General features: G+C 67.1%; 58 protein-coding genes, 1 tRNA gene and 2 riboswitches (2 of these 61 running past the window's edge). Of the genes, 38 read left to right on the top strand and 21 right to left on the bottom strand.

The features are described from left to right. From U1739_RS08920 to U1739_RS08950, 7 genes are all read left to right on the top strand, one after another. A protein-coding gene (locus U1739_RS08920) for a flagellar motor protein MotB (RefSeq protein ID WP_332706803.1) crosses the window boundary here: on the top strand, positions 1 to 121 show its final stretch. Its footprint begins 446 nt before the window's first position; only the last 121 of its 567 coding nucleotides appear in the window; its start codon lies beyond the left edge, outside the window; the stop codon is at positions 119 to 121. Further along, complete coding sequence (locus tag U1739_RS08925; protein WP_332706807.1) at positions 122 to 649, top strand: flagella basal body P-ring formation protein FlgA; 528 nt, start codon at positions 122 to 124, stop codon at positions 647 to 649. Between the two features lie 66 nt (positions 650 to 715). After that, complete coding sequence (flgM, locus tag U1739_RS08930) at positions 716 to 1,003, top strand: flagellar biosynthesis anti-sigma factor FlgM (protein WP_332706810.1); 288 nt, start codon at positions 716 to 718, stop codon at positions 1,001 to 1,003. Next, on the top strand, positions 990 to 1,319 hold the full coding sequence (locus U1739_RS08935; RefSeq protein WP_332706813.1) for a flagellar protein FlgN: 330 nt from the start codon (positions 990 to 992) through the stop codon (positions 1,317 to 1,319). Before flgM ends, U1739_RS08935 begins: the two co-directional genes overlap by 14 nt. A gap of 209 nt (positions 1,320 to 1,528) precedes the next feature. Continuing rightward, positions 1,529 to 2,401, top strand: a complete 873-nt coding sequence (locus tag U1739_RS08940) for a transglycosylase SLT domain-containing protein (protein WP_332706816.1) — start codon at positions 1,529 to 1,531, stop codon at positions 2,399 to 2,401. A gap of 3 nt (positions 2,402 to 2,404) precedes the next feature. Further along, on the top strand, positions 2,405 to 4,522 hold the full coding sequence (flhA, locus tag U1739_RS08945; protein WP_332706820.1) for a flagellar biosynthesis protein FlhA: 2,118 nt from the start codon (positions 2,405 to 2,407) through the stop codon (positions 4,520 to 4,522). Continuing rightward, entirely contained in the window at positions 4,519 to 5,268 is a 750-nt protein-coding gene (locus U1739_RS08950; protein ID WP_332706823.1) for a sigma-70 family RNA polymerase sigma factor, read from the top strand. The genes flhA and U1739_RS08950 overlap by 4 nt, the downstream gene beginning before the upstream one ends. A gap of 161 nt (positions 5,269 to 5,429) precedes the next feature. Here the strand turns inward: U1739_RS08950 and U1739_RS08955 are convergent, their stop codons facing one another. Further along, entirely contained in the window at positions 5,430 to 7,955 is a 2,526-nt protein-coding gene (locus tag U1739_RS08955; RefSeq protein WP_332706826.1) for a TonB-dependent receptor, read from the bottom strand. Between the two features lie 186 nt (positions 7,956 to 8,141). Between U1739_RS08955 and U1739_RS08960 the strand changes: the two genes are divergently transcribed. Genes U1739_RS08960 through U1739_RS08970 form a run of 3 tightly spaced genes read left to right on the top strand, consistent with a single transcriptional unit; the run spans position 8,142 to position 11,651 of the window. Then, positions 8,142 to 9,287, top strand: a complete 1,146-nt coding sequence (locus U1739_RS08960; protein WP_332706829.1) for a PepSY-associated TM helix domain-containing protein — start codon at positions 8,142 to 8,144, stop codon at positions 9,285 to 9,287. Continuing rightward, positions 9,284 to 9,469 carry a hypothetical protein gene (locus U1739_RS08965; protein WP_332706832.1) on the top strand — a complete coding sequence of 62 codons (186 nt, stop codon included), beginning with the start codon at positions 9,284 to 9,286 and terminating at the stop codon, positions 9,467 to 9,469. The genes U1739_RS08960 and U1739_RS08965 overlap by 4 nt, the downstream gene beginning before the upstream one ends. Positions 9,470 to 9,494: 25 nt before the next feature. Continuing rightward, positions 9,495 to 11,651, top strand: a complete 2,157-nt coding sequence (locus U1739_RS08970; RefSeq protein ID WP_332706835.1) for a TonB-dependent receptor — start codon at positions 9,495 to 9,497, stop codon at positions 11,649 to 11,651. Between the two features lie 125 nt (positions 11,652 to 11,776). Here U1739_RS08970 and U1739_RS08975 read toward each other — a convergent pair whose 3' ends face one another. Next, positions 11,777 to 12,790, bottom strand: coding sequence for a flagellin N-terminal helical domain-containing protein (locus U1739_RS08975; RefSeq protein WP_332706837.1), 1,014 nt, complete (start codon positions 12,788 to 12,790; stop codon positions 11,777 to 11,779). 262 nt (positions 12,791 to 13,052) lie between these two features. On the opposite strand from U1739_RS08975, the gene U1739_RS08980 reads away from it, so the two are divergent. The 18 genes from U1739_RS08980 (at position 13,053) to U1739_RS09065 (ending at position 28,558) form a co-directional block, all read left to right on the top strand. Then, positions 13,053 to 14,336, top strand: coding sequence for a sigma-54 interaction domain-containing protein (locus U1739_RS08980; protein WP_332706840.1), 1,284 nt, complete (start codon positions 13,053 to 13,055; stop codon positions 14,334 to 14,336). Next, complete coding sequence (fliE, locus tag U1739_RS08985) at positions 14,333 to 14,686, top strand: flagellar hook-basal body complex protein FliE (protein ID WP_332706843.1); 354 nt, start codon at positions 14,333 to 14,335, stop codon at positions 14,684 to 14,686. Before U1739_RS08980 ends, fliE begins: the two co-directional genes overlap by 4 nt. Before the next feature lies 1 nt (position 14,687). After that, positions 14,688 to 16,334: a flagellar basal-body MS-ring/collar protein FliF gene (fliF, locus tag U1739_RS08990; RefSeq protein WP_332706846.1), complete on the top strand. Its 1,647-nt coding sequence runs from the start codon at positions 14,688 to 14,690 to the stop codon at positions 16,332 to 16,334. Continuing rightward, entirely contained in the window at positions 16,331 to 17,350 is a 1,020-nt protein-coding gene (gene fliG, locus U1739_RS08995; RefSeq protein WP_332706849.1) for a flagellar motor switch protein FliG, read from the top strand. Before fliF ends, fliG begins: the two co-directional genes overlap by 4 nt. Further along, a complete protein-coding gene (locus U1739_RS09000; RefSeq protein WP_332706852.1) occupies positions 17,343 to 18,065 on the top strand; it encodes a FliH/SctL family protein in 723 nt (240 codons plus the stop codon). The genes fliG and U1739_RS09000 overlap by 8 nt, the downstream gene beginning before the upstream one ends. Positions 18,066 to 18,219: 154 nt before the next feature. Further along, positions 18,220 to 19,548 carry a FliI/YscN family ATPase gene (locus U1739_RS09005; RefSeq protein ID WP_332706855.1) on the top strand — a complete coding sequence of 443 codons (1,329 nt, stop codon included), beginning with the start codon at positions 18,220 to 18,222 and terminating at the stop codon, positions 19,546 to 19,548. After that, the gene (locus U1739_RS09010) at positions 19,548 to 19,970 is read left to right on the top strand and encodes a hypothetical protein (RefSeq protein WP_332706858.1); all 423 of its coding nucleotides are present in this window, start codon (positions 19,548 to 19,550) and stop codon (positions 19,968 to 19,970) included. Before U1739_RS09005 ends, U1739_RS09010 begins: the two co-directional genes overlap by 1 nt. Before the next feature lie 36 nt (positions 19,971 to 20,006). After that, positions 20,007 to 21,245, top strand: a complete 1,239-nt coding sequence (locus U1739_RS09015; RefSeq protein ID WP_332706861.1) for a flagellar hook-length control protein FliK — start codon at positions 20,007 to 20,009, stop codon at positions 21,243 to 21,245. Between the two features lie 14 nt (positions 21,246 to 21,259). Next, the gene (locus tag U1739_RS09020; RefSeq protein WP_332706864.1) at positions 21,260 to 21,865 is read left to right on the top strand and encodes a flagellar basal body-associated FliL family protein; all 606 of its coding nucleotides are present in this window, start codon (positions 21,260 to 21,262) and stop codon (positions 21,863 to 21,865) included. A gap of 6 nt (positions 21,866 to 21,871) precedes the next feature. Continuing rightward, positions 21,872 to 22,816 carry a flagellar motor switch protein FliM gene (locus U1739_RS09025; RefSeq protein WP_332706867.1) on the top strand — a complete coding sequence of 315 codons (945 nt, stop codon included), beginning with the start codon at positions 21,872 to 21,874 and terminating at the stop codon, positions 22,814 to 22,816. After that, complete coding sequence (gene fliN, locus U1739_RS09030; RefSeq protein ID WP_332706870.1) at positions 22,813 to 23,115, top strand: flagellar motor switch protein FliN; 303 nt, start codon at positions 22,813 to 22,815, stop codon at positions 23,113 to 23,115. The genes U1739_RS09025 and fliN overlap by 4 nt, the downstream gene beginning before the upstream one ends. 6 nt (positions 23,116 to 23,121) lie before the next feature. Next, positions 23,122 to 23,379, top strand: coding sequence for a flagellar biosynthetic protein FliO (locus U1739_RS09035; protein ID WP_332706873.1), 258 nt, complete (start codon positions 23,122 to 23,124; stop codon positions 23,377 to 23,379). Further along, positions 23,376 to 24,338 carry a flagellar type III secretion system pore protein FliP gene (gene fliP, locus U1739_RS09040; protein ID WP_332706876.1) on the top strand — a complete coding sequence of 321 codons (963 nt, stop codon included), beginning with the start codon at positions 23,376 to 23,378 and terminating at the stop codon, positions 24,336 to 24,338. The genes U1739_RS09035 and fliP overlap by 4 nt, the downstream gene beginning before the upstream one ends. Positions 24,339 to 24,342: 4 nt before the next feature. Then, on the top strand, positions 24,343 to 24,612 hold the full coding sequence (gene fliQ, locus U1739_RS09045; RefSeq protein WP_332706879.1) for a flagellar biosynthesis protein FliQ: 270 nt from the start codon (positions 24,343 to 24,345) through the stop codon (positions 24,610 to 24,612). A 159-nt stretch (positions 24,613 to 24,771) separates the two neighbouring features. After that, on the top strand, positions 24,772 to 25,551 hold the full coding sequence (gene fliR, locus U1739_RS09050; protein ID WP_332706882.1) for a flagellar biosynthetic protein FliR: 780 nt from the start codon (positions 24,772 to 24,774) through the stop codon (positions 25,549 to 25,551). Next, positions 25,551 to 26,681: a flagellar type III secretion system protein FlhB gene (gene flhB, locus U1739_RS09055; RefSeq protein WP_332706885.1), complete on the top strand. Its 1,131-nt coding sequence runs from the start codon at positions 25,551 to 25,553 to the stop codon at positions 26,679 to 26,681. The genes fliR and flhB overlap by 1 nt, the downstream gene beginning before the upstream one ends. A 45-nt stretch (positions 26,682 to 26,726) precedes the next feature. After that, positions 26,727 to 28,160 (top strand): flagellar filament capping protein FliD, encoded by a 1,434-nt coding sequence (gene fliD, locus U1739_RS09060; protein ID WP_332706888.1) that lies wholly within the window; start codon positions 26,727 to 26,729, stop codon positions 28,158 to 28,160. Then, positions 28,142 to 28,558 (top strand): flagellar export chaperone FliS, encoded by a 417-nt coding sequence (locus U1739_RS09065; protein WP_332706891.1) that lies wholly within the window; start codon positions 28,142 to 28,144, stop codon positions 28,556 to 28,558. The genes fliD and U1739_RS09065 overlap by 19 nt, the downstream gene beginning before the upstream one ends. A 118-nt stretch (positions 28,559 to 28,676) precedes the next feature. Here the strand turns inward: U1739_RS09065 and U1739_RS09070 are convergent, their stop codons facing one another. Genes U1739_RS09070 through argH form a run of 4 tightly spaced genes read right to left on the bottom strand, consistent with a single transcriptional unit; the run spans position 28,677 to position 32,305 of the window. Beyond that, on the bottom strand, positions 28,677 to 29,438 hold the full coding sequence (locus tag U1739_RS09070; protein ID WP_332706894.1) for a precorrin-2 dehydrogenase/sirohydrochlorin ferrochelatase family protein: 762 nt from the start codon (positions 29,436 to 29,438) through the stop codon (positions 28,677 to 28,679). Further along, positions 29,435 to 30,697: a diaminopimelate decarboxylase gene (gene lysA / locus U1739_RS09075; RefSeq protein ID WP_332706897.1), complete on the bottom strand. Its 1,263-nt coding sequence runs from the start codon at positions 30,695 to 30,697 to the stop codon at positions 29,435 to 29,437. The genes U1739_RS09070 and lysA overlap by 4 nt, the downstream gene beginning before the upstream one ends. A 10-nt stretch (positions 30,698 to 30,707) precedes the next feature. Then, complete coding sequence (locus U1739_RS09080) at positions 30,708 to 30,938, bottom strand: hypothetical protein (protein WP_332706900.1); 231 nt, start codon at positions 30,936 to 30,938, stop codon at positions 30,708 to 30,710. Beyond that, a complete protein-coding gene (gene argH / locus U1739_RS09085) occupies positions 30,938 to 32,305 on the bottom strand; it encodes an argininosuccinate lyase (protein ID WP_332707938.1) in 1,368 nt (455 codons plus the stop codon). The genes U1739_RS09080 and argH overlap by 1 nt, the downstream gene beginning before the upstream one ends. A gap of 16 nt (positions 32,306 to 32,321) precedes the next feature. Between argH and U1739_RS09090 the strand changes: the two genes are divergently transcribed. From U1739_RS09090 to U1739_RS09100, 3 genes are all read left to right on the top strand, one after another. Then, positions 32,322 to 32,903 carry a TlpA family protein disulfide reductase gene (locus U1739_RS09090; protein WP_332706903.1) on the top strand — a complete coding sequence of 194 codons (582 nt, stop codon included), beginning with the start codon at positions 32,322 to 32,324 and terminating at the stop codon, positions 32,901 to 32,903. A 179-nt stretch (positions 32,904 to 33,082) separates the two neighbouring features. Beyond that, a complete protein-coding gene (locus U1739_RS09095) occupies positions 33,083 to 34,153 on the top strand; it encodes a DUF47 family protein (RefSeq protein ID WP_332707940.1) in 1,071 nt (356 codons plus the stop codon). Between the two features lie 10 nt (positions 34,154 to 34,163). Beyond that, entirely contained in the window at positions 34,164 to 35,177 is a 1,014-nt protein-coding gene (locus tag U1739_RS09100; protein ID WP_332706906.1) for an inorganic phosphate transporter, read from the top strand. Positions 35,178 to 35,181: 4 nt separating this feature from the next. Here U1739_RS09100 and cobU read toward each other — a convergent pair whose 3' ends face one another. Then, positions 35,182 to 35,754: a bifunctional adenosylcobinamide kinase/adenosylcobinamide-phosphate guanylyltransferase gene (gene cobU, locus U1739_RS09105; RefSeq protein ID WP_332706909.1), complete on the bottom strand. Its 573-nt coding sequence runs from the start codon at positions 35,752 to 35,754 to the stop codon at positions 35,182 to 35,184. 40 nt (positions 35,755 to 35,794) lie between these two features. On the opposite strand from cobU, the gene U1739_RS09110 reads away from it, so the two are divergent. From U1739_RS09110 to U1739_RS09120, 3 genes are read left to right on the top strand one after another with little or no spacing between them, the layout of a single operon-like run. Further along, positions 35,795 to 36,763 carry an aminotransferase class I/II-fold pyridoxal phosphate-dependent enzyme gene (locus U1739_RS09110; protein WP_332706912.1) on the top strand — a complete coding sequence of 323 codons (969 nt, stop codon included), beginning with the start codon at positions 35,795 to 35,797 and terminating at the stop codon, positions 36,761 to 36,763. Continuing rightward, positions 36,717 to 37,694: an adenosylcobinamide-phosphate synthase CbiB gene (gene cbiB / locus U1739_RS09115; protein ID WP_332706915.1), complete on the top strand. Its 978-nt coding sequence runs from the start codon at positions 36,717 to 36,719 to the stop codon at positions 37,692 to 37,694. Before U1739_RS09110 ends, cbiB begins: the two co-directional genes overlap by 47 nt. After that, positions 37,682 to 39,130 carry a cobyric acid synthase gene (locus U1739_RS09120; RefSeq protein WP_332706918.1) on the top strand — a complete coding sequence of 483 codons (1,449 nt, stop codon included), beginning with the start codon at positions 37,682 to 37,684 and terminating at the stop codon, positions 39,128 to 39,130. Before cbiB ends, U1739_RS09120 begins: the two co-directional genes overlap by 13 nt. A gap of 117 nt (positions 39,131 to 39,247) precedes the next feature. Here the strand turns inward: U1739_RS09120 and cobS are convergent, their stop codons facing one another. The 8 genes from cobS to U1739_RS09160 all read right to left on the bottom strand — a co-directional run bounded on the left by cobS (position 39,248) and on the right by U1739_RS09160 (position 46,591). After that, on the bottom strand, positions 39,248 to 39,964 hold the full coding sequence (gene cobS / locus U1739_RS09125) for an adenosylcobinamide-GDP ribazoletransferase (protein WP_332706921.1): 717 nt from the start codon (positions 39,962 to 39,964) through the stop codon (positions 39,248 to 39,250). Then, positions 39,961 to 40,515 carry a histidine phosphatase family protein gene (locus U1739_RS09130; RefSeq protein WP_332706926.1) on the bottom strand — a complete coding sequence of 185 codons (555 nt, stop codon included), beginning with the start codon at positions 40,513 to 40,515 and terminating at the stop codon, positions 39,961 to 39,963. The genes cobS and U1739_RS09130 overlap by 4 nt, the downstream gene beginning before the upstream one ends. Continuing rightward, positions 40,512 to 41,525, bottom strand: a complete 1,014-nt coding sequence (gene cobT / locus U1739_RS09135; RefSeq protein ID WP_332706929.1) for a nicotinate-nucleotide--dimethylbenzimidazole phosphoribosyltransferase — start codon at positions 41,523 to 41,525, stop codon at positions 40,512 to 40,514. The genes U1739_RS09130 and cobT overlap by 4 nt, the downstream gene beginning before the upstream one ends. Continuing rightward, positions 41,522 to 41,929 carry a DUF1636 domain-containing protein gene (locus U1739_RS09140; RefSeq protein WP_332706932.1) on the bottom strand — a complete coding sequence of 136 codons (408 nt, stop codon included), beginning with the start codon at positions 41,927 to 41,929 and terminating at the stop codon, positions 41,522 to 41,524. The genes cobT and U1739_RS09140 overlap by 4 nt, the downstream gene beginning before the upstream one ends. After that, positions 41,929 to 42,477 carry a hypothetical protein gene (locus U1739_RS09145; protein ID WP_332706935.1) on the bottom strand — a complete coding sequence of 183 codons (549 nt, stop codon included), beginning with the start codon at positions 42,475 to 42,477 and terminating at the stop codon, positions 41,929 to 41,931. Before U1739_RS09145 ends, U1739_RS09140 begins: the two co-directional genes overlap by 1 nt. A gap of 1 nt (position 42,478) precedes the next feature. Then, a complete protein-coding gene (locus U1739_RS09150) occupies positions 42,479 to 44,461 on the bottom strand; it encodes a TonB-dependent receptor plug domain-containing protein (protein ID WP_332706938.1) in 1,983 nt (660 codons plus the stop codon). Between the two features lie 140 nt (positions 44,462 to 44,601). Beyond that, positions 44,602 to 44,793: riboswitch (cobalamin riboswitch) on the bottom strand. Then, positions 44,754 to 45,590, bottom strand: a complete 837-nt coding sequence (locus U1739_RS09155) for an ABC transporter ATP-binding protein (RefSeq protein WP_332706941.1) — start codon at positions 45,588 to 45,590, stop codon at positions 44,754 to 44,756. It overlaps the preceding riboswitch by 40 nt. Continuing rightward, a complete protein-coding gene (locus tag U1739_RS09160; protein ID WP_332706944.1) occupies positions 45,584 to 46,591 on the bottom strand; it encodes a FecCD family ABC transporter permease in 1,008 nt (335 codons plus the stop codon). The genes U1739_RS09155 and U1739_RS09160 overlap by 7 nt, the downstream gene beginning before the upstream one ends. Before the next feature lie 88 nt (positions 46,592 to 46,679). Here U1739_RS09160 and U1739_RS09165 point away from each other — a divergent pair, with 88 nt between their 5' ends. Beyond that, positions 46,680 to 47,534, top strand: a complete 855-nt coding sequence (locus U1739_RS09165; RefSeq protein WP_332706947.1) for an ABC transporter substrate-binding protein — start codon at positions 46,680 to 46,682, stop codon at positions 47,532 to 47,534. On the opposite strand, the gene U1739_RS09170 is transcribed toward U1739_RS09165, so the two are convergent. From U1739_RS09170 to U1739_RS09180, 3 genes are read right to left on the bottom strand one after another with little or no spacing between them, the layout of a single operon-like run. Then, positions 47,524 to 48,813, bottom strand: a complete 1,290-nt coding sequence (locus U1739_RS09170; protein ID WP_332706950.1) for a cobyrinic acid a,c-diamide synthase CobB — start codon at positions 48,811 to 48,813, stop codon at positions 47,524 to 47,526. The two genes, U1739_RS09165 and U1739_RS09170, sit on opposite strands and share 11 nt — an antisense overlap. Continuing rightward, on the bottom strand, positions 48,813 to 49,457 hold the full coding sequence (gene cobO / locus U1739_RS09175) for a cob(I)yrinic acid a,c-diamide adenosyltransferase (protein WP_332706952.1): 645 nt from the start codon (positions 49,455 to 49,457) through the stop codon (positions 48,813 to 48,815). The genes U1739_RS09170 and cobO overlap by 1 nt, the downstream gene beginning before the upstream one ends. A 30-nt stretch (positions 49,458 to 49,487) precedes the next feature. Next, on the bottom strand, positions 49,488 to 51,413 hold the full coding sequence (locus U1739_RS09180) for a TonB-dependent receptor plug domain-containing protein (protein WP_332706955.1): 1,926 nt from the start codon (positions 51,411 to 51,413) through the stop codon (positions 49,488 to 49,490). 223 nt (positions 51,414 to 51,636) lie between these two features. Next, positions 51,637 to 51,857: riboswitch (cobalamin riboswitch) on the bottom strand. Positions 51,858 to 52,112: 255 nt separating this feature from the next. On the opposite strand from U1739_RS09180, the gene U1739_RS09185 reads away from it, so the two are divergent. Next, positions 52,113 to 52,427 carry a polyhydroxyalkanoic acid system family protein gene (locus U1739_RS09185; RefSeq protein WP_332706958.1) on the top strand — a complete coding sequence of 105 codons (315 nt, stop codon included), beginning with the start codon at positions 52,113 to 52,115 and terminating at the stop codon, positions 52,425 to 52,427. A gap of 81 nt (positions 52,428 to 52,508) precedes the next feature. Here U1739_RS09185 and U1739_RS09190 read toward each other — a convergent pair whose 3' ends face one another. From U1739_RS09190 to U1739_RS09200, 3 genes are all read right to left on the bottom strand, one after another. After that, positions 52,509 to 53,027, bottom strand: coding sequence for a general stress protein (locus tag U1739_RS09190; RefSeq protein WP_332706961.1), 519 nt, complete (start codon positions 53,025 to 53,027; stop codon positions 52,509 to 52,511). Positions 53,028 to 53,205: 178 nt separating this feature from the next. After that, positions 53,206 to 53,391, bottom strand: coding sequence for a hypothetical protein (locus U1739_RS09195; protein WP_332706964.1), 186 nt, complete (start codon positions 53,389 to 53,391; stop codon positions 53,206 to 53,208). A 151-nt stretch (positions 53,392 to 53,542) separates the two neighbouring features. After that, positions 53,543 to 53,616: transfer RNA gene (locus U1739_RS09200), tRNA-Gln, on the bottom strand. Between the two features lie 152 nt (positions 53,617 to 53,768). Here U1739_RS09200 and U1739_RS09205 point away from each other — a divergent pair. Continuing rightward, the gene (locus U1739_RS09205) at positions 53,769 to 54,842 is read left to right on the top strand and encodes a Ppx/GppA phosphatase family protein (RefSeq protein ID WP_332706967.1); all 1,074 of its coding nucleotides are present in this window, start codon (positions 53,769 to 53,771) and stop codon (positions 54,840 to 54,842) included. A 13-nt stretch (positions 54,843 to 54,855) separates the two neighbouring features. Beyond that, positions 54,856 to 54,929, top strand: the 5' portion of a protein-coding gene (locus tag U1739_RS09210; RefSeq protein ID WP_332706970.1) for an RlmE family RNA methyltransferase. The gene runs 616 nt beyond the window's last position; the window shows 74 of its 690 coding nt (coding positions 1-74); the start codon lies at positions 54,856 to 54,858; the stop codon falls past the right edge of the window.

Consider the following 54,929-nt stretch of genomic DNA (forward strand, 5'->3'; position numbering starts at 1 on the left):
GGGCCGCATGACCATCACCAATGGCGCTGCGCCGCGCCGTGCCGTCGTCGTGACGTTGGGCTTTGCCGGCAACGCGCTGCCGCCCGGCAACCAAAGCTTGCCGCTTGCGGAGGGGAATTGAATGTACCGCCTGTTGATCCCGGCCTTGCTCGCCGCCACGCCGGCAATCGCCGCGCCGTTCCAGGATACCGCGTCGCTCGATCGCGCGGTTGCCGCCTTTACCGGGCACGGGGTCGGCGTAGAGGGCGGCGCGCGCAGCGTGGTGGATAGCCGGCTGAAGCTCGCACACTGCCCGACCGTTTCGCTGGCCTGGCGTTCCGACGCGCATGACGCGGTGGTGGTGACCTGCACCGGGCCCGCTTGGCGGATCTTCGTGCCGGTGTTGTTCACACCCAGCCAAGCCAAGCGGAACGCACCGCAAGCGATCGCCACGGCGCCTGTGATCAAGCTCGAACCGGTGATCAAGCGCGGCGATCCGGTGACGATCGAGGCCGGCACGCCGGGCTTCTCGATCACGCGCGAAGGCGTGGCGATGGGCGATGCCGCGCCCGGCGGCCGCTTCATGGTCAGGGTCGAGGGCGGCAAGACGCCGGTCCAGGCCGTCGCGGTCGAGGCCGGCCGCGCCACCTTGCCCGGCTGGGGCGAATAATTTTGTTAAAGGTTTGCGAGCGGCCGTCGTTTATCCTTCTGTGGCAGGGGCCACGGGAAGGACGTCATGGTGGATCCGATAGGGCTAAAGCCGGTTCCGACCAGCACCACGGTTGCCGCGGTGACGCGCATCGCCGCGACGGCAGCGCCGGACAGCGTGACCGTGCAGGAGCAGCTCGCCAACACGCCCGTGACGTTGTCCCGCACGCTTGCCGCGACGCCGCCGATCGATCACGAGCGCGTCGCACAAATTCGCCAGGCGATCGCCGAGGGCAGCTTCCCCATCACCCCGGCGCAGATCGCCGACCGGCTGATCGCCGCCAAGTTGGAATGGACGCGCAATGACCCCCGATAGCCAGTGGCGTGCGGCGCTGATCGGCGTGATCGAAGCGCTGCACCAGGAGATCGCCGCGCTGAAGGCCAACGACGTCGTCGCGCTGGAACGTGCCACGCAGGACAAGTTGCGCAGTATCGAGGCGGTTGCGGCTCTGGGTGCCGCCCCGGCCGGAGTCGAAATCCGCGCCTTGGCCGAGGAAGCGCACCGCCTGAACGAGGCGAGCCGGATCTATGTCAACCTGATGGCGGCAAATGTTCGCCGCCGCCTGCAAAGTCTGACCGGCGATGCCGGTACCGGGTACCGGGCGAATGGTGTGCGCGCGGCTTACGCTTGATCCCTACCGTCGTCATGCTGAACTTGTTTCAGCATCCAGGCGCGGTCATCTGTCTCACTGACGATGTCGTTTAGGCTACCGACCGCGCCTGGATCCTGAAACGAGTTCAGGATGACGTGGTTCTTCAGGCAATCGCACAGACTCCAACACCCGTACTGGCACGCTCCTTGCTGAAATGACCTCGAACAAGGTTAACCAGCCGAGGATCGATGAGCTTCAATCCGTTTGCCGTCACCGCCAAGCCCACGTCCATCCAGTCGGCGATCGCGCAGGCGAGCCAGAAGACCGGTGTCGATTTCTCTTACCTGATGGGCCAGGCGCAGATCGAAAGCGGGATGCGCGCCGATGCCAAGGCGGGCACGTCGAGCGCGTCCGGCCTGTACCAGTTCATCGACCAGAGCTGGCTGCGCGTGATGAAGCAGCATGGCGCGGAGCACGGCATGAGCTGGGCAGCGGACGCCATCACCACCACCGCCGGCGGCAAGATGGCGGTGAGCGATCCCGCCACGCGCCGCGCGATCCTGAACCTGCGTAACGATCCGCAGGCCGCCTCGCTGATGGCGGCGGAACACGCGTCCGACAATAAGGACGCGATCGAGGGCGCGCTGGGCCGCGATGCTACCGGCACCGATCTGTACATGGCGCATTTCCTCGGCCTAGGCGGCGCCAAGTCGTTCCTGGGCGCGATGCAGGCCAATCCCAATCGCAGCGCAGCGAGCCTGTTCCCGGCCGCGGCACGCGCCAACCATAATGTGTTCTTCGATTCCGCCGGACAGTCGCGCTCGCTCGGCCAAGTCTATAGCCGCTTCGCCGCCAAGCTCGACAAGGGGGCAGGGGTGGCCACCGGTACCGCGATCGGCGGATTCGACACCAATGTCATGATGGCTTCAGCGCTGGAGATGGACGGCGCGACCGTCATCCCGGGCAGCGGCGAGAGCGGCACCCAGGCCAGCGCCTGGGCGCGCGCCACGCTCGATCAGATCAACGGGCAGAAGAACGATCGCCAGATGGTCAGCGCACTGCGCCCGACCCCGACCACCGCCCGGCTGGCGTACATGATGCTCGCGCAGCTCGGAGCGTAACCCATGGCCATTGCAACCACCCAAGGCGGCCTGGGCCGCGTGCTGCCGCTGCTGCGCTCTTCCGCGCTGCCGCTCGCCACCCTGTTGCTCGTCGTGCTGATGGTCGTGCCGATTCCGACGGCGCTGCTCGACATCTTCTTCATCATGAACATCGCGATCAGCCTGGCGGTGTTGATGGTTGCACTGAACGCGCAAAAGCCGCTCGATTTCTCCGCTTTCCCCACCGTCCTGCTGTTTGCCACCTTGTTCCGGCTCGGCCTCAACGTCGCCTCGACCCGCGTCGTGCTCGGGCACGGCCATGAGGGCGAGGCGGCCGCCGGCCATGTCATCGAGGCGTTCGGCACGTTCGTGATCGGCGGCGACTATATCGTCGGGCTGTTCGTGTTCGCGATCCTGGTGATCATCAACATGATCGTGGTGACCAAGGGCGCCGGCCGCGTCTCGGAAGTGTCCGCGCGCTTCACGCTGGATGCATTGCCGGGCAAGCAGATGGCGATCGACGCCGATCTCAATGCCGGTCTCATCACCCCGGACGAAGCCAAGGCGCGCCGCGTCGAAGTCTCGACCGAGGCGGATTTCTACGGCTCGATGGACGGCTCGTCCAAGTTCGTGAAGGGCGATGCGGTCGCCGGCCTACTGATCCTGTTCGCCAACATTGCCGGCGGGCTGATCCTCGGCCCCGTCAGCCACGGCATGTCGATCGGTGACGCGGCACATACCTATGTGCTGCTGGCGATCGGCGACGCGCTGGTCGCGCAGATCCCCTCGCTATTGCTGTCGATCGCCGCCGCCGCGATCGTCACCCGCGTCACCTCATCGCAGGATCTCGCCGGCCAGATCGGCGGCCAGTTCGCCTCGGCGCGGACCTGGACGCCGGTGGCGATCATCCTCGCGCTGCTCGGCCTCATGCCCGGCATGCCGCATCTGATCATCCTGCCGGCCGCGGCGATCACCGGCTTTGCCGCGTGGAAGCTCAACCAGCAGGCCAAGCGGCCCGCTCCGGTGGAAGTCGTCACCGCGGAACCGATCGACCAGTCGAAGATCGGCTGGGAGGAAGTGACCGACAGCATGCAGGTCAATCTCGATATTGGCTACGGGCTGGTGCCGTTGGTCGACGAACGGCGCGGCTCGCCATTGATGGCGCGGATCACCGGCGTGCGGCGGCAGCTGTCGAAGGAACTGGGCTTCGTGGTGCCGCAGGTGCGCGTGCGCGACGATATCAACATGGCGCCGTTCGCCTATCGCATCGTCGTCGGTGGCGTGACGCTGGGCGAGGACAGCGTGTCGCCCGACGAGATGCTCGCGCTCGATACGGGGCAAGCGGTCGGCGGATTGCTGGGCAAGAACGTCAAGGATCCGACTTTCGGGCTCGACGCGGTCTGGATCGCCAGTGGCGATGCCGATGCCGCAACGGGGGCAGGCTATCTGGTGGTCGATCCGGGCACCGTGGTGGCGACGCATCTCAACCATATGCTGGGCAGCCATGCCGCCGACCTACTCGGGCCGGACGAAGTGCAAAGCCTGCTCGATGGATTGAAGGAACGCGCCGGAAATCTCGTCGCGTCGCTATCGCCCGCGCCGCTGCCGCTGACCACGCTGACCCAGGTGCTCAAAGGCCTGCTGGCCGAGAACGTGCCGCTCAAGGAATTCCGCCGCATCGCGCAGGCGATCTCGGTCGCGGCGCAAAGGACGCTGGATGCCGACGAGATCATCGAATTGATCCGCCCAGATCTCGGCGGGCTGATCATCCAGAAGATGTGCGGCGTGCGCGAACCGCTGCGCGTGATGACGCTGGAGGGGCAGCTCGAGGGGCTGCTTGGGCAAGCGGTGCGCAGCGATCCCTCGCGCCGCCACGCGATCGAGCCCGATCTCGGCCGCCGCATCGTCGATGCGCTGCAGGTCGCGGCCAACCCGCTGATTGCCGAGGCCAAGCCGTTCGTGCTGGTCGTGCAACCGGCGATCCGCGTCGCGATCCGCAAATTGGTGCGCACGATCCTGCCGGATACGCCGGTGATGAGCTTCTTCGAAGTGCCCGAGGAAAAGGCGGTCGAGGTCGTCGCCGTGATCGGCGCGCCCCAACCGACGCACGTCGGCTTCTCCAATACTGCGCTGGCGGCATGAGCGCGCTCGCTCACCGCATGGCGTTCAGTGACGCGCAACCGCTGGTGTACAGTCGCGCTGGGCCGGCCGCGGACCTCAACCTGCTGGCAAAGAAGCATCTGCCATTGGTGCGGCGAATCGCCTGGCACGTGCATGGCAGCATGAGCAGCGCGATCGAGGTCGAGGATCTCGTGCAGACCGGCTTGGTCGCCTTGGTCGAGGCGGCGGGCAGTTTCGAGGAACGGGGCGCCGTGACGTTCGAACAGTATCTCGCGACGCGCGTGCGCGGCTCGATGATCGATGCGCTGCGCCGGGGCGCGACGCTGACGCGCGGGGCGATGCAGCGGCGGCGCGCTTATGCCGAGGCGGTGAAGGCGCTCACGCATGAACTGGGACACGCGCCGGACGACCACCGGATGGCGGAAAGGCTCGGCGTGACGCTCGATAAATTGCGAACCGACTATGCGGCGGCGGAGCCGGTGCGGTTCGAACCGATCGACGAGGTCTATGCCGACGACAAGCCGTGGTTCGCCAGTGACGATCCCGATGCGTTCCAGCAGCTGGCGGAGAGCGATCTGCGCGAGGCGCTGATCGGGGCGATCGGCGCGTTGCCGGAGCGCGAGGCACAGGTGGTGCAGTTATATTATGTCGAGGAGTTGAACCTCGAGGAGATCGGGCTGGTGCTCGGGGTCGGCTCGGCCAGGGTGTGCCAGATCAAGGCGAGTGCGCATGCCCGGTTGAAGAAGGCGCTGGCGCGGGCGGTTTAGCGCGCCGCTCACCAGCAAGACACCCGTCACCCCGGACTAGGTCCGGGGTCCACCGTGCCGCCAGCACTGCGCCTCGGTTACGAGGGCTGCGCAAGCCGCTCGGTGGGCCCGGAACTCGTCCGGGGTGACGGTATGGGGTGGCGGGATGCCCCGCTCCGTCGCTAGAAAAACAGCTTACGCACGCTCAACCTTACCGTCCGACCCAAGGGATCGATCGAGTCCGGCGCATAGGCCACCGGCGTTACGCCGCTGGCATCGGTCACGCGTTGCCGCGTATTGGCGATGTTATCGACCGACAGCGATACGCGCATGCCGCGCAGCCAGGGGTGATCCTTCACCCAGTCGCGACGTTGGCCGAGATCGGCGAACAACCGCAAATTGACCGTTGCGAGCGCACCGAAATTGAGCGTTTCGGGCGCGGCGAGCGTGCCGCCATTGACGTCGGTGGCGCTCATCCAATTGCCCGACAGCCGGGCGCCGAGGCCGTTATTGCTATAGCCGGCCTGCAGCTCGAGCTCGTGGCGCGATTGGCCGCCGCCGCTGCCGAGCGTGTCGCCCTTGAGCAGATCGAGCACCGGTCCGCCGTCGGCGACGGTGACCCGGTCGGTGAGATGCCAAGTATGGTAGAGCGCGAAGTTGAGGCGGCCGCCGCCACCGCCACCGCCACCGCGCCCACCACCGAATCCGCCACCGCCCCCGGGCCCGCCGGGCCCACCGCCGCCGCGCCGGCCCTCGCCAGGCTGCCGATCGCCGCCGCCGGCGCGTGCGCCATCCTCGCCCGGCGGGCGATCACCCGGCGCACCGTCGCCGCCCGGGCGTCCGGGGCGCTCCATGCCCTCAAACGGGTTGGGGCCGGTACCGGCGCGAAAGGCCTCGAGCTGCTTCTGGATCTTGGATTTGAGCGGTTGCGAGAAATTGACACCCCAGCGCAGTTGCGATCGATCGCTCTCGGCGAAGTTGATCGGGCGGGCGTCGATCTGCAGCAATTGCCCGGCCGGGTATTCCGCGGTCGGGGCACCACGCAGGAAGCGCTGCCGGAACGCCTTTTCGATCGCCGCGGTCGCGCCCGGAAACGACACGATCGGATCGTCGATTTTTGTCGCGGTATAATTGGCGGTAAAGGTGATGTCCTTCGCGCTCCACGGTTTCAAGGTGGCGCTAAGGCTTTTCACGTGGCGCGTATTGGCGTCGAGCAAGGGATTGCCGCCGCTGATCCGCGTGACGAGGGCGTTCTGGCCGGTGACGAAATCGAACACGCGCACATTGGGCGTCTCGATCCGCGGATCGCCAAGCTGCTGCGCGGTCGGCGCCTGTTCCTCGTCGGTGAACGAGGCGAGGATGCGCAGCGCGGGGATCGGCGTCCAGTTCAGGCCATAACCGATCGTGGTCAGCGTGCCGAAATCCGACAGCTGATCGAGCCCGAGATTGAAATTGGCCGACAGCGTGCCGATCGCGCCCAGCACGTCTTTCGAACGGCTGGTCAGTGGCACATCGACGTTCAATTGGCCGTTGACGATATCGCGCGATACGGCGCCGCGCTGCGTTACGCCGAAGCGATCCGCGCGGCTGTCGAAATCGCTGGTCGAGGCGCCGATGCGCACGCTGGTGGCGATTGCGCCGGCCGGCAGATCGAACGCGCTGCCGGCGAACAGCAGATCGACATTGCCGGTGCTGGAGATGGAGCGGCCACGATTGTCGAAGATGGTGGTTTCGGTATCGCGTTGCGCCTGATTGACGCTGGTCGATACGACGCGGTCGTAATTGCCGGTCAGCGACCAGCGCCATTTGCCGGCGTCGCCATTGAACGTAGTGCCGAGATGCGTGGTCCAGGACGAGGTGCGCTGTTCCAGCGCGGCGAGATCGACCGCGCCCAAAGTGACGGTCGGCAAGCCGTTAAGGCCCAAACCGTTGCTACGCTCTATACTGCCGTTGACCGTGGCGGCGACATTGCCGAACACGTTGCGCGCATACACCGCATTGGCGGAGAAGTTCTCGGCTTGCCCGAGCAAGGTACGATATGCGCGCTGATCGATGGTGCCGGTGCTGCTCAGCGGAATAGTGCGCTCGTCTTCGGTCAGCGCCGAACTACGCTGATATTCGCCGTGCAGCGTGAGGCGCGTGGCGGCCTGGATGTTGAGCAGGTCGAGCTTGCCGCCTGGCGTGTTGCGACCGCCGTCGGTTGCCTGCGCGTCGGTCAGTTCGGCCGCGACCGAGCGGAAGCGCCGGCGCAGAACGAAATTGACCACTTTCTGGTCGGCGCGATAGCCGAATTTCAGCGCCACTTCCTCGGGCAGCACATCGACGCGCAGGATCGCCTCGGTCGGGATGTCGCGGATTTCGCGGAAGCCGGAGATGCGGCGGCCGTTGAGCAACACCACCGGTGCACCGCCGCGTCCGCTGGTCGTTTGCGGGGCGAGTTCGGTCAGCAGATCGCCGATCGAGCTGACGCCGTAGGACCGGATATCGGCAGGGCTGAGGGTTTTTTCCGGCGTGATGTCACCGGGCACCGATCCCGGCGGGCGCTGGCCGGTGACGACGATCTCTTCGCCCAGATCCTCGGCCGCGCCAAGCTCCTGCGCGTCCGCAGCGGCGGCCGGCGCGGGGGTCGCGGGGGCGGCATCCTGCGCGGCGGCGAGAACGGGCCAGCCGGCCAAGATGGTGGCAATGGCGAGATGGGAAACGCGCAACGTAGGATGACCTTTCGATAGGATGAGCCATCGCTACGGCCCAATTGTCGCACAATTGTGCCAGCCCGGACCTTTCCGCAGCCTGTACCCGCAAATTTAGCAGCGCTCCATTGGGCTTGCCCCAAAGCGACCGGTGCGGTAGCGGCCGCTGATAATGCCTCGCAATACTATAATTCCCGGTCCGCGATGACGCGGCGCACGATCCGTGCCTGGTATCTCGTCCATAAATGGACGAGCATCGTGTGCACTGCCTTCCTGCTTATGCTGTGCGTCACCGGCCTGCCGCTGATTTTCCATGACGAGATCGATACGCTGACCGGCGCGCCGCAGCGTCTGGCCCCGGCCGCCGCGGGGGTGCCGTTGCGCTCGCTCGATTCGCTGCTGGCCAGCGCGCGCGCCGCTCGGCCGGGCGAAGTCGGGCTGTATATGAGTTTCGACGAGGATCGCCCGGTGGTGAACTTCACCACCGCGCCCAGGGCCGATGCCCCGGGCGAGCAGATGACGTTGCTGTCCTACGATCGGCGCACGGGCGCGTTGGTCGGAGCCGCGGCGGAATCCGACGGCGGCGTGATGCATTTCCTGCTGCAACTGCATACCGACATGTTCCTCGGGCTCGGCGGCATGCTGTTCCTGGGCGCGATGGGGCTGCTATTCTTCGTCGCGATCGTGTCCGGCGTGGTGCTGTACACGCCGTTCATGCGCAAGCTCGCGTTCGGCACGGTGCGCACGCGCCGCAGCACGCGCGTGAAGTGGCTCGATTATCATAATCTGCTCGGTATCGTCGCCTTGGCCTGGGCCAGTGTGGTCGGGCTGACCGGGGTGATCAACACACTGGCGACGCCGATCATTCAATTGTGGCAGGCGAACGATCTCGCCGCGATGACGGCGGCGTATAAAGACGCCGACATTCCGACGCGGCTCGGCTCGATCGACGCGGCGGTGGCCACCGCCCAGCGCGCCGCGCCGGGCAATCGCGTGCAATTCATGGCCTTTCCCGGCGTGCCCTATAGCAGCCGGCATCATTATGCCGTGTTCCTGCAAGGCGACACGCCGCTCACCAAGCGGCTGCTCACCCCGGCGCTGATCGATGTGGAGACCGGCGCGCTAACCGCCATCCAACCAATGCCGTGGTACGTCCAAGCCCTCTCGCTATCGCAGCCGCTGCATTTCGGCGATTATGGCGGGCTGCCGCTCAAGATCCTGTGGGCGATCCTGGATGCGTTCACCTGTGTGATCCTCGGCTCGGGCCTGTATCTGTGGCTTGGCAAGCGCCGCACTTCGCTCGACGCGCGCGTGCGCGAAGTCGAAAGCGGCGGCACGGTGCCGGCATGACCGCGGGCCGCCGGCAGTCGCTTGCCCGCATGTTCGCCTGGCCGATGGCGATCGCGCTCGCCAGCCTGGTCGGGCTGGTCAGCGCGCTGGCCGGCGACGGCATCGAGGATGTCGTGGCCTGGCTCGGCCTGGCGCTGCCGATCGCTGCCGTCGCCTGGGCGCTACGCGCGCGCCGTTCCTGAATTTTCTCCAACCAAGGACTACCCCGTGAAGAACAGTATCCGCCTCGCGCTTTCGGCTTCCGCCTTGTCGTTCGCCTTGCCAGCGTTCGCGCAGGACGCTGCGCCGAGCGACGACATCATCGTCATCGCGCAGCGCGACAATGCCACGGAGGTGACACGCGACGGGCAGGTCGGCGTGCTCGGCGACAAGCAAGCCGCCGACGTGCCGTTCAGCATCAAGAGCTACAATGCTGCCTTGATCCTCAACCAGCAACCGCAGACGCTGGGACAGGTGCTGGAGAACGATCCGTCGATCCGCACCACCTACGGCTTCGGCAACGCCGCCGAACAGTTCGTGATCCGCGGCTTCACGCTGTATGGCGACGATATCGGCCTTAACGGCCTGTACGGTATCACCCCGCGCCAGCTGATCGCGCCGCAGCTCTACCAGGAGGTGCAGGTGCTAAGCGGCGCGAGCGCGTTCCTCAATGGCGCCGCGCCCGGCGGCAGCGGCATCGGCGGCAGCGTCAACCTGATCCCCAAGCATGCGGGCGAGACGCCGCTGACGCGGCTCACCGCCAATTATAGCGGCACGAGCAATTTCGGCGGCAGCGCCGACATCTCGCGCCGCTTCGGCGCGGACGGTGCGTTCGGCGTGCGCATCAACGGCACCTATACGGCCGGCGACGTCGGTATCGACGACGAGTTCCGCCGCACCGCGGTAATCGGCGCGGGCTTCGACTGGCATAGCGACCGGGTGCGGCTCTCGCTCGATCTTGGCTACCAGCGCGTCCATATCGCCAATTTGCGCCCGAAAGTGACGGTCGGTGCGTTCATCCCCAAGGTGCCCAAGGCCGACGCCAATTACGGCCAGTCCTTTTCCTACACCACGCTCCGCGACATCTTCGGCACCGGCCGCATCGAATACGATCTGTCGGACAATGCGATGGTCTATGCCGCGTTCGGTGCGCGCGACGGGTCCGAACAGGGCATTTACGACGGCCTGACCGTGACCGACGCCGCCACCGGCGCGGCCAATGGCAATGCGCTGTACGTGCCGCGCACCGATAATAACGAAGCCGCGCAGGCCGGTATCCGCGTCAAGCTCGCTGCCGGCGGCCTCACGCAGGAGTTCAATTTCGGCGGTTCCTATTCGTGGCAGGTCAACCGTAACGCCTACGACTTCCTCTACGGCCCGGGCTTTGCGGGCTATACGACCAACCTGTACGACACCCCCAGCGTCGCGCTGCCGAGTTCGAGCCTGGTCGGCGGCGACCTTTCGGACCCGTTCCCGATCACGCGGACCAAGGTTGGCAGCGCGTTCGCGTCGGACACGTTGGGCCTGTTTGACGACCGGCTGCTGCTCACCGCCGGCCTGCGCCTGCAGAAGATCCAGACCACCGGCTATTCGATCGTCGATGGCGCGGTTGCCAGCGAGTTCGACACCGACGCGGTCACCCCGGTGCTCGGCCTGGTGGTCAAGCCGGTAGCGGGCGTGTCGTTCTACGCCAACCGCATCGAGGGCCTGATCCAGGGCGGGGTCGCGCCGGTCGGTACGGTCAATGCGGGCGAGATTTTCGCCGCGTTCCGCTCCAAGCAATATGAGGTCGGCGGCAAGCTCGCGCTCGGCCGCGTCAATGCCAGTCTCGCCGCGTTCCAGATCGACAGGCCCAGCGCGTACAGCATCGTCGATTCGGGCAGCGTTGCCGACGGCACCGCGCTGTACCGCTACGGCGTGTTCGGCGTGCAGCGCCACCGCGGCATCGAATTCAGCCTCGACGGCGAGATCACGCAGGGCCTGCGCGTGATCGGCGGCGCGTCGTACATCGACGCCAAGCTGCGCCGGACCGGCAATCCGCTTAGCGAGGGTAATACCGCGGTCGGCGTGCCCAAGTATCTCGCCAACGCCAATGTCGAGTGGGACATGGACTTCCTGCCCGGCGTCACGCTCACTGGCCGCGTGGTCTATACCGGCAAGCAGCAGGTCAACGTGGCCAACACGCTGCAGCTGCCGGACTGGACGCGCTTCGATCTTGGCGCGCGTTATGTCGTGGCGGTCGCCGACCAGCCGGTCACGCTGCGCCTGAGCGTCGATAACGTCGCCAACAAGCGCTATTGGGCCTCGGCCTTTGACGTGTTCGGCACCGCACTGCTGCAGGGCGCGCCGCGCACGTTCAAACTGTCTGCGTCGATCGATCTCTAACCGACAACGAAAGACCCCGGCAGCCGCTTGGCCGCCGGGGTCTCCATGCCCCTCCGTCGCGGAGAAGGAAGGGCCCGGTCGGCCCCCGCACCCATCGGGGGGCGGTGCCGGGGCCGTTCCGCTCCTTAACGTAGCAGCGAGAGCACGCTCTGCTGGCTCTGGTTGGCCTGGCTGAGCATCGCCGTGGAGGCCTGGGCCAGGATCTGCGCCTTGGCGAGGTTGGTCGTTTCGGCCGAGAAATCGGCGTCCTCGATGCGGCTGCGCGCGTCGGTCAGGTTCGTCACGTTCGAGGTCAGGTTGTTGACCACCGAGGCAAGACGGTTCTGGCTCGCACCGAGCCCGGCGCGGACCGTGTTGACGTCGGACAGCAGGCTATCCACCACGTCGAGCGCGGCATTGGCGCCAGCCTTGGTCGCGATCGACAGCGGCGCGGTCGTGCCCGACGCGGCGGTGCCGGTTGCCGCGGTGCCGACCTGGGCGGTGCCGACTTGTGCGGTATCGTCCGACGTATCGTTCGGCGTGCCACCGTCGCTGGCGGCGACATAATCACTCGACGCCGCAACGTAATCGGCGCTGGCCGGTGCATAATCAGCGCTTGCCGCAACGTAGTCCGCCGAACCCGAAATCGTGGTCAGATCGAGATTGCCGACCTTGATGTCGACCGTATCGCCCGAATTCGAACCAACCTGGATCGAAGTCGTTTTGCCGGCACCGTTTGCGGTGGTGTCGAACAGCTTGACGCCGTTGAACTCGGCATCCTGCAACGACGTCTTGATCTGCGAGGTCAGCTCGGTGACTTCGGCCTGCAGGTTCGCACGGTCGTCGTTCGAATAGGTATCCGAGGCCGACTGGACCGCCAGTTCGCGGATGCGCTGCATCATGTTGGTGACTTCGCTGAGCGAGCCTTCTGCGGTCTGGGCGAGGCTGATGCCGTCATTGGCGTTGCGCACGGCCTGGTTCATGCCCTTGATCTGCGAGGTCATCGACGATGCGATGGCCAGGCCGGCGGCGTCGTCCTTCGACGAATTGATGCGCTTGCCGGTCGACAGGCGTTCCATCGACGTCTGCAGCGCCTGGTTGGTTGAGGTGGATGCATTCGCTGCGCGCAGCGAACCGATGTTGGTTCCGATAACAGTCATGTCAAATCTCCAGATATGGACTTGACGATCCCCGCCGCCCCCTAGCGGAAGGCTGAGCCGTCAGCAGGGATAACGACCGTTGCGGGTCGAGCTTAAGCCGCTCCGGCGATCCGCGCGAAAAAAAGGCACCTAAAGCCCTCGCCAGTCGATGCGGGCGTCACAATCGAACATGATTGGAGACAATTCGACCCATATTGAATCATATTTAACGTGCTGTTTACCAACTGGCCCCCATTCACCCCTCACACGAAGGGGGAATACAATGCGTTCGATCGTCCCATCAGCAGCAGTTCTTCGTCAAAAATATGCGTTGGTGTCGTCGCTGCGCGCGCAGGGGTTCCCCATCCGCTCGTTCGAGGATGGCAAGCCGCAGTCCGGCGATCTGTTTCTCGTCGCCGAGGGCGAGGTGCCACCCGCCCCGGCGCGCACCGTGATCATCGGCGAGGGCGGCAGCTATGTCGCGCCGTCCCGCGACGGCAGCGCGGCGCGGATCGCCTTTACCGCCGACGACGCGGCGGTCGGCAACGGCTTCGTCCGCGCCCTGGTATCGGGCGCGCACGCCCCCACCGCCGCCGATCCGGAAAGCCTGGCGCTCTATGCGCTGGCCGAACGCGTCGCGGTGGCCGACATCACCGTGCTGATCAACGGCCCGACCGGCACCGGCAAGGAAGTGCTGGCGCGGCATATCCATGCGTCGTCCGATCGCCGCGACGGCCCGTTCATCGCGATCAATTGCGCCGCGCTGCCCGAGACCATGCTCGAGGCGTTGCTATTCGGCCATCAGAAGGGCGCGTTCACCGGCGCGTCGGTGGGCGGGGAAGGGTTTTTCCGCGCGGCCAATGGCGGCACCTTGCTGCTCGACGAGATCGCCGAACTGCCGCTGCAATTGCAGGCCAAACTGCTGCGCGCGTTGCAGGAACGCGAAGTCGTGCCGATCGGCGCCTCGACGCCGGAAAAGATCGACGTGCGCGTGATCGCCTGCGCCAACCGCGATCTGCAAAGCGAGGTGGCGGCCGGCCGGTTTCGCGCCGATCTATATTATCGCCTGTCCGTCTTCCCGCTCGCCACCACCTCGCTGAGCGAACGCCGCCAGGATATCCCTGCGCTCGCCGCAACGATGATCCTGCGCCATGCCGGCAATCGTGCGGTGGTGCCATGGCCGAACGCGGCTGCGGTCGCGGCGCTGGTGGCGCATGATTGGCCGGGCAATGTCCGCGAACTCGAGAATGTCATTCAGCGCGCCTTGCTGTTCTGCGGTGGCGATACGATCACCGCCGAGCATATCCTGTTCGATCGGCCGTCCGCGCCGCTTCACCAGATCGCCGCCAATGACCAGCCCGAGACGGCCAGGACATTGGGCAATATTGTGCAGATCCGCGAGTTCCAGGCGATCCGCGAAACGCTTGCGGCATGCGGCGGCAGCCGGATCGAGGCCGCCAAGCGACTGGGCATTTCCGAGCGTACACTACGCTACCGCCTCGCCAAAGCGCGCGAACAGGGCGATGACATCGCCCGGGCCGGCCAATATCAGGCGATCGGGGCATGAGCATCGGCGGCGTCGGGGCGCCGATGGGCGTCGATCGGGTGATGGCGCTGCGCGCGCAGATCTTGGAACGCAACGAGGCGCTGCAGCGCGCGAATGCCACGGCGGCCACGCCGGCCGCCGAGGCCAAGCCGGCGAGCTTCGCCGCGACGATGGAAGACGCGCTGAAAAGCGTGAACCAGGGCCAGCAACAGGCCGGCGATCTTTCCGCATCGTATGAACGCGGCGAGACGATCGACATCGCCAAGGTGATGCTGGCGCGCCAGCAGGCCAGCGTCGGCTTCGAGGCGACCTTGCAGGTCCGCAACAAACTCCTGTCCGCCTACAAGGACATCATGAGCATGCCGGTATAATATGAGCAACGCCCTCATCCCCTCGGGCATGCCCGAACGCTTCGCCAATCCGCTGCAGCAGGTGAGCGGCCTGTTCGCCCAACCCGCGGTGCGCCGCAGCCTGCCGATGATCCTGATGGTCGGCCTGCTCGCCGCCGCCGCACTCGCCTGGATGTCGTTCAGCACCGCGCCGCAGAAGGTGCTGTTCGCGAGCCTCGCCGATGCCGACAAGGCGTCGGTCACGCAGGCGCTCGAACAGGGCAATATCGTCTCCAAGATCGACGATGCCGGCGCGATCACGGTCGATGAAGACGATTACGCACGGGCCAAGATGCTGCTCGCCGGGCAGGGCCTGCCCAAGGCGACGCCGGGCGGCTATGCGATCCTCGATCAGCTGCCGATGGGCGTGTCCCGCGCGGTCGAAGGCGAACGCTTGCGCCAGGCGCGCGAGACCGAGATTGCGCGCTCGATCCAGGAAATCGACGCGGTGGCCGAGGCGCGCGTGCATCTCGCCACGCCTGAGGCGTCCGTGTTCATCCGCGACAATGCCGCGCCGTCGGCGTCGGTGATCCTCAAACTCCAGCCCGGCCGGTCGCTCAGCGAAGCCCAGGTCAGTTCGATCATCAATCTCGTCGCCTCGTCGGTGCCGAAGCTGAAATCCGATGCCGTGACGATCGTCGATCAGATGGGCGGCTTGCTGACCAAGGCAGCGGGCGAAAGCAGCCTGGGCGCGGCGGGCGACGAGCGTATCGCCTACCAGCGCCGCATCGAGGAGAAATATCGCGCGCAGGTCGTGCAATTGCTGACCCCGCTGGTCGGCGCGGGCAATTTCAGCACCGAAGTGCAGGCCGAGGTCGATCTCGACGAGACGCAGGCGACGCGCGAATCCTATGACAAGCAGGGCACGCTGCGCGCCGAACAGGGCAATTGGACCGGCAATCAGGCGGATAGCGCGCAACCCGGCGGTATCCCCGGGGCATTGTCCAACACGCCGCCCGCCGCATCGACGGTGACCGCGCCGAACCAGGCCGTCCCGGCGACGCCGGGGGCGACGGCCGCTACCGCACCGGGGGCGGCGGCACCGGCGGTCAAGCAGAGCGATCAATTCGCCCGTGCGTACGATCTCGGCAAGGAAGTGTCGGTCACGCGCGCCGCGCCGGGTGGGGTCAAGCGGCTGTCGGTCGCCGTGCTGCTGCGCGATATCGAGACGGCCAAGCCGCGCAGCGTGATGGAGATCCAGCAGATCACGCAATTGGTGCAGACCGCGGTCGGCTATACGCAAGGGCGTGGCGACCAGGTCACCGTGATCAGCCGCAAGTTCGCCGGCGCGGCCGAACTCGACAAGGGCCAGGCGTGGTACGACAATGCTTGGCTGCCGATCATCGCGCGCAACGTGACCGCGATCGTCATCGCCTTGCTGGTGCTGATGCTTGGCGTGCGGCCGCTGGCCAAGGCGCTGATGAAGAAGCGCGACGATGCCGGGCCGCGGCTTGCGCTCGGTCGCGAGATGGGCGGCACCGCGCCGGCCCAGCCCGGTCAGCCGGCAGTGGGCATCGAGCAGATTGCCGGTGCGCAGAGTTACGATGAGCGCATCGGCATGGTGCGCGGCTTCACGCGCGATAATCCGGCGCGCGCCGCGCTCGCCGTGCGCGACATGATCAAGTCATGAGCGCGCTCGCGACCCCGATGGCTCGTTCCTATACCGGCGTCGAGCGCGCCGCCGTGCTGATGATGCTGGTCGGCGAGGAGGAAGCCGCCGCGATCCTGCAGAAGCTTGATCCGGAAGAGGTTCGCCAGCTCGGCAAGGCGATGTTCGCGGTCGCCGATGTCAGCGAGGACGAGGTCGAGCATGTGCTCGACGATTTCGTCGGCCGTGCGCGCGAGCGCACCGGCATCACCTTCGATCCGCGGCCGCAGATCGAAGCGGTGATGCACCGCGCGCTGGGGCAGGAAAAGGCGCAGAGCGTGCTGTCACGCATCGTGCCGGCGGAGGATGCGTGCCAGATCGACCTGCTCGACTGGCTCGATGCGCCCGAGCTGGCCGGGATGATCGAGAAGGAGCATCCGCAGCTTGCCGCGGTGCTGATCGCCAATCTCGATCCGGTGGTCGGCGCGCAGGTGCTGGAATTGCTGCCGGACAGCGTACAGCCCGATATCCTGCACCGCATCGCCAAATTGGGCCCGATCACGCCCGAGGCGATTGAGACGCTGACCATCATGCTGGCCAAGCGCAGCGCCGCACCGCAGGCCTCGGCCGGCATGACCATGGGCGGGACGCGCGATGCCGCCAAGATCCTGTCGAGCGGTCGCAAGACGACCGAGCAGCGCGTGATGCCGAAACTGTTCAAGATCGACCGCGACGTCGCCAAGGCGATCGAGGAAGCGATGTTCGTGTTCGATAATCTGCTCGACCTCGACGACAAGAATCTCGGTACGCTGATCCGCAACATCGACAGCGACATTCTTACCCGGGCCCTAAAAGGGGTCGATGAAGCGGTGCGTGGGCGCTTCCTCGGTTGCATGTCGGCGCGCGCGGCGGACGGCATTCGCGACGAGATGGAAGCACGTGGTCCGATGAAGCTCAGCGAAGTGCTCGAGGCGCAGAAGGTGATCATCCAGACCGCGCGGAGCTTGGCCAAGGATGGCACGATCCAGATGGGCGCGAGCGAGGACGATTATGTCTAATTTTGCTGCCGGCTTTTCGGCCCGCCACGATGCCGCGGCGCGGATCCTGCACCAGGCGTTCGACCAGCCCAAGCCCGGCTTCGCCGCCTATGACGTGCGCGAGCGCGCGGCGCGCAGCGGGCCGGTCGGCTTCGCACCGCAAGCGTCCAATCCGAAGCATTTTGCGCCGGAAAATCCTGGTATTAACCCGACCGAGGGGTGGGATCCGTTCGACCCGCAGGCGGCGAGCTTCGTCGATCCGATCGCCACGGCGCATGCCGCCGGCTATGCCGAAGGCGTCGCCGCGGCGCTGGCCGAACGCAGCGGGGCGGCGGCGCGCGACGCGGCGTTGCTCGCGACGCTGGGCGCGGCGTTGCGCGCGGAGGATCGGCTCGATCGCGACAAGATGGCGCGGCAGTTGCGCCAGACGGTGTTGTTTCTGGTCACCAAGCTGGTCGGCGAGATCGGCGTGGCGGCGGAGCTGCTGGCGGGGCGGATCGAGACGGCCGCGGAGATGCTCGCCGACGCCGCGGAATCGGCCATGTTGCGCGTACACCCCGATGATGTCGCGCTGCTCGATGGCAAATTGCCGCGCGCGATCTTTGCGGTCGGCGATGCCGGCGTGGCGCGCGGCGCGTTCGTGCTCGAATCCGTCTCGACGATCGTCGAAGACGGGCCGGAATTGTGGCTCGAACAACTGGCGCAGGCGATCGACCGGGTGGCGGTGCCGTCGTGACGTCTCCCAACCCACAATCACGCTTCCCCGGCGAAGGCCGGGGCCCAGTCGTGATGTCCCAGGTTACGATGCGCAGCCCTCACATACTGCTGTCTCCCGACTGGGCCCCGGCCTTCCTCGGGGAAGCGGCTTTGGTTTCGGGAGTGGGGCACTCATGCTGAACCGCTTCACTGACGATTATCTGGAATCACTCGCCACCACCGGCTTTGCCCCGAAACCCAAAGTCTCCGGTCGCCTCGCCTCGTTTGACGGCCTGCTGATGGAGGCCGTCGGCCTGCAACTCCCGGTTGGCACCGTCTGCCAGGTTGGTTCGAAGGATGCTGGGGTCGAGGCCGAAGTGATCGGCTTCCGCAACGGGCGTACGCTGCTGATGAACCTGGGCGGGCCAGCTGCGTTGCTGCCGCAAGCGCCGGTGCGCCCGCTCGGGCCGCCGGGCGAAGCGGAGGTCGGCGCAGCGATGCTCGGACGCGTGGTCGATGGCGCGGGCAAGCCGATCGACGGGCTCGGCCCGATCCGCGGCGCCAAGCATTGGCCGATCGCCGGCAAGCTGCAATCGCCGCTCGATCGTGGCCGCGTGCTGCAGCCGATGGATGTCGGCGTGCGCGCGATCAACGGCTTGCTGACGATAGGCCAGGGGCAGCGCATCGGCATCATGGCCGGATCGGGCGTCGGCAAGTCGGTGCTGCTCGGCATGATCGTGCGCGCCGCGGAAGCCGACGTGATCGTCATCGGGCTGATCGGCGAACGCAGCCGCGAAGTGGCCGATTTCCTGGAGACCAAGGTCGCCGGGGCGGCGCGGCAGCGTTCCGTCGTCGTCGCCGTGCCGGCCAACCATTCGCCGGTGCTGCGCATTCGCGGTGCACTACGCACGCACGCCATTGCCGAGGCGTTTCGTGCCGAGGGCAAGAAGGTGTTGCTGATCATGGATTCGCTGACCCGCGTGGCGCATGCCGGGCGCGAGATCGGTCTCGCGCTGGGCGAGCCGGCGTCGGCGCGCGGCTATCCGCCGTCTGCCATCGCCATGTTGCCCAATCTGATCGAACGCGCCGGCACCGATGTGGCCAGCGGCGGATCGATCACGGCAATCTATACCGTGCTGGCGGATGGCGACGACGGCAACGATCCCGTCGTCGATTCGGCGCGCTCGATCCTCGACGGGCATATCGTGCTGAGCCGCCAGTTGGCGGAACGTGGCGTGTATCCGGCGATCGATCTCGGCCCCTCGGTCAGCCGCGTGATGACCGATATTGCCGAGCGTCCGCATATCCTCGCCGCGCGCGTGCTGCGTCGCCATCTCGCGACCTATGAGGAAAATCGCGATCTCGTGCTGATGGGCGCCTACCGCCCCGGCGCCGATGCGGCGATCGACGCGGCGATCGCCTGCCACGGCGCGGTGATGGAATATATCAAGCAGGATCCCGACGAGATGGTCTCGCTGCCCGATGCGGTCGCCGAACTGGTCGGCGTGTTCGGCGCAGCCTGATGGCGCTGGCCAAGGCCAAGCTCGACCGCATCCTGAAAGTGCGTACGCTGCAATTGGGATTGGTGCGCGCCGAGGAAGCGCGCGCCAATGAACGCTTCGCGGGCGAAGTGAATTTGCGCAACCGCATCGCGCAGCTGACACAGGATATCGCACCCACGGCGTCGACCGGGCAGGGCCTGTCGCTGATCGCCGCGGCGCACTTCCGCGATCGGCTGCAGCAATCGGCGGAAGCCGCCGATGGCCGCATGCGCGCGGCCGAACATGTCGCTGCGCTAGCGGCGGAAAAAACGCGCGAAGCCAAACGTGATCAAAGCGCGATCGAGAAACTGCTCGCGCGGGCGCAAGCGGATGCCGCGTTGCGCGCGATCCGCACGCTTGAGGCGGCCCCGCCTTCGCGCAAAATTCGGCATGATCCTTGCTGAAACGCGGAAGGGCGGGTTTCGCCACGGGGTTTCTGCATGATCGACGCTGCCACATCCGTTTCGTCATCACCGCCCGCGCGTGCGCCTGCGCGCGCGCTGCGTGACGCTGCGAACGACTTCAGGACGACGCTGGATACGGTTGCCGAAAAGCGGGATGTTGCCCGACGGCTGACCGAACGCGCGAAGCAGCACGATGGATCGTCAACGCCCGAGCCGAATACAGCAGATACCGACATCGCCGATCCCCGTACCTGCGGCACGCCGGGGCGGGGCAAGGGGCAGGGGATTGCCGGTGCCGGCAAGACCTTGCCTGGCAAGGTGGCGGATGACGAAGAGGCCAAGGATCCGATCTGGCTGCCGATCGGCGTCATTACGCCACCGACAAATTCGGCGACATGCCCGCTGGCGCTGCCGCGATTGGGTGGTGGGGTTACGCCCGTCGCTGCGGAAAGCACGCTTACGTCGCCAGGCGCCCCCCCGGCGGTGGCCGGGCCTCAACTGAATGGAGTTATTGCAGGTGCCACGACGTCACCGGACTGGGCCCCCGCCTTCGCCGGGGAGGCGTCGTTAGCGGATCCGGGAGAAGGCTTGGCTTCCCCCCTTGCCGATCCAATCTCTAAGGGCGGCATCGTCCTGCCTGCCGAGCTGGCGCTGGTGAAAGCAGGCCTTCCGGTGCGCATCGATGCGCCGATGCCGGCCGCGCCTTGGGCGGCGCAACACCCCGCAACCCAGCCCGCAGGCCAGGCCTTCGCCGCCGCCATCGCCGCGGCCGTGCACGCCCAGCCACGCGGCGACGAGCGAGAGCCGACCGATGCGCCTGCCCAACTTACCGTCGCCAGCGTAGCGCTGCACGCGCCTGCCATCGCCGCCACCGGCGAGGCCAAACAAAGCGCGCTCGATCTCAACCAGGATAGCGGCCTGCAAGGTATGATTGATCATATCGAAGTGCTGCGCGACGACGCCGATGCGCGCGATACGCGCATCCGGCTCGTCCCGGATGCGCTTGGCGCAGTCGAGGTGTCGGTGCGCAAGGAGGGCGATCGCGTCCATGTCCACTTCACCGCCGAGCATGCCGCCAGCGCACGACTGCTGAGCGAGGCGCAGCCGCGGCTCGCCGATCTCGCCGACGCACGCGGCGTGAAGCTCGGCCAGACCAGCGTCGACAGCGGCGCCGGCAATGCCCGCCAGCAACCGTCGTCCACCATCCACGACGTCGCACCGATCGCTGCCAGCGTCGAACCGACGGCCATCATCACCGACACCCGAATCGCCTGACGGAGGACTGACCCATGAGTGAATTGATCGACACCGCCGCCACCCCAACGACCAAAAAAAGCGGTTGGATGAAAAAAACATTGGTCGCGATCGGCGCGCTGGTGCTGGTCGGCGGGGGCGTCGCCGGCGGCCTGTACGCCAGCGGTTACATGCCCGGCGGCGGCGCCGCGCATGTTGCGGAAGCCGCGGGCCCCAAGCTCGTGCCCAAGGCCGAACAGAAAAGGTTTACCGCCGGCGGCGAAGGTGGCGAGGGCGGTGGCGAAGCTGGCTCGGCCCCGCCGGCGGGCGCCGGCGGCGACAAATATGCCTCCAATTACTATGCCATGGAGAAGGAGTTCACCTCCAATCTGCAGGACAGCGTGCATTTCGTGCAGGTCGGCCTGGCCCTGTCCACACCGTATGACGACACCGTCATCGACAATGTGAAAACCAATGAGATCGCCGTCCGCTCGGCGATCCTGATGACGCTCAGCGACACCAGCGAGGAGCAGGTGTTCAGCACCGAGGGCAAGGTGCAATTGCAGAAGCGCCTGGCCCAGGCGATCAACACCGTGCTCAAGGAAAAGGAAGGCTTTGGCGGCGTTGGTAACGTCTACTTTACCAATTTTGTTGTTCAGTGACCATCGATGGTTAACGCAGCATCAACCACGGCATCGGCCGACCGGCGGGAACGCCCCCGACAGCCAGCGGCGCACGTGTCGCTGGGGGTGCAGAATCTCAATCCGTTCGGCGATCTGCACACGTTGCAGCATCTCTCCGCGCGGCTCGCGCGGGGAATGCGCGGCGTGTTCGAACCGTTGCTGCGCCGGGAAGTTCGCGCCTTTGCCGAGCCGTTGGTGGTGCAGCGTTTCGCCGATTATCGCGCCGAGCGCGCCGACGGGCTGACCGCCTGGTTGCCACTGATCATGACGCCCACGGGCGGTCAGGCGCTGGCAATCTTCGACGGGCGCTTCGTGATGGAATTGCTCGATCTGTATTTCGGCGGCACCGGCGCCACGCCGACCGAGCTGCCAGCGGAATTTACTCCGGCCGCCGAAGCGATCGTGGCCAAGCTCGGCACGTTGCTCGCAGGACCGCTCAGTGCGGCGTGGGAGCCGCTCAGCCGGATCGCGTTCGTGCCGGCGCATGTCGAATCCAACCCGGCCCTGATCCAAGGGCTGGACGGTGACGACGCCGTTGTCGTCACGCGTTTCGGCATCGCTGCCGGCACGGCCAAGCCCGTGTTCGTCGATATCCTCTATCCCGTCGCGGCGCTGAAACCGCACACGCCCTCCTTGATCGGCAAGGTCCACGCCAAGACCGCGGCGCCTGATCCGGCCTGGCGCAACAGCCTTACGCGTCGCGTGATGGGGGTGAAGTTCCCTGTCCGCTCGGTGCTGGCCGAACCGATGGTCGCGCTCTCCGTGCTGATGGAGCTGAAGGCCGGCGACATCATCCCGATCAGCTTCGGCGCCGAAGTGCCGGTGATGGTCGGCGGCGATTGCCTCGGCCTCGGCACGGTCGGCACGTCCAACGGTAAGGCCGCGATCCGGCTCAATTCGATCACCCGTGAACTCGAGGAATATTCATGACCGACATGTCCGGCGCCTTTCCGGTCGATGCGCAAATCGCACCGGGTCTCGCCGCCAATTTCCGGCTGTTGCAGGATGTCGACGTCAAGCTGACGGTCGAGATCGGCTCGACCCAACTGACGTTGCGCGAACTGCTGGCGCTGGGCGAAAGCTCGGTGATCGAGCTCGATCGCCAGGCCAACGAACTGCTCGACGTGTTCGTCAACGGGACGCTGATCGGGCGTGGCGAAGTCGTCACGGTCGGCGATCGCTTCGGCGTGCGCATGACCGAATTGGTCACGCCCGAGAAGCGGGTCTGATCGATCATGATGTGGTCGTATATTCTCAAGCTCGTCGTGCTGCTGCCGCTCGTCTGCGGGCTGATGATCGGCTGCCTGTATCTGTGGCGCCGGCTGGAGGCGCGGATGCCTGGGCAGCCCGCCAATCGCATGCTCAAAGTACAGGAAACGATGATGATCTCGCCCGGCCTGCGCATGGCGGTGCTGGAATTCGAGGGCCGCAAGTTGCTCGTCGCGGTGGGGCGCGGCGGAGTGACGTTGATCGACAAGATCGACGGCAAATGAAGGCGACCATTACGCGCCGCGGCACTGGCCCGGTATTGATACGCTCGCGCGGCAAATCGCCGACGTTCGCCCGCGCAAGCGGGAGCCGAGGAGCCACCCGCGCAGTGTCCCGTACCCCTGGGCCCCCGCTTTCGCGGGGGAGCTGGTGGGCTAAGGCTTTGCTTGTTGCGCTGGGCATCGTCTTCGCGCTGATTGTCGCGCATCCGGCGTTCGCGCAAGCCGCGCCGGTGGTGACGCCGCCCGCCGCGCCACCCGCGCCAAATATCGGCGACGGCATTGATCGCGCGCTGGGGCAATTGAGCGGGACGGGGACGGGCAGCGTCGGCCAGCCGATGGCATTGTCGCTACAAGTCCTGATCATCATGGGCCTGCTCAGCATCCTGCCGGGCATCCTGCTGATGATGACCAGCTTCACGCGCATCATCATCGTGCTGGCGATCCTGCGCCAGGCGCTGGGGCTGCAACAGACCCCGCCCAACCAGGTGCTGATCGGCCTGTCGCTGTTTCTCAGCTTCTTCATCATGGCGCCGGTGATCAACCAGATCAACACGACCGCGATCCAGCCTTATTCCAACGGCACGATGCAGGCGACCGACATGATCAAGACCGCCGGCACGCCGCTGCACGCCTTCATGGTCAAGCAGACGCGGGTGAAGGACATCACGATGTTCGCCGACATCGCCAAGGCGGGCAAGTTCCAGTCGGCGAAGGACATTCCCTTCTCGGTGTTGCTGCCGTCATTCGTGACCAGCGAGCTGAAGACCGCGTTCCAGATCGGCTTCCTGATCTTCCTGCCCTTCATCGTCATCGATCTGGTCGTCGCGACGGTGCTGATGTCGCTCGGCATGATGATGCTGTCGCCGACGATCATCTCGCTGCCGTTCAAGCTATTGCTGTTCGTGCTGGTCGACGGCTGGGCGCTGACCATGGGCAGCCTCGCCAACAGTTTCGTGAGTTAGCGGCATGGACGCGGAATATTTCCTGACCGTCGCCAATGAGACGATGTGGGTGCTGGCGCTCGCCGCCGCGCCGATCCTGATCCCGGCGCTGTTCGCAGGGCTGATCCTCGGCATGATCCAGGCGGCGACCTCGATCAACGAGCAGACCTTGTCGTTCGTGCCCAAGCTGATCGTGGTGGCGATCTCGATCATGATCTTCGGGAGTTTGATTCTCGGCTTGCTGAGCGATTTTACGATCAGCATCTTCGAGCGGATCCCGGATCTGGTGCGCTAGGTTTGTGGGCGACGCCGTTTCTTTCTTCGTCATCCTGAACTTGGTTCAGGATCCAGGCGCGGTCAGCCGATCCACGGACGGGGCCCGTTTGGCAAATGACCGCACCTGGATCCTGAAACGAGTTCAGGATGACGGCGCGTCTGAAGCGCGGTCGGCGCAATGAACACGCTCGGCTTCGGCCTGTCGATCGAGCCGCAATTATGGGCATTGGTCTTCGTCATGGTGCGGATCGGCGCGGCGTTTATCGCCGCGCCCGTGTTCGGCGCGGTCTCGGTGCCCGTGATGGTGCGCATCACCTTGTCCGGCGCGATCGGCGTGCTGGTGCTCGCCACGCACACCGTCACTCCGCCGGCCGACGTGTTCGCCTTCGCCACCTTCCTCGCCATTGCCTCCGAGGCGTTGGTCGGGCTGGCCATGGGCTTCATCCTGCAGATCGCCTTTGCCGCGCCGATGCTGGCCAGCGAAGTGATCGGTATTTCGATGGGCATCGGCTTCGCCAATGCGATCGATCCACAGAATGGCCGATCGAGCCCCGCGCTGGGCCAGTTCTTCTCGATCATGCTGACCTTGCTGTTCCTGTCGGTGAACGGCCATCTCGTGCTCGTCGAGATGGTGGTGAAGAGCTATGACGTGCTGCCGGTCGGCGCGTCCTGGATGACTGCCGGCCAGATGAAGGAAATCGCGTTCTTCGGCGGCTATACGTTCCTTGCCGGGCTGCTGCTGGCGCTGCCGGTCGGCTTCCTGCTGCTGTGCCTCAATCTCGTCGTCGGCATGCTGTCGCGCTCGGCGCCGGCGCTCAACCTGTTCGCGGTCGGGCTGCCCGCCAGCCTCGCGGTCGGCGTGATCGCGCTGGCCATCGCCTTCCCGGCGATGGGCGATTATCTGCTCGTCATCGTCCGCGAGGGGCTCGCGGCGGTGCAGAATCTGGTGCTCGTCTGATGTCCGAGGAAATGGGCGGCGATAAGACAGAAGCACCAACCGCCAAGCGCAAACGCGAAGCGACCGAAAATGGCGAAGTTCTCCAGTCCAAGGAGTTCGCCACCGCGCTGGTGATCATGGCCGGGTGCGGCTGGCTGGCCTTTTTCGGGCCGTCGCTGATGGGCGCGTGCAAGGCGGTAATGACGTCGAGCTTCGAATTCGGGCGCAGCGATGTCGAGGATTTCGAGCCTTTCCGTCCGCTGCTCGCCTCGGGTTGGAAGCTCGCTACGCCGATGCTGGCGCTGTTCGTCATCACCATGCTCGCCGCGATCCTGAGCAAGGCGGGATTGGGCTCGCTCGGCTTCAACGGTAAATTGCTGACGCCCAAGTTCGACCGCATCAACCCGGCGTCGGGGCTCAAGCGCATCTTCGGGCCGCAAGGCTGGATCGAGCTCGGCAAGTCGCTGCTCAAGGTCGTTCTGCTCGGCGCGATTGGCGCTTATATGCTGATGTCGGTGTCGCACATGACGATCGGGCTGGTCTCGTCCGATGTCGAGGGCGCGACCGGCGCGCTTGGCGGCACGCTGATGGGCGTGCTGTTCGCGATGGCTGGGGGGCTGCTGATCATCGCCGGGATCGACGTGCCGGTGCAGCTGATCCGGCTGCTCGGCAAATTGCGCATGACCAAACAGGCGGTGAAGGACGAGCATAAGGAAAGCGAAGGCTCGCCCGAGGCCAAGAACGCGATCCGCCAGGCGCAGCACCGCGCGGCCAAGCGCGGCATGCGCAAGGCCGTCGCGGAAGCGCATGTCATCCTGACCAATCCGACGCATTTCGCGGTCGCCTTGCGCTACGATCGTGGCAAGGATCAGGTGCCGGTGGTGGTGGCCAAGGGGCGCGGCGTGCTGGCGCTGGCGATCCGCGAGATCGCCGCCGAAGCGCAAGTGCCGGTGATGGAATATCCCGCCATCGCGCGCGCCATCTATTATACCAGCAAGGAAGGGCAGGAGGTGCGCGACGATCTGTACCTCGCCATCGCCACGATCCTTGCCTTCGTGTTCGGCATCAACGTGGCGGCGGGCGGCAGCGCGCCCGCGGTCGCGGTGCCGGCCAGCGCCCGGTTCGACGAAAATGGCGTGAAACAATCCTAAACAAATGCCGGCATCGGCCGATCTATTAGGGGTAGGGGGCGAATAATGGCGACGACTTCGATCACGACCGCGCTCGGCGCCGGCTCCGGCGTGGATATCACCGCGCTGGTGACGTCGTTGGTCGACGCGCAATATGCCAACAAGACCGCGCGGCTGACGCAACAGACCGAGACGATCACCAAGCAGATTTCCGGCGTATCGTCGATCAAGAGCGGGATCACCGGATTCGCCAGCGCGCTCTCTGCATTGGTGAAGGGCGGCTCGCTCGCCACCAGCCCGACCAGTTCCAATCCCGCGATCGTCACTGCCACCGCTTTGTCCGGCGCCAAGCTCGCCGGCCTGTCCTCGACGATCGAGGTCAAGCAACTCGCCCAGTCGCAGGTCGCGACCAGCCCCGCACGCGCCGATACGATCGCCTCGGTCGGGCTCGGTAGTTTCACGCTGACCTTCGGCACCGCAACGGTGAGCGACGGCGCGATGAGCGGCTTCACGGCCAGCGCCGCGGAACCGATCACGATCCCGATCACGCAGGGCAATTCGGGGCTGAGCGGCATCGCCCGCGCGATCAACGCGGCCGGCGCGGGCCTGACCGCGACCGTGCTGACCGATGCGGATGGCTCCCGGCTGAGCATCAAGGGCGCGACCGGCGAGGCCAGGGCGTTTACGCTGACCGCGACCGAGGATCCTGCGGCGCCCGGCCTGTCCGCGCTCGATATCGGGCCCGACGCGACCGGCACGACGATCGGCAGCGCCGCGCAGGATGCGATCGTCGCGGTCGATGGCACTGCGATCAAGCGTTCGGGCAACAGCATCACCGATCTGGTCACCGGCGTGAAACTCGATCTGGTCAGCGCCTCGGTCGGCACCAAAGTGACGCTCGGCACCAGCGCGCCGACCACCGCGCTGAGCCAGGCGGTGAGCGATTTCGTCGAGACGTTCAACCAACTCGCGGCGGTGGTGAAGGAGCAGACCGACCCGGTCAGCGGCACGCTGCGGTCCGATTCCGCGGCCATCGCCTTGCAACGCTCGCTGCGCAGCCTGACGCTCACGCCACTGGTCAGCGCCGGCGCAAGCGGCGCGCCGACGACCTTGGCCGAGATCGGCGTCAAGACCAATCGCGACGGTACGCTGGCGGTGGATACGGCGACGCTGACCAAGGCGCTGATGAACTATCCCGACGCGGTCGAGGCGATGTTCGCCGATGGCAAGGGCGCGAGCGGCAAGGGCGTGTCCGCGGCGCTGACCGCCATCTCCGACGCAGCGATCAACACCACCACCGGGCTGGGCGCCAGCACCACGCGCTATACCAAGACGCAGGCCGACCTGACCGACGACCAAGCCGATCTGACCGCCGCCGGCACGGTGATGACGACCCGGCTGACCGCGCAATTCGCCGCCATGGATGCGCGCGTCGCGGCGTATAAATCGACGCTGACCTTTCTCGAGCAGCAGATCGATGCGTGGAACAGCAGCGATTGATGGCCTATGCCAGCGCATTGGGGCGCGATCCCGAAGCTACCTATCGTCGCATCGATCTCGCTGGCCGCACCGCCGAGGCGGACGGCCCGGCGCTGGTGCAATTGCTGTACGACGAACTGGTGCGCGCGCTGCGCGTCGCGGCCTGGGCGATCGACCATCACAATTTCGCGATGAAGAGCGAGAAGATCACGCGTGCGACGGCGATCCTGTTCGCGCTGGAAGCGGGGCTCGATTTCGAGGCGGGTGGCGACGTGTCGCACACGCTGGCGCGTGTCTATGGCGGCGCGCGGCGCACCATCATCGAGGCGAGTATCGGGCAGGATTCGGCGCCGTTCCTCAGCGTTGCGTCGGATCTCGAGGAGATTGCGCAGGCCTGGCGGACGATCCGCGCGGCTTAGCATAACCGTTTGTGGTTCTTTCCTAGGCGGAGGCCGGGGCCCGATCGGGAAACGATTGGCGAGAACTGCGCGCCGTTACATCGACCATCGCCACGGGGCACCGGCCTCGGGGGAAGTGCTATAGGGAAAGGTCGATCGACAATCCCGTGGCCAATTCTGCAGGCGGCCCAGCGCACATCACCCGCACCGCATCCGCCCGCGCGCGTTCCAGGATCGCCAGCGGCACATCGCCGCGATGAAAGATGCGGTCCGCCTGGCCGAGCAACCGCGCCTGCCGCAAGGTCAGGTCATCGGGATCGCTGGATACCAGCCTGATCGTGACCAGTTCGGCCTCGACACCGCCACTTGCCGCCAACCAGCGCTCGACCGACGCATTCTCCGTGAGCGGATCGAGCGCGCCGCCCGGAGCAAGCGCCGCCCCGAGCGCGCGGCGCCGATCCCCACCATCGGGGTAGCGCCCCTTGATTTGCCCGCGCGCCGCGAACAAGCCCCGCGCCAGTCCGCCCAACCCCGCGGGCAACAACGTCTCCAGCCGCTGCCTGAGCGCCGCCGCCAGCCCCGCCGAGACGCCGCCAGTGCCGATCGCCACCAGCACCGGATCGCGATCGACGATCGCCGGCAGTGTGAAGTCGCACAGCTCCGGCCGATCGACCGCGTTGACCAGCACGCCGCGGGCGCGCAGCCGAGCGACGGCCGCCACCGCCTCGGCCTCGTCGTCGATCGCCACGATCGCCAGCGCCGCGGGCGCGTCCTCGCCCGACACCATTGCCCCGGCGCGCTCCAGCAACCGGCGCTTGGCATCGGCCGCTTCGCCGGTGCCCAGCAGGATCACCGGCCGGCCTGCCAACCGCACGAACAGCGGCAGGCTGTGCCAGCTCATTCGAGCAGCCACTCCGGCACGCGCTCGGCCGCGAAGATCGTCTCGGGTAGGATGCGGTCGGCGACCACGGCGTACCGATCGCCGTCAACCAGCACTTCGGGCACCAGCGCACGGCTATTGTAGGTGCTGGCCATCGTCGCGCCATACGCGCCGGCCGAACGGAACACCGCCAGATCGCCCGACGAGACGAGATCGATCTCGCGCGCCATGGCGAACGTGTCGCCGCTTTCGCATACCGGGCCGGCAATGTTCGCCGTCATGCGCGCGCCGCTGGCCCGCACCGCTTCGAAATCGTGCCATGCATCATACATTGCGGGGCGCGCGAGATCGTTCATCGCGGCATCGACGATGACGTAGGGATTGACCGCGCCGGGCTTCACCCAGATCACTTCGGTGAGCAAGGCGCCGGCATTGGCGGTGAGCAACCGGCCGGGCTCGAACATCAGTTCGACGTCCCAGTCCTTGGTCACGCGGGCGACCATCGCGCCATAGTCGGCCGGGCTGGGCGGCGTATCGCCGGCCTTGTACGGCACGCCCAAGCCACCGCCGAGATCGACGCGGCTGATGAAATGGCCGAACTTGCGCAGCTCCGCGACGAGCTCGCCGACCCGCACGAAGGCGGCTTCCAGCGGGGCGAGATCGAACAATTGGCTGCCGATATGGATCGCCACGCCGCGCATGCTGAGGCCGTCCTGCTCGGCCAGCCGGCCATACATCTCGACCGCACGGTCGATATCGACGCCGAACTTATTCTCCTTCCGCCCGGTGGAGATCTTTGCATGCGTGCCGGCATCGACATCCGGGTTGACGCGCAATGTCGCGGGCGCGCGTAGCCCACGGGCATGCGCCATCGCGCCGAGCACTTCGCCCTCTTCCTCGAGCTCGAGATTGAACTGGCCGATCCCGGCATCCAGCGCGGCGGACAATTCCTTGCGCGTCTTGCCCACGCCGGAGAAGACGATCTCGCTCGCCGGGATGCCCGCGGCCAGCGCGCGCGCCATCTCGCCGCCCGAGACCACGTCGGCGCCATAGCCCTCCTGCGCCAGCACGCGCAGCACGGCGAGGTTGGGGTTGGCCTTGATCGCGAAGGCCAGGTGGATGCGCCCGGCGCCGGCCAGTCCCTCGCGGAACACGCGCGCGTGGCGGCGCAGCGTGGCGGTGGAATAGACATAGACCGGCGTGCCGACGTCTTCGGCGATGGTCTCGAGGCTGACGCCCTCGCAGTGAAGCGTGCCATCGACGGCCGTGAAATGATCCATCAACGCGCCTTCATTGCGGGGGCAGGCTGAATTCGTCGCTCCGCCGGTCCTGCGACTGGGTAAGCAATTCGTCGCTGCGGTCAGGCCGCGCCTGGTTACTCGGCGTGAGCAGTTGCGCGGGCGTCGGCGTCGCCTTGGCGCCATAGGGCGCGACCGGCAGCTTTTCGCCCGGTGCCGGCGTGAGTCCGGCGGCGCCGCAGCCGCCCAGCGCCAGTGCTGCCAGCACGATCGCATATTTCATCATGCTTCTCCCGTCCGTGCCGCGAGGATCGCCGCCCGTACCCGTGCCGGTGCGGTGCCGCCGAAACTGGTCCGGCTGGCGACCGACGCATCGACGCTGAGCACGCCGTACACGCGTTCGTCGATCCGCGCATCGATTGCCTTGAGATCGGCCATCGGCACCTTGTCGAGCGCGACGCCCAGCTCCTCGGCGCGCTTCACCGCACTGCCGGTGATATGATGCGCTTCGCGGAACGGGATCCCGCCCTCGCGCACCAGCCAGTCGGCCAGATCGGTGGCCGTGGCATAGCCCGCCTCCGCCGCGCCGCGCATCCGTGTCGTGCGGAACGTCGCGCTCGCGACCATGCCGGTCATCGCCGCGATGCTCAGGCCGAGCAGATCGTGTGCCTCGAACACCGGCGGCTTATCGTCCTGCATGTCCTTCGAATAGGCCAAAGGCAGGCCCTTCATCGTGATCATCAGCGCGGTGAGGTAGCCGATGATGCGGCCGCTATGCCCGCGCACCAATTCGGCGGCATCGGGATTGCGCTTCTGCGGCATGATCGAGCTGCCGGTCGACCATTGATCGGACAGCGACACGAAGCCGAACGGTTGCGATGCCCACAGGATGAATTCCTCGGCCAGGCGGCTGAGATGCAGAGCGGTCTGCGCCGCGGCAGTGAGATAATCGAGCGCAAAGTCGCGGTCGCTGACCCCGTCCAGCGAATTACGCGTCGGGCCGTCGAAGCCGAGCGCGGCGGCGGTGGCGTCGCGGTCGATCGGAAAGCCGGTGCCGGCCAGTGCCGCCGAGCCCAGCGGACAGAGATTCCCGCGTGCCCGGGAATCAGCGAAGCGTGAACGGTCTCGCGCGATCATCTCGTGATAGGCCATCAGGTGATGACCGAGCGTCACCGGCTGGGCGCTCTGCAGATGCGTGAAGCCGGGCATGACGCTTTCGGCATGCTCGTCGGCGCGGGCGAGCAAGGCCTGTTGGAAGCCCAGCAACGCCGCGTCGACCTCGTCGATCGCATCGCGCACCCATAGCCGGAAATCGGTAGCGACCTGATCGTTGCGCGAGCGCGCAGTGTGCAGCCGACCGGCGACCGGGCCGATCAGCGCGGCAAGCTTCGACTCGCTCTGCATATGAATGTCTTCGAGCGTCAGGTCCTCGGCCACGCCATTGGCGTCGTAATCCGCCGCGACCCGGTCGAGCCCGGCGAGGATGGCCGTAGCGTCGTCCGCCGCGATGATGCCTTGCGCACCGAGCATCGTCGCATGCGCCTTGGAACCGGCGATGTCCTGCCGCCACAAGCGCTTGTCGAACGGGATCGAGGCATTTATCTCGCGCATTACCGCCGCCGGGCCTTCGGCGAAGCGCCCGCCCCACATCGCATTGGACGCGTTCATGTCTTTCCGCTCGACGATCTCATCGCTCCTATTATTCGGCGCTCTCGCCGCGTGCGATAGGCAAGACAAGGCGGCGGAGCAAGCCAACGCCGCCGCTCCTGTCGCCAATAACAGTGCGCCGGTCGCCGGCGAGAAAGTGATCGCCGACACGATCGGCACGCTCGATCGCAGCCATAAGGGCGAAGCCGCCCCGACCTTGCCGTTCCAGGCGCCCGACGGCAGCAAGACGAGCATCGCCGCCTTTGCCGGCAAGCCGGTGCTGGTCAATCTGTGGGCGACATGGTGCGCGCCGTGCGTCGCGGAAATGCCCACGCTCGATCGTGTCGCCGAACGCATGCAGGTCGTCGCGATCAGCCAGGATCTGGGCGGTGCGGCCAAGGTCGATCCGTTCTTCGCCAAGGCCGGCTTGAAGAACATCAAGCGCTATCTCGATCCCGGGGTGACCTTGAGCGTCGCCTATCAGGCCAGCCTGCCGACCAGCATCCTCTACGATGCGGCGGGCAAGGAAGTGTGGCGCATGACGGGCGGCATGGATTGGACCAGCGAAACCGCCCGCGACTTGCTTGCCGAGGCCGGCTGACGGTGCGGCGGCAACGATAGGCAAATTCCCTCTGCGGCGGCGGGCGCCGCCGGGGGTTTCCCGCTCTATGCAGCGGGGGCACTTTGCGGCAAGACGCGGCTCGCATTTGAACCCGGGCCCAGACCATTCGCCAGATTGCCGCACTTCCTTACCGTACCGATGACATAGCTTCCGATGCGATCGTCCGCGTGTTGCTGGTCACGTCGCGGGGCACCGGGCGCTGGGTGATCCCCAAGGGCAATATCGATGCGGGCCTGACCCCGCATGCCGCCGCCGCGCTCGAGGCCGAGGAAGAGGCCGGCGTGAGCGGCGCGGTGTGCCCGACGCGGCTCGGCAGCTATCGCTATCGCAAGCGCCGCGGCAATGGCGCCTCGCTGATGGTGGATGTCGATGTGTTTCCGCTCGCGGTGACGCGCGAACTGGATAGCTGGAAAGAACAGGAGCAGCGCGAGCGGCGCTGGGTATCGCTGGCCGAGGCGGCGGCGATGGTCGACGAGCCCGATCTGCGCGACCTGATACGTTCTTTCGCCACCGCAGAATTCAAGGCCGCAACGCGGCGCACAACCAAGCTCGGCAGCGTCGCCGAGCGATCAAGGGTAGGGTCAATGTTTGCCTGGTTTCAACGGTTGTTGCCTAAGACTGGCAACTTCTTCGAGATGTTCGAAGCGCATGCGCGCACCATCGTCGCCGCGTCGGACGCTACGGCGCGGCTGCTCGAGGGCGGCGCGGCGGCGCCGGATCATATCCGCGAGATCATCGAGCGCGAGCATGATGCCGACAATATCACGCGAGAAGTGTTGCAGACGGTGCGCAAGACGTTCCTGACGCCGTTCGATCGCGCCGCGATTACCCGCCTGATCGGTGCGATGGACGATACGGTCGATGAAATGCAGGCCGCGGCGCAAGCCATCGACCTGTACGACGTGAGCGATTTCGCACCGGAAATGAAGGACATGGCGGCAATCATCGTCGATGCCGCGCGGGTCGCCTCCGAGGCAATGCCGCTGCTGCGCGATGTCGCGCGCAACGGCGAGCGCTTGCACGAACTGACCGAGCGGCTGGTGCGGATGGAAAGCCATGCCGACGAGATCCATGCCGCGGGGCTCAAGCGCTCGCTGCAGGAGCATGGCGCGAGCGATACGCTGCGCTTCGTGATCGATCGCGAGATCTACAAGCATCTCGAACGGATCGTCGATGCGTTCGAGGACGTCGCCGACGAGATCGACGGCATCGTCATCGATCATTCCTGATCGCTGACCGATGCACCAACTCGCCTTCCCACTGCTCGTCGGGCTAATCATCGTTGCGCTGGCGTTCGATTATCTCAACGGGCTGCACGACGCGGCCAACTCGATCGCCACGGTCGTCGCGACGCGCCTGCTGTCGCCGGTCAAGGCGGTGCTGTTTGCCGCGGTATTCAATTTCGCCGCCTATTTCCTGACCATCGCCTTTCCCAGCCTGCACGCCGTGGCCGAGACGATCGGCAAGGGGCTGATCGACAAGGATCTGGTCACCCCGGCGGTGATCTTCGGCGCGCTGGGCGGCGCGATGTTCTGGAACGTGGTGACCTGGATCAAGGGTATCCCCTCGTCGAGCAGCCATGCCCTGGTCGGCGGGATGATCGGTGCGGGCGTGGCGCATTCGGGCATTGGCGGGATCCAGTGGGCCGGGCTAAACAAGACGCTGATCGCGATCGTGCTGTCGCCGACCATCGGCATGTTCCTTGCCATGCTGGTGATGCTGCTGTCGAGCTGGGCGCTGCACCGCGCCAGCGCTCGCCAGGCGGAACGCAGTTTTCGGGTGCTGCACCTGATCTCCTCCGCGGCCTATTCGCTGAGCCACGGGCTCAACGACGCGCAGAAGACGATGGGTATCATCACCGTGCTGCTCTATTCGACCGGCTATCTGACCGGGCCGTTCGCGGTGCCGCATTGGGTGGCGATCAGCTGCTATATCGCCATCGCGCTGGGCACGATGACCGGCGGGTGGAAGATCATCGAGACGATGGGATCGCGCATCACCAAGTTGTCGCAGCATCAGGGCTTCAGCGCGTCGTTCGCCGGCTCGATCGTGCTGTTCAGCGCCTCGGCGATGGGCATTCCGGTATCCACCACGCACACCATCACCGGGGCGATCATCGGTGCGGGGACGGCGCGGCGCGCGTCGGCGGTGCGCTGGGGCGTGGCGCGCGGCGTGATCGTGGCGTGGCTGATCACTATTCCGGCGTCCGCCGCGGTTGGGGCGATGTTCTACGGCCTGACGTTGCTGTTCTAGCGCGTCATTTCCAGCGGCGGGGCAGGCCGGCGAGCACGAAATCGACCGCATCGACGCTGGCCGCCACCTGCTGGTTGATCCGCCCGGCAAGATCGCGAAAGCGCCGCGCCAGCGCATTGTCGGGCACGATGCCGAGCCCGGTTTCATTGGCGACCAGGATCAGCCGGCCCCGGATGGCGGCAATGGCGTCCAGGAGCTGGCGCAGCATGTGCTCCGCATCCTGCTCTCCGAGCAGCAGGTTCGAGGTCCATAAAGTGAGGCAATCGACCAGGATCACCGCGTCGGACGCATCGGCCTGGATGATTGCGGCGGGCAGGTCGATCGGCGCTTCCACCGTATGCCAGCGCTGATCGCGATCGGCGCGATGGCGATCGATCCGATCGACCATCTCGGCATCGAATGCCTGCGCCGTGGCGATGTAGGTAAGCGTTCCGACCCCCGCCTCGGGCCCCGCCTCAGCCAGCGCCTCGGCCACCGCCTGGGCATGGCGGCTCTTGCCCGAGCGCGCACCGCCGAGCACCAGCAGTCTGCGGTCGAACGGCGTGTCGTGCTTGGGTGTTGCGCTGGTCGGGTTCATTGGCGAAGGACTATCACGGCGCTCCGTCGGAAAGGAAGCAATGACGGGGTTCACACACCATGGCGGACGGCTCGATCAGGCGATGGCCTGCTATCCCGACGCGCCGCTGCCGTGGATCGACCTGTCAACCGGGATCAACCCGGTGCCGTGGCAGCCGAGCGGGCCGCTGGCGATCGATTGGGGGGCGTTGCCGTCGCTTGCCGCACTGCGCGAACTGGAGGCGCGCGCCGCGGCCTATTTCGGCGCGCCGGCCGAGACGGTGGCGGCCGTGCCGGGCAGCGATCTGGCGCTCCGTCTGCTCCCGCAACTCGGGCTGCCGGGGCCGTATCGCTACGGTACACCGGGATATCGCACGCATGCCGAGGCTTTGCCGGGTGCGATCCCGGTCTCGATCCCAGTCCCGATCGACGATGCGGCTTCGGGTGCGGGCACGCTGCTGCTCGCCAACCCCAACAACCCGGATGGTCGGTTGCTGAGCCCCGCTGCGCTGGATCGATTGCGCGGTGACGGCTGGCTGGTGGTCGATGAGGCGTTCGCCGATTGCCTGCCCGAGGCAAGCATCGTGCCGGCGCTACCCGACCGGACGATCGTGTTGCGCAGCTTCGGCAAGTTCTTCGGGCTCGCCGGTCTACGCCTCGGCTTCGTCATCGGCCCGCCCGAAATCGTCGCGCGGGTGCGGGCATTGCTGGGCGACTGGCCGGTGTCGAGCGCGGCGATCGCGCTGGGCACGGCGGCGTATCGCGATGCCGGCTGGATCGCCGCGACGCGCATCGCCCTGATCGACCAGGCGGCGGCTTTGGACGGGGTGCTGCAACGCCATGGGCTGGTTGCGCGCGGCGCGTGTCCGCTGTTCCGGCTGGTCGCCGGCGAGCCATCGCTGTTCGAACGGCTCGCCCGCGCCGGCATTCTCGCGCGGCCGTTCGATTATGCGCCGACCTGGCTGCGGTTCGGCCTGCCGGCCGATGCGGCGGCGCTGGCGCGGCTCGATCGGGCGCTGGCGGGTGGCTGAACCGGTCGCGCTTGTCGCGCTGGCGATCGACGCGGCGGTCGGCTGGCCCGCGTGGCTCTATGCCCGCGTTGGCCACCCGGTCGGGGGTTTTGCACGGCTGATCGGCTGGGGCGAGCGGCGCTGGAACCACGCCGCCGCCTCGTTCCGGCACCGTCGCTTGCGCGGCGTTATGCTGCTGCTGCTGCTAGTCGCGGTCGCCGCGGGCACTGCCTTGCTGCTCGAACACCTCGCCGCCTGGGTGTTCGGCGCCTATGCGTGGATCGCGGTCGCTCTGCTCGCGGCACCGGGCCTGGCGCAGCGCAGCCTGTACGATCATGTCGCCCCGGTCGGCCGCTTGCTGGCGGCGGGGGACCTGCCCGGGGCGCGCAACGCGGTCGGCATGATCGTCGGGCGCGATACCGACGCGTTGGACGAAGCAGGCGTCGCCCGCGCGGCGTTGGAAAGCCTGGCGGAGAGCTTTTGCGACGGCGTCGTCGCCCCGCTCTTCTGGCTGCTCGTCGCCGGCTTGCCCGGCCTGTGGGCGTATAAGGCGATCAACACCGCCGACAGCCTGATCGGGCATAAGGAGGAACGCTGGCGCGCCTTCGGCTGGGCCAGCGCGCGGACCGACGACCTCTTCAATCTCGCGCCGGCGCGACTGTCCGGCGTGCTGATCTGTGTTGCCGGAATCGACGGCTGGGGCACGATGTTGCGCGACGCCGGCCGCCATGCCTCACCCAATGGCGGCTGGCCCGAAGCGGCGATGGCCGGCGTGCTCGGCGTCGCGCTCGCCGGGCCGGTGGCCTATGACGGCGTGGTGCAGGACAAGCCGTGGATCAACCGCGAGGGCCGCGCGGCGACGGCGGCGGATGTCGCCAACGGTCTGCGCGTCTATCTCGCCGCCTGCGCTGTCTTGTGGCTGATCGCCGGAGGTGTGTTGTGGCTGGGCTGATGCTGCAGGGCACCGGGTCGGATGTCGGCAAGTCCGTGCTGGTTGCCGGCCTGTGTCGTGCGCTGGCCAATCGCGGGCTATCGGTGCGGCCGTTCAAGCCGCAGAACATGTCGAACAACGCCGCCGTAACGGCAGACGGCGGCGAGATCGGCCGCGCGCAGGCGACCCAGGCCCTGGCCTGCCGCGTCGCGCCGACGACCGACATGAACCCGGTGCTGCTCAAGCCGCAGGGCGACCGCACCTCGCAACTGATCGTGCACGGCCAGGTGCGCGGGATCCTGGCGGCGGCGCGCTGGCGCGAGGGGCGCGACGGGCTGCTCGACGATGTGCTCGCCAGTTATCGCCGGCTCGAGCGCGACGCGGATATCGTCGTCGTCGAAGGCGCCGGCTCGCCGGCCGAGATCAACCTGCGCGCCGGCGACATCGCCAATATGGGCTTTGCGCGCGCCGCCGACGTGCCGGTGGTGCTGATCGGCGATATCGATCGCGGCGGGGTGATCGCGTCGCTGGTCGGCACGCGCGCGGTGATCGATCCGGCCGATGCGGCGATGATCCACGGCTTCCTGATCAACAAGTTTCGCGGCGATCCGGCGCTGTTCGACGATGGCTATCGCGCGATCGAGCAACGCACCGGCTGGCGCGGCTATGGCGTGATTCCGTGGCTGGCCGCCGCGCGGCGCTTGCCGAGCGAGGATGCAGTGATTCTCGAACGCGCCGTTGCAGGCGGGCAGGGTCGGGTCGTCATCGCCTGTCCGATCACGCCGCGGATTGCCAATTTCGACGACCTCGATCCGTTGCGACTCGAACCCGGCGTCGATCTGGTGATGGTGCCGCCGGGCACGCCGATCCCCGATGCCGCGCTGATCGTGCTGGCCGGATCGAAGGCGACGCGCGCCGACATAGAGTTCGTCCGCGCGCAGGGCTGGGATATCGATATCCGCGCGCATCATCGCCGCGGCCGGCCGGTGCTGGGGCTGTGCGGCGGCTATCAGATGCTCGGGCGCAGCATCGCCGATCCGGGCGGGATCGAGGGGCCGGCGGGGGAGATTGCGGGGCTCGGGCTGCTCGATGTCACCACGGTGCTGGCCGGCGACAAGCAGGTGCGCGATGTGGCGGGCATCGCGCTCGGCGCGCGATTCTCCGGTTATGAGATCCATCTCGGCGACACCAATGGCCCGGATACGGCGCGTCCGGTCGGTCGCTATGATGACGGTCGCGCCGAGGGGGCGATGAGCGCGGACGGGCTGGTCGCCGGCAGTTATGTCCACGGCCTGCTTGGTGCCGCGGCGCAGCGCCGGGCGTGGCTGGCGCGGATCGGGGTGGATGCGGTGGGGCCGGACCACGCCACCGATATCGATGCCGCGCTGGATGCGATCGCGGCGCAGTTGGAGGCGCATGTCGATGTGGACGATCTGATTGCGCTGGCGGGGAGATAGCGTCGATCTAATCGGGACCGCTCTCCTGCGAAAGCAGGAGCCCAGGGTTATTGAAGGCAACAGCCGTGGCTCTGGGCCCCTGCTTTCGCAGGGGAACGGTTGCTAATTCAGGTGAACCTATCGCGTGACGACCATCGCGAGGACGAGCAGCAATCCGCTCTCGACCAGCTCGATCCCCGCGCCATGCACGTCGCCGCTGACGCCGCCGAGCCGGCGCTTGAACAGCAGATAGAGCGCGCCGATCAGCAACGGCCCGGCGAGCAACGCCGGCGTGACGACGGCGCTACCCAGCAACAGCAACAGCCAACCGGCAATATCGCGCGCGCGCGTCGCGCCGGTGATGCTGGCGCCGAGGCCGCTCGGCTTGAGCGGCGGCAGCACGCGCGCCCAGATCAGCGGGGCGAGGCGCGCGACGGCGGGCACGAACAGCAAGGCGAGCCAATGGCCTGGCAACAGCACCTGCAGCAGCACCAGTTTGGCGAGCAATTGCAGCACGATGGCGACGACGCCGAAACTGCCGATATGCGGATCGGCCATCACCGCGAGCAGGCGAGCGCGGTCGCCGTGTGCGGCGCCCAATCCGTCGGCGAGATCGCCGAGTCCGTCGAGATGCAGCGCGCCGGTCACCCACACCCAGGCGAGCAAGGCCAGCAGCGCGCCGATCCACGGATCGAACCACGCGCCGATCATGCCGCCGGCGGCGACGATTCCGCCGATCACCAGCCCGACCAATGGATAGAGCCGGATCGCGGCGGCGAAGTCGGCGGTATCCGTGGTGACGTGTGGCACCGGCAGGCGGGTGAGGAAACCGAGCGCGATTATCAGCCGCTTCACGGCCATAGCCCGGCGATCTGCGCAGCGCGGGGCGGGCCCGGCCATATCTTCAGCGCCAGCACCGCGGCATAAGGCAGGTCGATCGCCCAGGTCGCGGCGAGATCCAGGCCGCATAATATCGCCAGCGCGGCGCGCATCGCGCCGCCATGCGTGACGACCAACGCGGGTTCGGGCGGCAGCGCCGCGATCGCCTCGGCCACGCGGTCCTTCAGCGCGGACCAGCGTTCGCCATTGGGGGGCGGGGCGGCGTCGGGGTCGCTCCAGAACCGGCTGAGCGCGGCCGCGTCGACGTCGGCCGGCGCGTGGCCGTCCCAATCGCCGAAATCGAGTTCGCGCCAGCGCGGGTCGATTACGGTCGGGCCGATCGCTTCGGCGCATGCGCGGGCGCGCTGCAGGTCCGAGGAAATGATGCGGGCAACTCGCAAATCTTCCGCCTGTGTGCGGCAGGCGTGGATGCCGGCCGCGGTCACCGCGCAATCGGTGCGGCCGAGCAGCCGGCCGGTGAGTACCGGTTCGCCGTGGCGCATCAGATAGAGCGTGACGGGGCTCACCCCGCCGCCACGCCGGCCTCGGCGAAGGTCGCCATGCGCTCGTGCGCGAGCAAGGCGGCGCGGATGACGCCGACCGCCACCGCCGCGCCGCTGCCTTCGCCAAGGCGCAGATCGAGCCGCAGCAATGGTTCGAGCCCGAGCTGTTCGAGCAGCCGGCCATGGCCCGGCTCGGTCGAGCAATGGCCGGCGAGGCAATGATCGACGATGCCGGGATGCGCCGCCGCCAGCGGGGCGATGGCCGAACTGCAGATGAAGCCGTCGAGCACGACGGGAATGCGGCGGTGCCGCGCCGCCAGCACCGCGCCGGCGATCGCGGCGATCTCCCGCCCGCCAAGGCGTCGCAGGATCTCGAACGGGTCGCTGAGGTGACCGGCATGTGTGGCCAGCCCGGCCGCGACGGTCGCCACCTTGCGGGCGATGCCCTCGGCGTCGATCCCCGTGCCCGGGCCGACCCAGCCGGCAATGTCGCCGCCGAAGCTCGCCGCGCACAAAGCGGCGGCGGCGGTGGAATTGCCGATGCCCATTTCGCCGAGCACCAGCAGATCGGTGTCGGCGGCGATCGCCGCGGCGCCGATGTTGAGCGCGTCGAGGCATTCTTGCGCGGTCATTGCCGGTGCCTGCGTGAAATCGGCGGTCGGATGGTCGAGCGCGATCGGGACGACCTCCAGCGTGAGACCGGCGGCGGCGGCCAGCGCGTTGATCGCTGCGCCGCCGGCGGCGAAATTGGCCACCATCTGCGCGGTCACCGCGGCCGGGAAGGCACTGACGCCGCGCGTCACGACGCCATGATTGCCCGCGAATATGACCGCGCGACCCTGCGTGATGGCGGGGCGTTCGCGCGCCTGCCAGCCGGCGAAAAACACCGCGATATCTTCGAGCCGGCCGAGCGACCCCGGTGGCTTGGTCAGCTGTCCCTGCCGCGCCGTTGCCGCGACGCGCGCGGCCGTGTCGGGCGATGGTAGATCGCCCAGCGCGGCAAGGAAGTCGGCTGGCGTGGCGAAGGCGGTCATTCGACGACGAAACCCGGCGGCGGGGTGCGGGTGATGAAATGGCCCTTCACCCCTGCCGGCCAATCGCGGAACGGCACCTGGCCGAAGTCGCTGGCGGCATAGGCACGGGCATAATCGAGAATCGCTTGCGCCGCCTCCTCGTTCGGCTCGAACCGGCCGAGCACATAGCCCACCTTGTCGGGCGCGCGCAGGTGCACGGTGCAGAACTCCTGGCAGGCGAACAGGCACGGCATTTCCTGCACCGCGACACCGTCAAAACGCGCGTCGCGCGCCTTGACCATGTGCAGCGCCGCAGCGAGCCTGGCGCCGCCGCGCCGCCCCTCGGCATCGTCGCGTTGTTCGGCCGAATGGCGGCAGGTGTTGCACACCACCACCGCCGCGCCGCCATCGGCCGCTTTCAGCATCACGCCGCCGCCCGCTCGATGCGCGACGCGGCGGGCAGCCCGAGCGACACGAGGCCGCGATAGAGCAGCAGCAGGCCGATCAAGATGGCGCCGTTGCGCAGCAACTGCCGCGCGTTGATCGACGGCGACAGCGCGGTGGCCACGCCACCCAGACCGAACGACCAGAGCAGGATCACCAGTTTGAAGGCCACCGCCGCGATCAGATAGGCAGCAGCGACGCGCGCAACGCCGTGGCGCAGCCCGCTGCGCGCCACGCCCGCCTGCGCCGCCAGCACGGCGACGATCGCCGCCATGCCCAGCGCCGCCGCCCATAACAGCGTGCCACCATCGCGCGGATAATCGAGCAGGCAGAAGCCCACTGCCTGGCTGGCGAGCCACGCGACGAGCATCAGCGCGATGCCGTCGCGGCGCTTCATCTGCGTCGCGGCGATCGCGGCCAGCGCCGGGAATGGCGTGGCGCAGGCCAGCACCAGGGTGGTGATCGTGCTTGCCGCGGTCAGCAGCACGATCCACAAGGTCGGCGAGGTGCGTTCAGCAAAAACGGTCATCTCAGAACCTCCCCCGGAAACCGACATAGAGGCTGCGCCCCAGCGTGTTGTAGCGATTTGCGGTCATATATTCCTCGTCGAAAAGATTTTCCGCGCGGGCGAACAGCTTGACCGACTCGGACAGCGGCAGCTCCGCGCGCAGGTCGATCAACGTGTACGGCGCGAGCCGCGTCGTGTTCGCCGCATTGTCGAACGTCTCGCCCGACCAGCGCAGCGCGACACCCAGCGTCGGCCCTTGCGGAATCGCATAGCTGATCGATCCGTTGGCGGAATGGCGCGGGCGCCGCGCTAACTGCTTGCCGAAATTGGCCGTGCCCGGCGAGCGATCCTCCGACACGTTCCAGGTATAATTGCCATCGATCGACAGGCGTTCGCCCAAGGCGACGCGGCCGACCGCCTCAATGCCCCGCGCATAGGCGCGCGCGACGTTCTGGTAATAGCCCGAGCGACGCTGCGTCGTGCTGCCGGGCACCAGGCAGAGCGGGTTGGCGGTCGTCGCGGTGCAGCTGGCGAAGGTGATCAGGTCGCGCGAGCGGCGTTCGAAATAGGTCCCGCCGAACGACAGCGCTCCATCGAGAAAGCGCTGCTCGACGCCCGCTTCCCAGCCCGTGGCCTGTTCCGGCGCGAGCGCCTGATTGCCGTATTCGGAGAATGTTTGGTACAAGGTCGGCGCCTTGAACCCCTCGCTGTAATTGCCGCGCAGCACCGTGCCGCTCGGCAAGGCCCACACCGCGCCGCCGGCGAACAGGGTTTGCGAGCCGAAGCGGCTGTGATCGTCGTTGCGCACGCCGCCGGTGAGCGTCAGCCCGTCGAGCACCGTCGCATTGAGCTGGCCATAGAAACTGGTGAGCTCGGCCGTACCGCGGGCCGGCGCCGGCACCGCGCTGGCCAGGCTGGCGGGCGGCGAGACGCTGCGAAAGCGCGACTTTTCGTTTTCGACGCCGAACGTCGCGTCCCAGCCCTGCGCAATGGCAACACTGCCCTGATATTCCAGCCGCTCGTTACGGCCGGCGCTATCGAACGTCTGGGGGCGGGCGCGCGCCGGATTGTAATTGTCGCGATCGGTGTTGGTATAGCCATAGGCGAAGCGGTTGCGGAACCGCCCGTCAAGCAGCGCGACATTCAACCCAGCATAGCCGACGAACTCGCGGTTGAGCGAATATTCCGCGGTGTCGACCGAGGTCGAATCGAGCTCGGTGCGACCGGTCGAATAATAGCCGCGCACGTCCGCGCTGACCCCGTCGACGATGTCGAGCACCGCCCGGCCGGTGACGTTCTGGTTGGTATAGCCGTCCTTCTCGATCCCGCCGAACGCGGGCGCGATCACCGAGATGCCGTCGGTGGTGAAGGCCTGCGCGCCGACCCGCCAAGCGAGCGGCCCGCTACGCCCGCCGATCGCGGCGCGCCCGCTGACCGTCTCGCGACTGCCGGTCTCGACATCCACGCTGCCTTCGATCGGCGCGTCGGGCAACGGCGTGACGATGTTGACCACGCCACCGATCGCCTGGCTGCCCCACAGGATCGATTGCGGCCCGCGCAGCACTTCGATGCGGCTGGCATCGCCGACCAGCAGATTGGCGAAATTGTACCCGCCGCCGGCCGAGGAAGGATCGTTGAGCTTGACGCCGTCGATCACCACGACGGTCTGGTCGGCCTCGGCGCCGCGGATGCGCAGGCTGGTCGCGGTGCCGTAGCCGCCATTGCGCGACAGGCTGACGCCCGGCGTGCGTAGCAACAGTTCGGACACGCCGAGATCCTGCGCGCGATCGATTGCCGCTTTGTCGAGCACCGTGACCGAGGCCGCGACGCGATCGATGGCGAGCGGCGTGCGAGTCGCGGTGACGACGATGTCACCCGGCGTGCTGCTCGCGTCGGCAGGGGCAGCGGCGTCGGGCGCTGACGCCTTGGTGTCGGTTGGCGGCCGTTCCTGCGCTTGCGCGGGGAGCGCGGCGATCAGACTCAAGATAAGACAATGTGTATTCATAATGCGAAACCCCATGACAAAAGGTCTCGCACCGAACCACGAAAGCGCGCGGGCACAGGCCCACGGCTCCCGTGCCGCGGCACGAGATCAGACTGTCGTCGCTCGGGTTTCCCCGCCCGTCCGGCGCACCCTGGCCGGTCGAAGGACGACCGCGACAGGCAGGTCTCCTGGCTCGCGGGTCACTGCCGGTCCGCGCCGCCTTCTCGGGACGTTGGTCCCAATGGCATGTGGCATGGTGGCTCGCCGCTCACAGTTGCAGGGGCAGCCGGGGTCTTGAACCCCGTTCCCATATTCATCCCCCGTGAAGGGGAACCTGTCGCGATATCGCCGATAGTCCGGGCAGGGGCGCCGCGTCAATCACGCGCGCGACCGGGACGAGCAACGGTTGCCCGTCGAGCATGCCGCGCCAGGCGGTGACGCCGTAAACCTGAGCTAACGCCGCGTCGGTCAGTACGTCGCCCGGTGCGCCATCGGCGACCAGCCGGCCGGCGTCGAGCAGCAGCAGCCGATCACAGAATCGCGCTGCGAGGCCGAGATCGTGCAGCACCACCACGACCAGCATCCCGGCGCGGGCCTGGGCTTGCAGCAGCGCCATGATCTCGAGCTGGTGGCCGGGATCGAGCGCGGTGAGCGGCTCGTCGGCAACCAGCGCCGGCGCGCCGGTTGCCAGCGTGCGCGCCAGCATCACGCGGGCACGTTCGCCGCCGGACAATTCGGTCGCGGTGCGGTGCGCGAGGTGCATGGTGTCGGTGTCGCGCAGCGCGCCTTCGATCGCCGCTTCGTCGGCCGGGGCGATGCGCGAGAACGGCCCGAGATGCGGCAGCCGGCCGAGCCCGACCAGCCGCGCGACCGATAGCGGCCAATGCACGGCATAGGTCTGCGGCAGATAGGCCACCTGGCGCGCGAGCACGCCGCTGGCGAGGCTCGCAATATCCGCGCCGTCGAGCGTGACCGTGCCGCTATCGGGCGCCAGCAGCCCGAGCAAGGCGCGCGCCAGCGTCGATTTGCCGGCGCCATTGGGCCCGACCACGCCGATCAATGCGCCGCCGCCAAGCGTCACGCTGATATCGTCGAGCACGCGGCGGCCGCCGAGGCTGACCGACAGGGATTGCGCGGCGAGGGTCACCACAAGCGGCGCTCCCGCAGCAGGAAATGGATAAAGATCGGCACGCCCAGGAACGCGGTGAGCACGCCCAGCTTAAGCGGCGTCGCGGTCGGGATCAGCCGCGTGCCGAGATCGGCCAGGCTGAGCAACGCCGCCCCCGCCAGCGCCGAGGGGATCAGGATCGCCGAAGGGCTGCGATCGGTGAACGGGCGCACGAGATGCGGCACGATCAGACCGATAAAGCCGATGCTGCCCGCCACCGCCACCGCGCCGCCGACGCCGATCGCGACGCCCAGCATCAGCCGCAGCCGCACGCGCGCGAGATCCACGCCGAGCGTCCGCGCCGCATCCTCGCCGAGCGACAGCGCATCCAGCGCGCGCGCATCCCATGACAGCAGCCCGATGCCGATCACGACGCAGGGCAAGGCGATCCACACATCGGCAAAGGCGCGATCCTCCAGGCTGCCGAGCAGCCAGGTGGTGATCTCCATCGCCGCGAAGGGATTGGGCGCGAGGTTGAGCGCCAGGCTGATGCACGCGCCGGCCAAGGTGGCGATGGCGATGCCGGCAAGGAGCAGGCTGAGCGTGCTTTCGCCGCGCCGCGACAGCCAAGCCAGCGGCAGCAGCGACACCAGCCCGCCGAGGATCGCCAGCAGCGGCAACACCCAGGGATGGCCGCTCGCCAACTGCCAGTAGATCGCCACCACCGCGCCCAATGCCGCGACGCTGGACACGCCGAGCACGCCGGGATCGGCCAAGGGATTGCGCAGATAACCCTGCATCGCGGCGCCGGCCATGCCGAGCATCGCGCCGATCAGCAGCCCGAGCACGGCGCGCGGCACGCGCAACTGCAGCAGGATCTCGCGCACCATCGGATCGCCTTGCCCGGTCAGCGCCGCCCACAAGACGGAAGGCGACAAGCGCGCCGGACCGAACAGCAACGAGCCGAGGCCGGCGAGGATCGCCAGCAGCAACAAGATGGGCAACAGCCACGCGACATTGCGCGCGGGCAAAAGGTTCGGCACGGCAGACCTCGTCACGATCGGTCAAGCCCGTCACGGAAGTGCCCCGGGCGCGTGGCCGATCCGTAGCGAGCCTATCGAAGGAAACCTAGTGCGCGCTTTCCGTCTGATCATCGCCGCTGCCGCAAGCGTCGCGCTGCTTGGCGCCGCGCCGCTCCCCGCACCAAGCGCCGTGCCGCGGCGCATCGTTTCGCTCAACATGTGCGCCGATCAGTTACTCGTCGCGCTGGCCGATCGCCGCCAGATCGCGGCGCTGACCGAATGGGCGCGCGATCCGCAATTGTCGTCGGTCGCGGCCGAGGCCCGCGCGATCCCGTTCACCCACCGCAGCGCCGAGGAAGTGTTGGTCCTGCGGCCGGATCTGGTGATCGGGGCGCCGTTCCGGACCAAGGCGGTGCTCGCGCCGCTCAAGGCGCGGGGCGTGGCGATGCTCGAACTGCCGGATGGCGAGGGCGTGGCCGGGATCGAGCAGTCGATCACGGCGCTCGCCGCGGCGGTGGGCCATCCCGATCGCGGCAGGCGATTGATCGCCACGATGCGCCGCGAGCTCGCCGCCATCGGCCCGCCGCCCGGCCGCGGGCGGATCGCGGCTTATTATCAGCGCCAGGGCTATCTCACCGGCACCGGTACGTTGGTCGACGAGCTGATGCAGCGCGTTGGGCTGGTCAATCTTGCCGGCACGCTCGGGCGACCGGCGCTGTCCAAAATGTCGCTCGAGGAAATGGCGCTGGCGCGGCCCGCCTTCCTGCTCATGGACGGCGGCACAAGGGAGGTGGCGGATCGCGGCACGGCGGCGTTGCATCACCCCTTGCTCGACGCCGCCGTGCCACCCGAGCGGCGGATTTACGTGCCGCAGGCGTTGATCGTGTGCGGCAGCCCGGCTTTTCCGCGTGCGGTCAAATTGTTGGCGGACCAGGTGCGCGCCGCGGACCGGGTCAGGCGATGAGGTGGAAGAAACTGCCGGTGACGTGACCGGCGCGCGTGCCGGCGCTGCCCAACGCCGCGCCGTCGCCATCCGTGAGGGTCGCGATCGGCATGCCCTCGGCGCGGGTCAGCGTGGCATAATGGAATTCGTGCCCGACATGCGTGTCGCCCGTCGCGGCGAACGGCATCGGCTGGGTCCAGGTCGCGCGACGATAGCCGAGCTGCAGCTTGCGCCGGGCGATGCTGCTGGCGATCGGCAGCAGCCCGGCCATGGCGTGCGTCACCCCGTCGGCATCCTCGATCCCGTCGCCGAGCACCATGTAGCCGCCGCATTCGCCATGCACCGGGCGGGTCGCGGCGAAGCGGCGCAGGCCGTCGAGGAAGCGGGCGTTGCCCGCCAATTGGCCGGCATGGAGTTCGGGATAGCCGCCCGGTAGCCAGCAGGTGTCGCACGCCTCCGGCGGCGCGTCGTCGGCGAGCGGCGAGAAATAGGCGAGGTCGGCGCCCGCGCGCCGCCACCCCTCGATCAGATGCGGATATAGGAAACCGAACGCGGCATCGCGCGCGATGGCGATGCGCTGACCGGGTGGGCGCATCGTCGCTGCCGCCATCGGCGCGGGCGCGACGGCGCTTGCCGCGCGCCGGATCGCATCGAGATCGCAATGCTCGGCGATCACGTCGGCAATGCCGTCGATTCGCGCGCGCGATGAGATTTCCTGGGCCTGGACGAGACCCAGATGGCGTGACGGCAGCGCTAGCCGATCGTCCCGCGGGATCGTGCCGAGCAGCGGCACGCCGATCCCGGCAAAGCCGGCGGCGATCATCCGGCCATGCCGCGCGCTGGCCACGCGGTTGGCGATCGCGCCGATCACGCGGGGTGCGCCGGGCATCGTCGCCAAGCCGTGCGCCAGCGCCGCCAGCGTCTGCGCCGCGCCGCTCGCATCGAGCACCAGCAGCACCGGCCAATCGAGCGTCCGCGCCACCGCTGCGGTCGATCCCGCGCCCGTGCCGGCGCCGTCGAACAGCCCCATCGCGCCTTCGCCGACGATCAGCTCGGCATCGATCGCTGCGGCATGGCCGCGCAACGCGTCCGCCCCCATCGCGAAGCCGTCGAGCGTCTGCGATGGCCGGCCGCAAGCGGCGGCGTGGAAACCGGGATCGATATAGTCCGGCCCGGTCTTGGCCCCGGCGACGCGCATGCCGGCACGGGCAAAAGCGCGCTGCAGCCCGATCGTCACGACGGTCTTGCCGCTGCCCGACCGTGGCGCCGAGACGAGCAAGGCATGGGGTGGCGCGCGCATCAATATTCGATGCCGGCCTGCGCCTTCACGCCCTGGTCGCGGAACGGGTGTTTCACCAGCGTCATCTCGGTGACCAGATCGGCGATCTCGATCAGCGCCTGCGGCGCGTTGCGCCCGGTGACGATGACATGCTTGTCGGCCGGCTTGGCGGCGAGCACCGCCAGCACCTCGTCCAGCGGCAGATAGTCATAGCGCAGCACGATGTTGAGTTCGTCGGCCAGCACCATCTTATAGGCCGGATCGGCGATCATGCGCTTGACCTCGTCCCAGCCCTTGCGCGCCACCGCGATATCGCGCGTGCGATCCTGCGTGTCCCAGGTGAAGCCTTCGCCCATCGGCTTGAACTCGACGAGATCGGGGAAGCGATCGAACACCGGCTTCTCGCCCGTTGCCCATGTGCCCTTGACGAACTGCACCACCCCGACCTTCATGCCGTGCCCGATCGCGCGCAGCACCATGCCGAGCGCGGCAGAGGTCTTGCCCTTGCCCGTGCCGGTATGGACGATCAGCAGGCCCTTTTCCTGCGTCTTGCCCGCGACGATGCGATCGTGCGCCGCCTTCTTCTTGGCCATTTTGGCGGCGTGACGGGCATCGCCCGTCACATCCTCAGCAAGAACCTGCTGTGCGTCGGTCCGGTCAACCATGGTCATGCTCCGGCAAGGTCGGGCGGCGCATCAGAGCCGCGCCTTGATGCCAGCATAAGCCGCGCGGCCCGGCGTCACGTAGGAGAACACCTCCTCATACTTCTCGTCGGTCACATTCTCGATCCGGCCGAAGACCGAGAAATGCGCGATCAACTTGTACTCGGCGGCGAGATTGACCAGCACATATTCCTGCAACGACACGCTCACCGGCACATAGCTCGGATCGGTATAAGCGACGTCCTCCTGCCGCCCGTTATAGCGCACCGTCAGCGTGGTGGAGAAACGCTGGTCGGCGCTCGACACCGTGGTGTTGAGGCTGGCGACGTGCTTGGGGCGGCGCACCTCGACCGTGCCGTCCTCGCGGGCGTGCAGATAGGTGTAAGCGAGATCGAAGCGCAATTGATCGATCGGGCTGGCCGAGGCGAACACTTCCACGCCGCGCTGGCGCGACAGCGTGTCGCGATTGGCCGGCGTGGCGGTGTAATCGGGCGCCGGATAGGTCGTGTAGATCTCGTTCTCGAGCTTGTTCTTGAAATAGGTCACGCCGATCGTCGCGCGGCCGCCGGCGAGTTCCTGATCGAGCCCGGCTTCCCAGCCCTTGGACTTTTCCGGCTTGAGATCGGCATTGCCGATATACCTCCCGTCGAGATAGCCGAAGAGCTCGAAATAGCCCGGGTTCTTCACGCCGGTGCCGTACGCACCGTGTGCGCGCAGCCCGAACGGCAGGCGATAGCCGGCCTGGACGCGGTATGTCGTGACATCGTGGAAGCGGTTGTTCTCGTCGCGCCGCAGCGATGCGCCGAACGACAAGGCATCGTCAACGGTGCCCTCATATTGCCCGACAAAGCCCCAATTGTCGGTCGAACGCTTGCCGTTAAAGGCAAAGGGCGTGGTGTTGCGGAACTGCTCGCGCTCGACATCCACCGCGCCGGTGAGGCGGCTGACCAGCCGCCCGCTGTCGATCCGGAAACTGCTTTCGAACGACGCTTTGTAGCGCTGCCCCTGGCTGCCATAATCGAACCCGGCGGCGGTATAGCCTTTGCGCGTCGTATCGGCGATCTGGCCGGTCAGGGCATTGGTCCAGCGGCCATCGGCCAGCGTCAGTTCGGCGCGCGCGAGCCCGTAGAACGACTCGTTGCGCAGCCGGACGCCGGGGCTGTCGATGGTATAGCCAAACAGCGGGCCGTCGAATGCCGTGCTATTGGCCAGTGCATCGCTGTTGCTGTAGCGACCGACGCCGGTCAGCTTGAAACTGTCGCTCGGCGTCCAACTCGCCTTGGCGCTGGCGCCGATGCTGGTCGAGCCGACATCGCGCGTGCCGCCCCGCGCGGTCGGCGTGCCGTCGGTGCGATAGAGCGAGCCGGACACGGCATAATCCACCGTGTCGGAAAAACCGGCGATGCGCGCGCCGCCTGAGGCGGTGCCGAACGAGCCACCTTCGGCGCGAATGCTGACGCCCGGCGCCTCGCGCCCGGTCAGCGTGATATATTGAATGACGCCGCCGATCGCGTCCGATCCGTACAGGGCGGATTGCTGGCCGCGCAGCACTTCGATCTTGGCCGCTTCGTCGGCGATCAGCGTGCCGAAATCGAACTCGCCATTATACGGATCGGACGCCTTGATGCCGTCGATCAGCACCAGCACGTGATTGGCCTCGCTGCCGCGGATGCGCACCTGCGTCTGCCCGCCGATATTGCCGATGCGGTTGACCGCGACGCCGGGCACGTCGCGCAGCACGTCGGAGACGATCCGCGTCTGGCGCTGCTGCAGCGCTGCATCGTCGATCAGCGTGATCGAAGCCGGCAGGTTCTTGATCTCGGTGCCGTCGCCCGAACGCGAGGCGGTGACGACGATGTCGTTACCCTCGGCATCCTGGGTCGGCACGGTCGGATTGCTTTGCGCAAGTGCCGGCGTGGCCGTGACAAGCGCAAGCATCGATACGAAAACGGTCTTCATGATAGGTCCCCCCGCGCCGTTCTGGACGAGGCGGAAGGGGCCGTTATCGCGAAGCGCGAACGCCGGCACCCCGGCAACCGCACGGACGCGGAGTCCGGCTGCACAGGCACCGTTGCGGCCCCAGCCGCACGGTTCGGGCACCCAGCAAAGTATCACTTTGCCGGGACCCGATTCGTCGCTCGAACGGATACGAGTCCGTGCCCCGGCCATCCCCTGGACCGAAACATGAGCGACAGCGCTGGCAGGTCTCCTGGCTCACGGGTCAAGGCTCGATCCACGCCTTCCCAGGCCCGAAGGCCCAGTGGCTGCCCGGTGCGAACCGGGCCTGTGCATCTCGCTCACCGCTTACAGTTGCAGGGACAGCCGCGGCTTTGGAGGGCGAACCCCCCGCACCGCATTCCGCAATTAAGCCCCTTGCGGGGCACCGGCGCGATCAGTGGCGCGCGGCTTGCGCCACGCTCCAGGGCGGCGATTACCGCAAAGCGGCGTGGCGGCCAATCACTTTCGAGGCGCGTATGCGACACGACGAATGGCGAACCATGCGGCGATCGCCGGGACGATCGTCGGCGATCGTCGAGGCGATGGTCGTATCGTCAGCGGCGTGTAAATCGGCTGGCAGCCACGCCGAGCCTTAGTCGCCTTGTCGTAAAGCGATGCGAAGTTTACCGGCAGCGCATCCCGTCATACGAGCACCCAACCATGGCTGACCTGCACTTCGACATCCCCCACGACCTTGGCAAGACCGAGGCTCGGCATCGTATCGAGGCGGGCTTGCCCAAGCTCGCGGCGCATATTCCGGGTGGCGGCACCGTCGAGCCCGCATGGCAGAGCGAAGATCGTCTTACGCTGGCGATCAAGGCAATGGGCCAGAAGATCGCCGCGGATCTCGAGATTGGCGAAACCGTCGTCAGCGGGACCGTAAAGATCCCCATGGTGCTGTCGATGATGGCCGGTCCGATCGGCGCGTTCGTAAAGACCAGCGCGGAGAAGATGCTGGCGAAGCCGGCAGGGTGAGGTCGGCTTAGACGATCCAGACAAAAAGCGGGGCGCCCCAAGTGGAGCGCCCCGCTTGTTAGGCACTACGAACGTGTGCCATCATATCGCGGCGATGCGCGACCGCGACGAGCTGTGCCCACCAAGGCGGTAGAGCACGTCTGTTGCGTCTTCCGCACTGATTCCTGCCGCGCTCGTATCGACGGACACGAACACGCCGCCATCATTCACCCGGTCGTTATAATAGGTCGCGTCTTCGCTGCTGACGCCGTGATCGGTCATGACCTTTTCCAGGCCACCTGCCGCGCCGCCAAGGGCAGCGCCCGTGAGGGCAGCGGCCGGGATCGCCGCCGACGCAATCGCGCCCGCCGCGACGAGCGGGCCAACGCCCGGGATCGCGAGCGCAGCGATGCCCAGGATCGTGCCGATGCCGGCGCCGGCGGCTACCTTGCCGACGAACTCCTGCGTTTCACCGCTGCCGTCGGTCGTCGTGTTCTTGCCGTCGTGCTGCGCTACGATCGAAATCGCGCTATCATTCACACCGGCGCTACGGAGCTCGCTCACAGCGCGCTCAGCCTCGGCATGGTTGTCGAAGACTGCGGATACGAGGTTCGAATTCATGATAATTCCTGTCGCGGTTAGTGCTGCAGAGTGAGCCTAAAGCCGCTGGCCATCCTTATCGTTCCGAACATTCGACATTAGCGGCGTGATAACTGCTTGTTCTGCAAGTATGTCTCCGCCGTCGTGCGGCAGCGAACCAACCCGAGACACCGCAGGCGATCTGACGCCCCGGCGGCCGTTATCGAGCGGATTTCGCCGCAGCGTTGACGACAGCCCGTGCCGCCGTCGCTTCATTGGCCTCGGCCATCGCGTCCCATGTTTCCGCTGAACGCTCGTGCATATCGCGGCGGTTGGCCAGCGTTGCCTTTTCCGCGGCGGCGCGCTGTTCTGCGGCATTGGCGCGGTATGTTTCGGATGGGGTCATCGGGTCTGGTCCAAGGTCTAGTTCGTGCGAAGCGGTTGCCGACATGCGCCTATCAACGCCAGCATCCGCGTTCAGGCGTGGGTACGACTGTGGTAACGTCTCCCACAGCCAGCCGGAAAGACAATCATCGCAACGCTTTGCCTGAAATCGCTGGATGCCCCGTGAGGATTCGAACCTCAATAGGCGGTATCAGAAACCGCAGTCTTACCATTAGACGACGGGGCATCAGCGAGCGCGCGAGATAGGCGGGGTGCGGCGGAGTGTCAACATGGCAGCGGCTTGCCGCTGGCCCATGGCTGCGCTACCTTATGCGCAAGCACCGAGCGCCGGGCGCATTGCCCTCAGCGTGACGGAAGAACATAATAAGTGAGAACGGCATGGGGGATCAGTCGCCCAGAACGCCGTACCGGCAGCCCTCCGTTGCCCGTCCGGCGCCCGGCCAACATGGCGGCAGGCCAGGCCCAGCCCAGGCGGCGGGCCAACGCAAGGGCTGGAGCGAGCCGCGCCATTATGCCGCGCTCGATCTCGGCACCAACAATTGCCGCTTGCTCATCGCCCGGCCGCAGGGCGATGGCTTTGCCGTGGTCGACGCCTTCTCGCGCATCGTGCGGCTGGGCGAGGGGCTCGCGGCGACCGGCAAATTGAGCGATGCGGCGATCGAACGGACTCTGGCGGCGCTGAAAGTATGTGCCGACAAATTGAAGCGTCGCAATGTCCTGCTGTCGCGCTCGGTCGCCACCGAAGCGTGCCGTCGCGCGGACAATGGCGCAGCGTTCATCGCCCGGGCGCTGGACGAGACCGGCATTCATCTCGACATCATCTCGGCCGAGGAAGAAGCGCGGCTGGCCGTGCTCGGCTGCCACGCCCTGATCGAACCGGGCGAGGATCCGGCCCTGGTGTTCGATATTGGCGGCGGATCGACCGAATTGGTGCTGGTCGACACGCGGTCCGAGGTGCCGCGCGTGCTCGATTGGCATAGCGCGCCCTGGGGCGTGGTCTCGCTGACCGAGCATATCGGCTATGCCGAAACGCGGCAGGGGCGGCTCGATGCCTATGCCCGGATGTGCGATATCGTCGCCGAGAGCTTCGCGCCGTTTACGGCGCGGTTGCCGCGGGGGATCGATCGACCGCGATTGCTCGGCACGTCCGGGACGGTGACGACGCTGGCCAGCGTCCATCTCGGCTTGTCGCGCTATGACCGCGCCGAGGTCGACGGGTTGATCGTGCCGGCAAGCTCGATGCGCAAGATCAGCGCGGACCTGGCCGGCATGGACCTGGCCGAGCGCGCGACATTGCCGTGCATCGGCACCGAGCGCGCCGATCTGGTCGTGGCGGGCTGCGCGATTCTCGAGACGATCATGGATCTATGGCCGGCCGAACGGCTTGGCGTGGCGGACCGCGGCATTCGCGAGGGCATTCTCCGCCGCCTGATGGGCAAGGAACGATTATGAGTAAGGGCGCTTTATGAGCAAGGACGGCGGCGGCCTGTGGGTCCGCGTCAAGACCGCGCGCAAGCGCACGCCGCAATCGACGCGCTG

The sequence above is a fragment of the Parasphingomonas puruogangriensis genome (assembly GCF_036663635.1).
In the GTDB taxonomy this organism is placed as follows: domain Bacteria; phylum Pseudomonadota; class Alphaproteobacteria; order Sphingomonadales; family Sphingomonadaceae; genus Sphingomonas.

Coding starts and splice junctions, on each gene's coding strand:
- U1739_RS08925 (WP_332706807.1), top strand. CDS start 122: ATGTACCGCCTGTTGATCCCGGCCTTGCTCGCCGCCACGCCGGCAATC.
- flgM (WP_332706810.1), top strand. CDS start 716: ATGGTGGATCCGATAGGGCTAAAGCCGGTTCCGACCAGCACCACGGTT.
- U1739_RS08935 (WP_332706813.1), top strand. CDS start 990: ATGACCCCCGATAGCCAGTGGCGTGCGGCGCTGATCGGCGTGATCGAA.
- U1739_RS08940 (WP_332706816.1), top strand. CDS start 1,529: ATGAGCTTCAATCCGTTTGCCGTCACCGCCAAGCCCACGTCCATCCAG.
- flhA (WP_332706820.1), top strand. CDS start 2,405: ATGGCCATTGCAACCACCCAAGGCGGCCTGGGCCGCGTGCTGCCGCTG.
- U1739_RS08950 (WP_332706823.1), top strand. CDS start 4,519: ATGAGCGCGCTCGCTCACCGCATGGCGTTCAGTGACGCGCAACCGCTG.
- U1739_RS08960 (WP_332706829.1), top strand. CDS start 8,142: ATGACGCGGCGCACGATCCGTGCCTGGTATCTCGTCCATAAATGGACG.
- U1739_RS08965 (WP_332706832.1), top strand. CDS start 9,284: ATGACCGCGGGCCGCCGGCAGTCGCTTGCCCGCATGTTCGCCTGGCCG.
- U1739_RS08975 (WP_332706837.1), bottom strand. CDS start 12,790: ATGACTGTTATCGGAACCAACATCGGTTCGCTGCGCGCAGCGAATGCA.
- U1739_RS08980 (WP_332706840.1), top strand. CDS start 13,053: ATGCGTTCGATCGTCCCATCAGCAGCAGTTCTTCGTCAAAAATATGCG.
- fliE (WP_332706843.1), top strand. CDS start 14,333: ATGAGCATCGGCGGCGTCGGGGCGCCGATGGGCGTCGATCGGGTGATG.
- fliF (WP_332706846.1), top strand. CDS start 14,688: ATGAGCAACGCCCTCATCCCCTCGGGCATGCCCGAACGCTTCGCCAAT.
- fliG (WP_332706849.1), top strand. CDS start 16,331: ATGAGCGCGCTCGCGACCCCGATGGCTCGTTCCTATACCGGCGTCGAG.
- U1739_RS09000 (WP_332706852.1), top strand. CDS start 17,343: ATGTCTAATTTTGCTGCCGGCTTTTCGGCCCGCCACGATGCCGCGGCG.
- U1739_RS09005 (WP_332706855.1), top strand. CDS start 18,220: ATGCTGAACCGCTTCACTGACGATTATCTGGAATCACTCGCCACCACC.
- U1739_RS09010 (WP_332706858.1), top strand. CDS start 19,548: ATGGCGCTGGCCAAGGCCAAGCTCGACCGCATCCTGAAAGTGCGTACG.
- U1739_RS09015 (WP_332706861.1), top strand. CDS start 20,007: ATGATCGACGCTGCCACATCCGTTTCGTCATCACCGCCCGCGCGTGCG.
- U1739_RS09020 (WP_332706864.1), top strand. CDS start 21,260: ATGAGTGAATTGATCGACACCGCCGCCACCCCAACGACCAAAAAAAGC.
- U1739_RS09025 (WP_332706867.1), top strand. CDS start 21,872: ATGGTTAACGCAGCATCAACCACGGCATCGGCCGACCGGCGGGAACGC.
- fliN (WP_332706870.1), top strand. CDS start 22,813: ATGACCGACATGTCCGGCGCCTTTCCGGTCGATGCGCAAATCGCACCG.
- U1739_RS09035 (WP_332706873.1), top strand. CDS start 23,122: ATGATGTGGTCGTATATTCTCAAGCTCGTCGTGCTGCTGCCGCTCGTC.
- fliP (WP_332706876.1), top strand. CDS start 23,376: ATGAAGGCGACCATTACGCGCCGCGGCACTGGCCCGGTATTGATACGC.
- fliQ (WP_332706879.1), top strand. CDS start 24,343: ATGGACGCGGAATATTTCCTGACCGTCGCCAATGAGACGATGTGGGTG.
- fliR (WP_332706882.1), top strand. CDS start 24,772: ATGAACACGCTCGGCTTCGGCCTGTCGATCGAGCCGCAATTATGGGCA.
- flhB (WP_332706885.1), top strand. CDS start 25,551: ATGTCCGAGGAAATGGGCGGCGATAAGACAGAAGCACCAACCGCCAAG.
- fliD (WP_332706888.1), top strand. CDS start 26,727: ATGGCGACGACTTCGATCACGACCGCGCTCGGCGCCGGCTCCGGCGTG.
- U1739_RS09070 (WP_332706894.1), bottom strand. CDS start 29,438: ATGAGCTGGCACAGCCTGCCGCTGTTCGTGCGGTTGGCAGGCCGGCCG.
- lysA (WP_332706897.1), bottom strand. CDS start 30,697: ATGGATCATTTCACGGCCGTCGATGGCACGCTTCACTGCGAGGGCGTC.
- U1739_RS09080 (WP_332706900.1), bottom strand. CDS start 30,938: ATGAAATATGCGATCGTGCTGGCAGCACTGGCGCTGGGCGGCTGCGGC.
- argH (WP_332707938.1), bottom strand. CDS start 32,305: ATGTGGGGCGGGCGCTTCGCCGAAGGCCCGGCGGCGGTAATGCGCGAG.
- U1739_RS09090 (WP_332706903.1), top strand. CDS start 32,322: ATGTCTTTCCGCTCGACGATCTCATCGCTCCTATTATTCGGCGCTCTC.
- U1739_RS09100 (WP_332706906.1), top strand. CDS start 34,164: ATGCACCAACTCGCCTTCCCACTGCTCGTCGGGCTAATCATCGTTGCG.
- cobU (WP_332706909.1), bottom strand. CDS start 35,754: ATGAACCCGACCAGCGCAACACCCAAGCACGACACGCCGTTCGACCGC.
- U1739_RS09110 (WP_332706912.1), top strand. CDS start 35,795: ATGACGGGGTTCACACACCATGGCGGACGGCTCGATCAGGCGATGGCC.
- cbiB (WP_332706915.1), top strand. CDS start 36,717: ATGCGGCGGCGCTGGCGCGGCTCGATCGGGCGCTGGCGGGTGGCTGAA.
- cobT (WP_332706929.1), bottom strand. CDS start 41,525: ATGACCGCCTTCGCCACGCCAGCCGACTTCCTTGCCGCGCTGGGCGAT.
- U1739_RS09140 (WP_332706932.1), bottom strand. CDS start 41,929: ATGCTGAAAGCGGCCGATGGCGGCGCGGCGGTGGTGGTGTGCAACACC.
- U1739_RS09145 (WP_332706935.1), bottom strand. CDS start 42,477: ATGACCGTTTTTGCTGAACGCACCTCGCCGACCTTGTGGATCGTGCTG.
- U1739_RS09150 (WP_332706938.1), bottom strand. CDS start 44,461: ATGAATACACATTGTCTTATCTTGAGTCTGATCGCCGCGCTCCCCGCG.
- U1739_RS09170 (WP_332706950.1), bottom strand. CDS start 48,813: ATGCGCGCGCCACCCCATGCCTTGCTCGTCTCGGCGCCACGGTCGGGC.
- cobO (WP_332706952.1), bottom strand. CDS start 49,457: ATGGTTGACCGGACCGACGCACAGCAGGTTCTTGCTGAGGATGTGACG.
- U1739_RS09180 (WP_332706955.1), bottom strand. CDS start 51,413: ATGAAGACCGTTTTCGTATCGATGCTTGCGCTTGTCACGGCCACGCCG.
- U1739_RS09185 (WP_332706958.1), top strand. CDS start 52,113: ATGGCTGACCTGCACTTCGACATCCCCCACGACCTTGGCAAGACCGAG.
- U1739_RS09190 (WP_332706961.1), bottom strand. CDS start 53,027: ATGAATTCGAACCTCGTATCCGCAGTCTTCGACAACCATGCCGAGGCT.
- U1739_RS09195 (WP_332706964.1), bottom strand. CDS start 53,391: ATGACCCCATCCGAAACATACCGCGCCAATGCCGCAGAACAGCGCGCC.
- U1739_RS09205 (WP_332706967.1), top strand. CDS start 53,769: ATGGGGGATCAGTCGCCCAGAACGCCGTACCGGCAGCCCTCCGTTGCC.